Below are 57,671 nucleotides of genomic sequence, written 5' to 3'. Positions count from 1 at the left end.
GCCACCCAGCAGGTCCTGAAAGAAACGCGGCAGTTGCAGCAGGCGATCGGCGCGGCTCAGGTGCGCCTCGGGGTGCTCAAGGCCGAATGGGCCTATCTCAACCGACCGGACCGGCTGATCGGTCTGGCCGAGCTGAACTTTGACACCCTCGGTCTGCTGCCTCTGCGCCCCGATCAGTTCGGCCGCGTCGACGAGGTGGCCTATCCGCGTCCACCTGAACTGCAGATCACACAGGGTGTCGATGTATCGGGGTTGAATGCGGCTTCCGGCGGGGAGGATCAGCCATGATCCGCACGCCCCTGCGTCCACTGGCCCGGATCCTGAATGCCCGCGCCAAGGGGCAGAACCCCGATGTGATCGAAAAGGAAAACATCCGCCTGCGTCACGAAGACATGCAGGCCAGGGCCCGCCAGCGCGCCGAAGGGCGGCTTCTGGTGCTTGGAGTCTTTTTTGTCTGCGCCTATGTGGCCGTGGTCGGGCGGATGGGGGTTCTGGCCACATCCGAGCCCAGCGAGCCGGTCGCCAGTGCGGTGGGCAGCGCCATCGCGGCGCAGCGCGCAGACATAGTGGATCGCAAGGGGCGGATCCTTGCGACCAATTTCGAGACACACTCTCTTTACGCTCAGCCTCAACAGATGATCGATCCCGAAGGCGCCGCGACGCGCCTGGCCGAGATTTTTCCGGATCTGGATCGCGACGAGTTGATCGAGGACTTCACTGGAAAGCGCAAGTTCCTGTGGATAAAGAAGAAAATAAGTCCGGAACAAAAGCAGGCGGTGCATGATATCGGCGATCCCGGTCTGCTGTTCGGCCCGCGCGAGATGCGCCTTTATCCCAATGGCAGCGTTGCGGCGCATGTCCTGGGGGGCGCCGGTTTCGGCAAGGAAGGCGTCTCGGCCGCCGAGGTCATCGGTGTGGCCGGTGTCGAGAAAGAGTTTGACGACTACCTGCGCGACCCGGCCAATGGTGATCGCCCCCTGCAGCTGTCGCTTGATCTCACCGTGCAGGCCGCAGCCGAGCGGGTTCTGGATGGCGGCATGAAGCTGATGAACGCCAAGGGGGCGACCTCGATCCTGATGGATGTGCACACGGGCGAGGTCATCTCGGTTGTTTCATTGCCCGATTTCGATCCCAATGATCGCCCGCGTCCGCCGACCTCGGGCTTTGATCCGTCGGTCAGCCCGCTGTTCAACCGTGCGGTGCAGGGGGTTTACGAGCTTGGCTCCACCTTCAAGATCTTCACCGCCGCCCAGGCGATTGATCTGGGGCTGGTGTCATCCGACACGGTGATCGACACGCGCGGCCCCTTGCGTTGGGGAAAATTCGCGATCCGCGATTTTCACAACTACGGCAATGCCTTGACGGTCAGTGAGATCATCGAGAAATCGTCGAATATCGGCACGGCCCGCCTTGCGCAGCAGATCGGTGCGGATCGTCAGCGGGCGTTTCTGGAAGATCTTGGCATGCTTGAGCCAACCCCGGTCGAGATCGTCGAGGCACGCGGCGGTCAGCCGCTCACGCCAAAGAACTGGTCCGAACTCTCGGCGATGACGATCTCTTATGGTCATGGCATTTCCACGACGCCCATGCATCTGGCGGCGGGTTATGCGGCCATCGCCAATGGCGGCTATCATGTCAACCCGACGGTCCTGAAGCAGAATGGCCCCCGGCACGGTGAGCGGGTGATGTCGACCGAGGCCGCGGATGCTGCGCGCCTGATGCTGCGCCGTGTGGTTACAGAAGGTACTGCCAGCTTTGCCCGGGTTCCGGGGTACCAGGTCGGCGGCAAGACCGGTACCGCCGACAAGCCGAAACCGCGCGGCGGCTACTATGAGGACAGGGTGATCGCGACCTTTGCCTCGATCTTCCCGTCGAGCAATCCGAGGTATGTTCTCGTGGTCACCCTCGATGAGCCTTCGGTGATTGCCTACGGCGAGGAGCGCCGCACCGCCGGCTGGACGGCCGTGCCCGTGGCCGCCGAAATGGTAAAACGCATCGCCCCCCTTCTGGGTCTCAGACCGCAAGTTGAACCTCCTCAACTGACTGATATAACCCTCACCTCAAACTGACGATTGGCGAGGGTGCCCCGATGAGTCGCACTTCTGAACAGGACAGGCCGACGCCGCGGCGGCTGAGCAAGCTTGGCCTCACGGCCCGAGGCGGCGCGGATCCGGTGATTTCGGACCTTGTGGTGGACAGCCGCAGGGTGCGGGAGGGCGCCCTGTTTGCGGCCCTGCCGGGTAGCACGGTGCATGGCGCCAATTTCATTTCTGCCGCGCTGGCCCAGGGGGCAGCTGCGATCCTGACCGATGCCGCAGGGGCCGATCTGGCCACCCGCCCGCTGGCCGAAAGCCATGCAGCGCTGATCGTGGTCGAAGATCCCCGTCAGGTGCTTGCCTATACTGCCGCGCTTTGGTTCGGCTCCCAGCCGCAGACCATGGTCGCGGTCACCGGCACCAATGGAAAGACCTCTGTTTCGACATTTGTGCGCCAGATCTGGATGGCCATGGGCCATGAGGCGGTGAACCTTGGCACCACGGGCGTTGAAGGCGCCTGGAGCTATCCCTTGGCCCACACCACGCCCGAGCCGATCACCCTGCATCGCGCTTTGGCGGCGGCTGCCTCCGCCGGGGTTACTCATGCGGCGATGGAGGCCTCCTCTCACGGTCTCGATCAGCGGCGCCTTGACGGTGTGCACCTGGCGGCAGCGGGGTTCACCAATCTCAGCCAGGATCACCTCGACTATCACCACACGTTCGAAGAGTATTTTGCCGCCAAGGCGGGCCTCTTCCGCCGGGTTCTGCCGGAAGAGGGGGTTGCCGTCATCAACATGGATGATCCGCGTGGTACCGAAATGCGTGCCATTGCGGCGGCCCGCGGGCAGGAGGTGATAACCGTTGGGCGCGGCCTTGGGGATCTTTCCCTTGTCGGGCAGCGCTATGACGGCACCGGGCAGGACATCCGGTTCTCCTGGCATGACCGGCCCTTCATGGCGCGGCTCAATCTAATTGGCGGGTTTCAGGCCGAGAACGTTCTGATGGCCTGCGGTCTGGTGATCGCCAGCGGAGAAGAGCCGGAGCGGGTGTTTGAGACGTTGGGGGAGCTCACCACGGTGCGGGGGCGGATGCAACTGGCCGCAACGCGCGACAACGGTGCCTCGGTCTTTGTCGATTACGCCCATACGCCCGATGCGGTCTCGACCGCGATCAAGGCGCTGCGCCCGCATGTTCTGGGCCGTCTCATTGCCATCGTCGGCGCAGGGGGCGACCGGGACAAGGGCAAGCGTCCGCTGATGGGCAAGGCGGCCCATGACAACGCGGATATGGTGATCGTGACCGATGACAACCCGCGCAGCGAGGATCCCGCCGTGATCCGCGCGGCGGTGAAGGGCGGCGCACCGGACGCACTGGAAGTGGGGGATCGCGCCGAAGCGATTCTGCGCGGCGTGGCCGCTCTGGAGCCGGGTGATGCCCTTCTGGTCTGCGGCAAGGGGCATGAGACCGGCCAGGTGGTGGGCAGCGATACCCTGCCTTTTGATGATGTGGAGCAGGCCAGCATGGCCGTCGCCGCGCTGGATGGAAAAACCGTATGAGCACAGCCCTCTGGACCGCAGCCGAAGCTGCCGCCGCCACCGGTGGGCAAGCCCTTGGAGACTGGAACGTCACCGGTGTTTCCATTGATACCCGCACCTTGCAAACGGGCGACCTTTTTGTGGCGCTGAAGGCTGCGCGCGATGGACATGACTTTGTCGCGCAGGCGCTCACGGCAGGGGCAGGGGCCGCTCTGGTGTCGCGCATTCCCGAAGGGTTGGCCGAGGGCGCGCCGCTTCTATTGGTGGAGGATGTGCAGACCGGGCTTGAGGCGCTGGGCCGCGCCGCCCGCGCCCGCACCAAGGCGCGTGTGGTGGCCGTGACTGGGTCCGTGGGGAAAACCTCGACCAAGGAAATGCTGGCGCGCATTCTGTCCGATCAGGGGCGCACCCATGCCGCCGTGGCCAGCTACAACAACCACTGGGGCGTGCCGCTGACCCTGGCGCGGATGCCGCGGAACACCGAGTTTGCGGTGATCGAGATCGGAATGAACCACCCCGGCGAAATTGCGCCGCTGGCGCGGCAGGCCCGCCCTCATGTGGCCATGGTCACAACGGTGGCGGCCGTGCATCTGGAGGCCTTTGACGATGTGGCAGGAATTGCCCGCGAAAAGGCTTCGATCATCGACGGGCTGGAGCCGGGCGGCACTGCAGTGCTGAATGCAGATGTCACCGAGGCACAGATCTTGGGAGAAGTTGCCAAGACTGCTGGAGCCGCGATCCTTTGGTTCGGCCGTCAAGGCGCGGAGGCCCGCCTGCTGGACGTGCGCCTGAGTGGCGAGGAAACCGTCGCGACGGCCGAAATACTTGGCGGTGAAGCCGAGCTGCACATCCAGTCCCTTGGCGCTCATTTTGCGATGAACGCTCTTGGCGCGCTTCTCTGTGCCGAGGCGCTCGGTGCGGACCTTGGCAGGGCCGTCGCCAGTCTTGCGCTCTGGTCGCCTGTCACCGGGCGCGGTGCGCGCGAAACGGTCGAACTTGCAGCCGGGCACGTGCTTCTGCTCGATGACAGCTACAATGCCAATCCGACCTCGGTGAAGGCAGCGCTGGACGTGCTGGCGGCGACGCCGGTCGGGGCGGGCGGACGCCGCATTGCCTATCTGGGCGACATGAAGGAACTGGGCCCGCAGGAGGCAAACCTGCATCGCGCCATGGCTGCGCACCCGGCGCTGGCAGATGTCGATCAGGTGCATTGCATCGGCCCGCTGATGCACAATCTGTTCGATGCGCTGCCCGAGAACAAACGCGGCAGCTGGCAAGACGTCAGCGCGGACTGCGTGGCGGAACTGGCGGGGCAGATTCGGGCGGGCGACATCGTGCTGGTCAAAGGCTCGCTCAGCATGAAACTGGCATCCATCGTTGACGGCATCCGTGATTTGGGCCATGGCAGCGCGAACCTAGATGCGAACAATACCAAGTGAGGACCGGCTGACATGCTCTATTGGCTGACGGCGCTGTCGGATGGCGGTGATTTCTACAACCTCTTCCGCTACATCACCTTCCGTGCAGGCGGGGCCTTCATGACGGCGCTGGTCTTTGGCTTTCTGTTCGGGCAGCCCCTGATCAATGTGCTGCGCAAGCGGCAGGGCAAGGGACAGCCGATCCGCGATGACGGCCCCGAGGCGCATCTGTCGAAGGCCGGCACGCCGACCATGGGCGGCTTGCTGATCGTGGGGGCACTGATCACCTCGACGCTTTTGTGGGCGCGCTGGGACAACGCCTTTGTATGGCTGGTCCTGTTTGTGACACTGTCTTTTGCACTCATCGGCTTTGCCGATGACTATGCCAAGGTTTCGAAGCAGAACACCGCCGGGGTGCCGGGCAAGGTGCGGCTGGGGCTTGGCATCCTGATCGCCCTGATCGCGGCCATCTGGGCTGCCGCCTATCACCCGGAGACGCTGCAGAACCAGTTGGCCCTGCCGGTGTTCAAGGACACCCTGATCAATCTCGGCCTTTTCTACGTGCCGTTCTCGATCTGCGTGATCGTGGGCGCGGCCAATGCTGTGAACCTGACCGACGGGCTGGATGGCCTTGCCATCATGCCGGTGATGATCGCCGGCGGTACGCTGGGCGTGATTGCCTATGCCGTGGGCCGGGTCGATTTCACGGAATACCTGGACGTGCACTATGTGCCCGGAACGGGAGAGATCCTGATCTTTGCCGCAGCCCTCTTTGGCGCAGGTCTCGGGTTCCTGTGGTACAATGCGCCGCCCGCTGCTGTCTTTATGGGCGATACCGGCTCGCTGGCCCTCGGCGGGGCGCTGGGCGCCATTGCGGTCGCCACCAAGCACGAGCTGGTTCTGGCCATCGTGGGCGGGCTATTTGTGGTAGAGGCCCTGAGCGTCATCATTCAGGTGCTTTACTTCAAACGCACCGGCAAGCGTGTCTTCCTGATGGCGCCGATCCATCACCATTACGAGAAGAAGGGCTGGGCAGAGCCGACCATCGTGATCCGGTTCTGGATCATCTCGCTGATCCTCGCGATGATCGGTCTTGCGACGCTGAAAGTCCGCTAGAACCAGGTCGCACTTGGGACATGAGAAGGGGGCTGCGGCCTCCTTTTTCATGTGAGTGGCCCGGGGGGCTCCCGCCCCCTTTTGGCGGACAAGGTCCGCCCGGCAGGGGTTGGGCATGGCACGCGCCTTGCGGCGCGTGCGGGCGCCGAGTGTGATGTCTTGCAAAGCCCTTTTCGCCGGTGCACTCTGCGCCGAAATTTGATCAAAGGATGAGGGTGCGAATGATCCCTGTACGCGGATTTGAGGGCGCAAAGGTCGCCGTTCTGGGGCTGGGGCGTTCGGGTCTTGCCACGGCGCGGGCGCTGCGCGAAGGCGGAGCGATCCCGGTCTGCTGGGATGACAATCCGGGGGCGAGGGAGCGGGCCGAGGCGGAGGGATTCTCCTGCTCCGATCTGAGCCGCGCGGGCGCTTTTGATGAGGTTGCGACGCTGATCGTCTCGCCCGGCATTCCGCATCTTTATCCCAAACCCAATCCGGTGGTGCGTGCGGCCCTTTGGGCGGGGGTGCCGGTGGACAACGACATCGGGCTGTTCTTCCGATCTGTTGCAACGGGAGAGTGGGACGAGTTCGATCAGCCTCCCAAGGTGGTGGCGATCACCGGATCGAACGGCAAGTCCACCACGGTGGCCCTGCTGCAGCACATTCTTGAGGAGGCGGGTCGCGACAGCCAGATGGCCGGCAATATAGGGCGCGGGGTTCTGGATATCGACGCGCCGGGCGATGGCGGCGTGGTGGTGCTGGAGCTGTCGAGCTACCAGACCGAACTTGCGCGCGCCCTGACGCCGGATGTGGCGGTCTTTACCAACCTCAGTCCCGACCATCTTGACCGGCACGGCGGTATGGGCGGCTATTTCGCGGCCAAGCGGCGCCTGTTCTCCGAAGGCGGGCCGGACCGGGCCATCATCGGCGTTGACGAGGACGAGGGGCTGTTCATGGCGGGGCAGCTTGCGGAGGCGGCAAGCGATGACCGGGTGATCCGCATTTCGGCGGCGCAGAAGCTGACCGGTCCGGGCTGGCAGGTCTTCGCCCGCAAGGGGTTCCTCAGCGAGTATCGCAAAGGGCGGCAGGTTACCTCGATCGATCTGCGGCCCATGCAGGGGCTGCCGGGCGCACACAACCATCAGAACGCCTGCGCGGCCTATGCGGCGGCCCGCGCGCTGGGACTGGCGCCCCGCCTGATCGAAGCGGCGCTGGCCAGCTATCCGGGGCTGCCGCACCGCAGCCAGACCATCGCCGAAGCGAACGGCGTGCGCTACGTCAACGACAGCAAGGCGACCAATGTGGATAGCGCCGCAAAAGCTCTGAATGCCTTCGGGAGCATCCGGTGGATTTGTGGCGGGCTTGAAAAGGACGGCGGTCTTGACGCGCTGAAAGGTCAGACGGCGGCTGTGCGCAAGGCTTATGTGATTGGCCGGGAAGCGGCGGGGTTTGCCATGCAGCTGGATGTGGAGGCCGAGGTCTGTACGACAATGGAGGCAGCGGTCGCGCGGGCGATGGAGGAGGCCGAGAACGGCGACACTGTCCTTCTGGCCCCGGCGGCGGCCAGTTTCGACCAATACGACAACTTCGAGCAGCGCGGTGAGGATTTCATTGCCGAGGTCCGGAAGAAGCTGGGCTAGGGACAGGGGGTCGGGTTCACCCAAGCGGAAATCCGATCCGAAGCCATCCTCGCCTGACTTTGCCTTGCCAAACCCGCCGTCGCGGCGCAAGCAAAATGGCCGTCTCCCCGCCCCGGGCGGGGCCCCTCGGCAATTTGGCTGGCGCAGCTCTGCCAGGTTCGGCGGTCGGGCTGCAGGCGAGGGTGGCTCCGAAGCGGAAATTCCGGGGGGCGGCGCGGCTCAGCCTTTGGTCGCGATGGCAGTGCCTGCCGCATGGCCCGAGGCCCAGGCCCACTGGAAGTTGTATCCACCCAGCCAGCCGGTGACATCGACCGCTTCGCCAATGGCGTAAAGGCAGGGTCGGGATTGGGCCTCCATCGTTTTTGAAGACAGCGCATCGGTGTCGATGCCACCCAAGGTGACCTCGGCGGTGCGATAGCCCTCCGTGCCGCCCGGCGTCAGGTGCCAGTCGGTGAGCTGGTTGCAGAGCGCCTGCAATGCAGCGTCGGACTGATCGGCAAGGCGGGCCGAAAGATCGTGAGCCGGGGCCAGCGCCTCTTTCAGGTGGTCCACCAGCCGCGCGGGCAGGTGGCGGGCCAGTTCGGTTGCGATGGCGCGTTTGCCTGCTGTCTGTCGCTGAGCGCGCAACAGTGAAAAGAGATCAATCTGCGGCGCAAGGTTTGCCGCGATCTCTTCGCCCTCACGCCAGTAGGAGGAAAGCTGCAGCACCGCAGGCCCCGACAGGCCCCGATGGGTGAACAGGAGCGCTTCGTCAAAGCTGGCGCGCGCATTTGAAAGGCGCGCGGGCAGCGACACCCCCGCGAGCGAGGAAAAGCGGCCGTCGGGGAAGGTGAGGGGCACAAGGGCAGGGCGGGTTTCTGTGACCGGCAGGCCGAACTGGCGGGCGAGGTCATAGGCGAGGCCGGTTGCGCCCATCTTTGGGATCGACTTGCCGCCCGTGGCCAGCACAAGGTTGCGGCAGGTGACGGTCTGGAGCCTGCCCTCCTTGCGCAGCGAAAGGGTATAGCTCTCGCCGTCTTGGCTGACGTGTTCGATCTCGGTTTGCAGCCAAAGCTCGGCGCCTGCGGCCTTCAGCTCTTCCACCAGCATGGCGACGATCTGCTTGGCCGAGCCATCGCAGAACAACTGGCCGAGGGTCTTTTCATGCCAGGCGATGCCATGGCGATCCACCAGCGAAATGAAATCCCATTGCGTGTAGCGGGCCATGGCCGATTTGCAGAAGTGAGGGTTGCTTGACAGGTAATTGCTTGGCTCGGCGTAAAGGTTGGTGAAGTTGCAGCGCCCGCCGCCAGAGATGCGGATCTTTTCGCCCGGTGCCTTGGCGTGGTCGACAACAAGCGTGTGGCCGCCCGCGTGGGTTGCGCACATCATGCCGGCGGCGCCGGCCCCGAGAATCACGGTGTTGAACTGCATGAGGGGCATCGACCACGGAACGGCGAAGGGTGCAAGGGCGGGCCGCTGACCGGGCAGGCCCGCAAAAACCTGCCGGATGCGAATCATGGCGCTGGCCTGATGGGCGTTTTCGGGTTACTGTTTCGCTACAGACCCCGAAAAGGGGCGTATCACGAGGCAAACAGTAGCGGTGTTTCCATGACTGAAATGGTCTATGGTGCGGTTCCCGTACAATCGGGCGAACCCATCCTTCCCAAATGGTGGCGGACGTTGGACAAGTGGACCATGTCCTGCGTCCTGATGCTTTTTGTGCTGGGCCTGCTCTTGGGGCTTGCCGCCTCGGTGCCCCTGGCCGAGCGCAACGGCTTTGGCAGTTTTCATTATGTGCAGCGTCAGGTCGTCTTTGGAGGTGTGGCCCTGGTGGCCATGGTGCTGACCTCGATGATGTCGCCCACGCTGGTGCGGCGCCTTGCGATCGTCGGCTTTGCCTTTGCTTTTGTGGCACTTGCGCTGCTGCCGATCTTTGGGACCGATTTCGGCAAGGGTGCGGTGCGGTGGTATTCGCTTGGTTTTGCCTCGCTGCAGCCCTCCGAATTCCTGAAGCCCGGCTTTGTGGTTGTCGCCGCCTGGATGATCGCCTCAAGCCAGCAGATCAACGGCCCACCGGGGACGCTGATCTCCTTTGGCCTTTGCGTGAGCGTGGTCCTCATGCTGGTGATGCAGCCCGACTTTGGACAGGCCTCGCTGACGCTGTTTGGCTGGGGTGTGATGTATTTCGTGGCCGGCGCGCCGATGCTGCTCTTGGTGGGGATGGCAGCCATCGTGGTGATGGGCGGTGTTCTGGCCTATTCCAGCTCGGAGCACTTTGCCCGCCGCATCGATGGCTTCCTCAGTCCTGATGTCGATCCCACCACGCAGCTTGGTTATGCCACCAATGCGATCCGCGAAGGCGGTCTCTTCGGGGTAGGTGTCGGCGAAGGGCAGGTGAAATGGTGGCTGCCGGATGCCCATACGGATTTCATCGTCGCCGTCGCGGCCGAGGAATACGGGTTGGTGATGGTCACCGTGCTGATCGGGCTATACGCCACCGTCGTCGTGCGCTCTCTGTTCCGGCTGATGCGCGAACGCGACACCTTTGTGCGCCTTGCTGGTACGGGGCTCGTGTGCATGTTCGGCGTGCAGGCGATGATCAACATGGGTGTGGCCGTGCGGCTTTTGCCTGCCAAAGGCATGACCCTGCCGTTCGTGAGCTACGGTGGCTCCTCCCTGATTGCCACCGGCATTGCCATGGGTATGCTGCTGGCCTTTACGCGGACGCGCCCACAGGGCGAGATCGCGGACTACCTGCGCGGCCGTGGGCGCGGCTGAGGCAACTGGAACAAAGCGGCGAAGTGACATGACGGACAGACTGCTCTTGATGGCCGCGGGCGGCACCGGTGGACATATGTTCCCGGCACAGGCTCTGGCCGAGGTGATGCTGGCACAGGGCTGGCGGGTGAAACTGTCGACCGATGCGCGCGGCGCCCGCTATACCGGCGCCTTCCCCGAAGGCGTTGAGATCACCGAGGTCCCCTCGGCGACCTTTGCCCGTGGTGGCATCCTGGCCAAGGCCTTGGTCGGCCCAAAGATTGCAGGCGGTATCGCCAGCATGGCCCTGCAGATGCGCCGGGACCGGCCGGACGTGGTGGTCGGCTTTGGCGGCTATCCGTCTATTCCGGCGCTGGGGGCCGCGACCCTTCTGGGTATGCCCCGGATGATCCACGAACAGAACGGTATTCTGGGCCGCGTGAACCAGCTTTTTGCCAAACGGGTGGCCAAAGTTGCCTGCGGCGTCTGGCCAACGGATCTGCCCGAAGGAGCAACGGGTGTACATGTGGGCAACCCGGTGCGCGGCGCCGTTCTGGAGCGGGCAGGCGCAGCCTATATCCCGCCGGGCGATTACCCGATGTCGGTGCTGGTGATGGGCGGCAGCCAGGGCGCGCGTATCCTGTCGGACGTGGTGCCCGGCGCCATTGCCGCCCTGCCGGAGGACATCCGCCGCCACTTGCGCGTCGCGCATCAGGCGCGGGAAGAGGATGGTGAGAGGGTCGCCGCATTCTATGCTGAGCATGGCATCAAGGCCGAAGTGCAGCCTTTCTTTCACGACGTGCCCGCGAGGATGAGCGAGGCGCAGCTGGTGATTTCGCGGTCCGGCGCTTCCTCGGTCGCCGATATCTCTGTCATCGGGCGGCCGTCGATCCTTGTTCCCTTCGCGGCAGCTGCAGGTGATCACCAGACCGCCAATGCGCGTGGGCTGGTCGACGCAGGCGGAGCGATCCTGATTCCGGAAAGTGCCCTTGACGTTTCGGCCCTGTCAGAGCAGATCACGGCCGTTCTGAGCAACCCGCAAGGGGCTACTCAGATGGCAAATGCAGCACTCAGCACCGGCGTTCCCGATGCCACCACACGCCTGGTGGCCCTGGTCGAGCAGCTGGCCGAAGAAGGAAAATAGAGACATGACACCAGCCACCAAACTGCCCGGAGACGTCGGCCCGATCCATTTCGTCGGCATCGGCGGTATCGGTATGTCGGGCATTGCTGAGGTGCTCTTGAACCTTGGCTATGTGGTGCAGGGCTCAGACCTCAAATCCTCCAAGATCACCCAACGGCTCGAAGGACTGGGGGCGCTTGTCTTCGAAGGACAGCGGGCCGAAAACCTTGAGGACGCCGAGGTCGTGGTGATTTCCTCCGCGATCAAGCCGGGCAATCCGGAGCTCGACGAGGCGCGCCGCCGCGGCCTGCCCATCGTGCGCCGAGCGGAAATGCTGGCCGAGCTGATGCGCCTCAAGTCAAACATCGCCATTGCCGGCACCCACGGCAAGACGACGACAACCACGATGATGGCCGAACTGATGGTGGCCGGGAACTTTGACCCGACCGTGGTCAACGGCGGGATCATCCACGCCTATGGTTCGAATGCGCGCATGGGGCAGGGTGAATGGATGGTGGTCGAAGCCGATGAGAGCGACGGCACCTTCAACCGTCTGCCCGCGACCATCGCCGTGGTGACCAATATCGACCCCGAGCATATGGAGCATTGGGGCGACTTCGACACTTTGCGGGACGGGTTCTACAACTTTGTCTCCAACATCCCCTTTTATGGTGTCGCCGTATGCTGCACCGACCATCCCGAAGTGCAGTCCCTGGTGGGGCGCATCACCGACCGCCGCATTGTCACCTATGGTTTCAACGCCCAGGCCGATGTGCGCGCCGTGAATCTGACTTACAAGGCGGGCGTGGCCCATTTCGACATTCTCCTTCAGGCCGAGGGCAGGAAGATCGAAGGCTGTACCCTGCCGATGCCCGGTGATCACAATGTCTCAAACGCCCTGTCGGCGGTGGCTGTTGCGCGCCATCTTGGAATGAAGGGTGAGGAGATCCGCGCCGCCCTCGCGGCTTTTGGTGGCGTGAACCGCCGTTTCACCAAGGTGGGTGAGGTGGATGGCGTGACCATCATCGACGACTATGGCCATCACCCGGTAGAGATCGCCGCGGTGCTGAAGGCAGCGCGTCAGGCGATTGGCACCGACAGTGATGCCCGCGTCATTGCCGTGCACCAGCCGCACCGCTATTCGCGCCTGTCCTCCCTGTTTGACGATTTCTGTGCCTGTTTCAACGATGCCGATGTGGTTGCCATCGCCGAAGTCTTTGCCGCCGGCGAAGACCCGATCGAGGGGGCCAGCCGCGACGATCTGGTTGCAGGCCTCATCCGCCACGGCCACCGCCATGCCCGCGCCATCCTGAGCGAAGACGATCTGGAGCGCCTCGTGCGTGAACAGGCCCGCCCCGGTGACATGGTCGTTTGCCTGGGGGCCGGCACGATCAGCGCCTGGGCGAACGGCCTGCCGGACCGCCTGAAACAGAGCAAGTAGCGATCTGAAAAGGAAACACCATGGCAGAGCCGCTGAAACGCCGTATTGGACTGGGTCTTCTGACCGCTTACGGCGTCGGCGTCATGGTCGGTGCGGGGATCTACGTCCTGGTGGGGGCCGTTGTTGCCGATGCCGGCATCTGGGCGCCGCTTGCCTTCATTCTTGCAGGTCTTATCGCCGCGCCCACCGCGCTTAGTTATGCGGAGTTCTCGACCCGCCTGCCCGAAGCCGCCGGAGAGGCCGCCTTCGTCGGGCAGGGGTTTTCCTCGCAAGCGATGGCGCTTCTGGTCGGGCTGGCCGTTGTCGTGGCCGGGACGGTCTCGGCCGGTGCGGTCCTGCGCGGCGGGGCAGGCTATCTGACGGCGGCCACCGGCGTGGATGGCTCATTGGCCATCATCGCCATGGGGCTCGCGCTGGTTGCCGTGGCGGTGATCGGCGTCCTCGAGAGCCTGTCGCTGGCCGCCCTGTTCACGGCGATCGAGATTGTCGGTCTTGCACTGGTGATCTGGGCGGGTGGCACGGCCGAACCTTCTGCTGACTGGGCGGCGCCCATGGGGCTGCCGGACATTTCGGTCTGGGCAGGGGTGGGCCTTGGCGCGGTGCTGGCCTTCTTTGCCTTCATCGGCTTTGAGGATATCGTCAACATGGCCGAGGAGGTCTCCGAGCCGACGCGCATCATGCCGCGGGCGATCCTGCTGTCGCTGGCGATCACGTCGATCGTCTATGCACTGGTGTGCTGGGCGGCGGTGCGTACGGTGCCGGTGGCGGACCTCTCCCAATCCTCCAGCCCGCTGGCGCTGGTCTGGCAGGTGGCGCGCGGCTCAAACGCCGATTTTCTGTCCTATATCGCGGTTTTTGCAGCGCTCAACGGCGTTCTGGCGCAGATCGTCATGGCGTCCCGCGTACTGTTTGGTCTTGGCAAGCGCACGCCCGCGCTTGGTCTCTTTCGCCATGCGCACCCAAGGTTTGGAACGCCGGTACTGGCCACCCTGGTGCTGGGCGCCGCAGTAATCCTGACTGGCCTGTTCTTTTCGGTCGGGCGTCTGGCTGAAGTTACCTCTTCGGTGCTGCTCTCGGTCTTCGTTCTGGTGAACCTTGCGCTGATCCTGCAAAAGCGCCGAGCGCCCGGCGCAGCCTTCCAGGTGCCGATGGCGGTGCCGGTGGTCGGTTTTATCCTGTCGGCCATCGCGCTGATCACCGCGCTGGGAGGCATGCTGTGACCCTGTCCCTGACCCTGGCCGCTGTTTGGGCGTTGGCTGCCAACCTTCTGGCGATGCTGCCCAGCCGGGACAACCACTGGCGCCGCGCCTATGCGCTGATCGCCGTGGGGATCCCGATCCTTGGCTATGTCACCTATGAGAACGGCCCCTGGTGGGGGCTGGCGGTTCTGGTCGCGGGGATGAGCGTGTTGCGTTGGCCCGTGATCTATTTCGGTCGCTGGCTGCGCGAGCACGTCCCATTCGGATCGAGGCGCTGAACGAGGTGGCCTCATTAGTCGTTGGATTGCTTGCTGCATTGAGTCTGATTGCGGGCTTGTTGGGGAAGGTCAGGCTCTTCTTGATTGTCTTCGCTGCGGTCTGGCTGTTAATCGCAGCAGTGACTTACTATGACTATCAGGTTCACGTTGTACCGGGTTTCGGAGTTGAGGACGGCGGCGATGGATTGGGGATCGGATTTGCCTTTGCACTTGCCTACATGGGGACCAGTTTTGTCGCCATGTTCGGCGCATTCTGCATCGGGTTTGCAGTCAGTTCACTGGCACGCTGGATGAAAACACTATGACACTGACCAACTACAACCTCCCCCAAGTGCGCGGACGCCTGACCGAAGGACGCAGCCTGTCGGAGCTGACCTGGCTGCGTGTGGGCGGGCCTGCGGATGTGCTGTTTCAGCCCGCGGATCTTGCGGATCTGCAGAACTTCCTGCGCGCCTTGCCTGTGGCAGTAGAGGTCTTTCCCATGGGGGTCGGCTCGAACCTGATTGTGCGCGATGGAGGCATCCGCGCGGTGGTGATCCGCCTTGGGCGCGGTTTCAACCAGATCGAGATTGACGGCGATACCGTCACCGCAGGAGCGGCGGCGCTGGACGCCCATGTGGCGCGCAAGGCGGCCGATGCGGGGCTGGACCTGACCTTCTTGCGGACCATTCCGGGGTCCATCGGTGGCGCCGTGCGGATGAACGCGGGCTGCTATGGGTCTTACACGGCGGATGTGTTCCAGTCGGCGACCGTGGTTACCCGCAGGGGCGAGGTCAGGGAGCTGAGCGCCGAGGATCTGCAGTTCGCCTATCGTCAGACACAGTTCCCCGAAGGCGCGGTTCTGGTGTCTGCCACGTTCAAGGCACCCAAAGGGGATCCGGAAGCGCTGCATGCACGCATGGAAGAACAACTGAGGAAACGGGATGAGACCCAGCCGGTCAAGGACCGCTCGGCCGGCTCCACGTTCCGCAATCCTGCGGGATACTCCTCGACCGGGCAGGCGGGGGATGTGCATGATCTGAAGGCCTGGAAGGTTATTGACGATGCGGGCCTGCGCGGCGCGCGCCTTGGCGGGGCGCAGATGAGCGAGAAACACTCGAACTTCCTGATCAATACGGGCGATGCAACCGCCGCAGACCTTGAAGGATTGGGCGAAAAAGTGCGCGAAACGGTGCTCAAGGCCTCAGGCATCACGCTCCAGTGGGAGATCATGCGCGTGGGCGATCCGCTGCCAGATACGGCGCCGGAGTGACCACACCCATGCACCGATGCGCAATTGACACGTCTTGCGCAGATCGGCGTTGATTTGGCTGGATCGCGATGCAAAACTCGGGCTAGAAAGAGACATCCATTAAGGATGGTAAAGAGGACGTTAAGGTCCCGGTAACTCTTTGGGCAGTATGATGACCTGCGGGATGTGATTTGTCACAGCTCGCATGGCTCAATTGCCTTCAGATGTGCAGCAACAGGGTCTCCGTCGCTTGTGCGGGGGCGATCCGAGAAAAAGAAAACGTGGGCCACGCAATGGTCCCGAGAAACAAGGGCGAATGGCCCGATAGGATTGAGGCGCTTGTGGTGAGTTTGTCGAGCAGGGCACTCCCGAAAGTGGCGGTACTGATGGGCGGCCCCTCGGCTGAACGCGAGGTGTCCCTGTCGTCCGGGCGTGAATGTGCCGCCGCGCTGAGGGGTGAAGGCTTTGAGGTTGTCGAAGTGGATGCGGGTCGCGATCTGTGCGCCCGGCTTGAGGCCGTAAAGCCTGACGTTGTCTTCAATGCGCTTCATGGCCGCTGGGGCGAAGACGGTTGCGTTCAGGGCCTCCTCGAGTGGATGCGCCTGCCTTACACACATTCCGGGGTTCTGGCCTCGGCCATCGCGATGGACAAGGAGCGCAGCAAGGCCATGTTCCGCGCTGCCGGGCTTCCTGTCGTGGATAGCGGCCTTTACGAGCGGACCGAGGTTGAAACGCGTCATGTGATGGCGCCGCCTTACGTGGTGAAGCCGAACAACGAAGGCTCAAGCGTCGGTATCTACCTCGTGCATGAGGCCGCAAACGGGCCGCCGAAACTCTCCGATGAGATGCCCGCTCAGGTCATGGTGGAAACCTATGTGCCTGGCCGTGAGTTGACCGTGACGGTGATGGGCGACAGGGCGCTGACCGTCACCGATATCCTGACCGACGGCTGGTATGACTATGATGCAAAGTATCAGCCGGGCGGCTCGCGCCATGTGCTTCCTGCAGACCTGCCGCAGGAGATCTTTGATCTGTGCCTCGCACATGCCAAGCTCGCTCATGATGTGCTGGGCTGCCGCGGCATGAGCCGGACCGATTTCCGCTGGGATGAGGCGCGCGGCGTCGACGGGTTGATCATCCTGGAAACCAATACGCAGCCGGGGATGACCCCGACCTCGCTTGCGCCGGAGCAGGCCGAGCATTCGGGAGTCCCGTTCGGTCAGCTCTGCGCCTGGATGGTGGAGGATGCCTCATGCGATCGCTGATCCGTCGCAAGATCAAAGGGCAGGGCGGGGCGGCTGATCCGGCGCCATCGCGGCTGAAGTATCGTTTCCAGCGCTGGATGCTGACCCCTGGTATTCGCTTTGGTCTGCGCTTTGGTCTGCCGCTGTGCCTGATTGGTGTGGCAGCGGCCGGTTTCATGGCCGACGAGGCGCGCAGAGATGCCGTCTGGGGCACGGTTCACGCCATCCGCGCCTCTATTGAGGACCGCCCGGAATTCCGGGTGAATGTAATGGCGATCGATGGCGCGGGCACCAGCGTTTCGGAAGATATCCGCGAGGTGGTGCCGCTGGACTTCCCGGTCAGCTCCTTCGACCTTGATCTTGCGCAGATCCGGGACCTGATCGAAGGGTTGGACCCGGTCAAGACCGCCAGCGTGCGCATCCGCCCCGGCGGCATTCTGCAGATCGACGTGGAAGAGAGGCAGCCGGCTCTGATCTGGCGCAGCCGTGATGGCCTTGCGCTGCTGGATGAGACGGGCGCCCATGTGGCCGAGCTGGGGCGGCGCAGCCTGCACCCGGATCTGCCTTTGATTGCGGGAAAGGGCGCGGCGGACCATGCGCCAGAAGCCCTGCGCCTGTTTGCTGCGGCCAAACCGCTTGGATCGCGTTTGCGCGGGCTCGTGCGCGTGGGCGAGCGGCGCTGGGATGTAGTGCTGGACCGTGGTCAACGCATCATGCTGCCCGAAGTGAACCCGGCGCGCGCGCTGGAGCGGGTGATCGTGGTCAGTGAGGTCAGGGACCTGTTGGAGCGCGACGTGTCAGCGGTGGATATGCGTATTGCCGAGCGTCCGACGGTTCGGATGACGCAGGCGGCTGTGGAAGACTGGTGGCGGATCAGGGAAATGAATGGCGGGGGGCTGTAGGATGACAGACTTGTATCAATCTCAGCGTGCCATGCGGCAGATGCGGCGCCAGGCTTTGCAGCGAGGCGTTGTGGCGATTCTGGATGTGGGCAGCTCAAAGATTGCCTGCCTTGTCCTGCGTTTTGACGGGGTAGGAGATCTGAGCGAAGACGGCTCGATTGGCTCGCTTGCAGGCCAGTCCGGCTTCCGTGTCATCGGCGCCGCCACCACGCGGTCTCGCGGGGTTCAGTTCGGCGAGATTTCCGCCATGCAGGAAACCGAACGCGCCATTCGCACGGCCGTTCAGGCCGCGCAAAAGATGGCGGGTGTGCGTGTAGATCACGTGATCGCCTGTTTTTCAGGTGCGAACCCGCGCTCTTATGGTCTCGATGCCACGGTGGAGCTGCAGGGCCAGGAAGTCTCGGAGAATGAGATCGCCCGCGTTCTGGCGGCCTGTGAGGTGCCGGATTATGGCGCGGGGCGAGAGGTGATCCATGCGCAGCCGGTGAACTTTGCTCTTGATAACCGCTCGGGCCTGTCTGACCCGCGGGGCCAGATGGGGCAGACCCTGTCGGTGGATATGCATATGCTGACGGTCGATGCCTCCACGGTGCAGAACCTGATGCGCTGCATACAGCGCTGCGATCTGGAACTGGCGGGAATTGCCTCCTCCGCCTATGCCTCGGGATATGCGGCCCTCGTCGAAGACGAGCAGGAGCTTGGAGCGGCCTGCATCGATATGGGAGGGGGCTCTACCTCGATCTCGATCTTCATGAAGAAGCACATGATCTACGCCGACGCAGTGCGCATGGGCGGCGATCACATCACAAGTGACATCTCGATGGGGCTTGGTGTTCCAATGGCCAACGCGGAGCGGATCAAGACCTTCTGTGGCGGGGTCCATGCCACGGGCGCGGATGATCGCGACATGATCGACATCGGCGGCGATACAGGCGATTGGGAACATGACCGGCGCACCGTCAGCCGGGCCGAGCTGATCGGCATCATGCGGCCGCGTGTCGAGGAGATCCTCGAAGAGGTCCGTGTGCGCCTTGATGCGGCGGGCTTTGAATACCTTCCCAGCCAGCAGGTCGTCTTGACGGGCGGGTCGAGCCAGATCATGGGGCTGGACTCTTTGGCGAGCCGCATTCTGGGCCAGCAAGTGCGCCTTGGGCGGCCGTTGCGGGTCCACGGTCTTCCGCAATCGGCCACCGGGCCGGGGTTCGCCTCTGCCGTGGGGCTCAGCCTGTTTGCTGCGCATCCCCAGGATGAGTGGTGGGACTTTGAAATGCCGGTGGACCGCTATCCGGCGCACTCACTCCGGCGCGCGTTCAGGTGGTTCAAGGATAACTGGTGACGTCGGCAAGGCCGTGTCTTGCGGCGGCAGCGATGCGGCAGCGAAAAAAACTTCTTTGTCCCCACCTATGCCCCGTGACAGAGCCGTTGATTGGCGTTAGATTCTTGTTAACGGACGCGAAAAGCGACGAGTCAAATGGCCGGGCAGTGGCCAAACCGCGATACCCGAGGATCTGATCCGGTGGCCAGAAGGGCGCCGGGGTGCGCTGGTTTTTGTGTGGTGTCCCCCTTTGGGCCGCTACATCTGTCTCGTTCGGCGAAATACCGCGAAAAAATGTGGGGCGAGGCCCATATTTTGTGACGTATTTCGCTTTTTGGGATGACGTGAGTCCGTGCCTGCGGTACAGTTTTCGCAGAAAAGTCAGGAAAAGGCCCTTGCGGGAGGGCTGTAAACACAGGCGGAAAAGAGCATGACATTGAACCTCTCGTTGCCCGGACAGGAAGAGTTGAAGCCCAAGATCACCGTGTTTGGTGTTGGTGGTGCCGGTGGTAACGCGGTCAACAATATGATCGCAAAGGCGCTTGAGGGGGTCGATTTCGTCGTCGCCAACACGGACGCACAGGCCCTGCAGCAAAGCGCTGCAAAAAGCCGGATCCAGCTCGGAATCAAGGTCACCGAAGGTCTGGGCGCGGGTGCCCGTCCGCAGGTCGGTTCGGCTGCTGCGGAAGAAAGCATCGAACAGATCGTGGATCATCTGGCGGGCGCGCATATGTGCTTTATCACCGCTGGCATGGGCGGTGGCACCGGCACTGGCGCTGCGCCGATCATCGCGCAGGCCGCGCGGGAGCTGGGCGTTCTGACCGTCGGTGTCGTGACCAAACCCTTCCAGTTTGAAGGCGGCAAGCGCATGCGCCAGGCCGAGGACGGCGTTGAGGCGCTGCAGAAGGTCGTCGATACGCTGATCATCATCCCGAACCAGAACCTGTTCCGCCTGGCCAATGAGAAGACCACCTTCACCGAGGCCTTCTCGATGGCGGACGATGTGCTTTATCAGGGCGTCAAAGGCGTCACCGACCTGATGGTCCGTCCGGGCCTTATCAACCTCGACTTTGCCGATGTGCGCGCCGTGATGGACGAGATGGGCAAAGCGATGATGGGCACCGGCGAGGCCGAGGGCGAAGATCGCGCCATCCAGGCCGCTGAAAAGGCGATTGCAAACCCGCTGCTGGACGAAATCTCCCTGCGCGGTGCGCGCGGCGTTCTGATCAACATCACCGGCGCCCATGATCTGACCCTGTTCGAGCTGGACGAGGCCGCCAACCGCATCCGCGAAGAGGTGGATCCGGATGCCAATATCATCGTCGGCTCCACTCTCGACACCGAGATGGAAGGCAAAATGCGCGTGTCTGTGGTTGCCACCGGGATTGATGCGTCCGAGGTGAACACCGACATGCCGGTTCCGCGCCGCCCGATGGCCGCTCCTCTGAAAAAGACCGTGAGCGTCGAAGAAACCCGCGCTGCGCCGCTTGAGCTGGATACGCAGGTTGAGCAGCCCGCAGAAGCCGTCGCCGCCGAAAGCGTCGAAGCCCCCGAACCGAGCCTGTTTGAGGGTATGGAAACCGCGCCCGCTGCAGCTCAGGCAAGCCAGCCCGCTGAGCAGTCCGAAGTTTACGACGATGACGGGTTGCCGCCGCCGGCCTATCAGCCTCAGGTGCCCGCATTCCAGCCCCAGGCTGACGTCGCCGAACCGGCTGCCGAGGCGTTTGTCGCGCCCAAGCCCCCTGCGCCAGGTACGCCGTCCCAGGATGCCATCGTGCGTTTGCAGGCTGCTGCGCAAAAGGCCCAGGCCCAGCAGGCTCCGCAGCAGCAGCGCCCGGTATCGGCGCCCCAGCAGGCCGCGCCCCAACCGCAGGAGCAGCGCCGTTTTGGTCTGAACTCCCTGATCCACCGGATGACAGGCAGCGCTGCAGAAGGCGCCGAGGCCAAGTCTCATTCAGTGCGTCAGCAGCCGCCGGCACCCCAACAGGCGGCGGCTCCACAGGCCGCCCGGCAGCCCGCTCAGCAGGCTGACCCGGATCAGGAACGTATCGAAATCCCGGCTTTCCTGCGTCGCCAGGCGAACTGAAGCGCTTGAATATTTCAAAAAGGGGGCTGCCGTTTGGCGGCCCTTTTTCTTTTATAACAATGCATTAAGCCCTACTGAGCAGGGTTTTGCCTATCCGTTACACCCATGTTTCAATCCGTTACAAAGATTGAGTTGAGGCCTTTGCCGAGACTCCTTACCTATCGTCCACAAGCCAGTCCCAGTAGGCTGGACGCAGATGGATGAGGCACAAGGTGCAGAATACCCTGAAAGCAGCGGTGACATTTGAAGGTACGGGCCTGCATTCCGGACAGCCCGCGCGCATGGTGCTGCGGCCCGCTCCGGCAGGTCATGGCATTCGCTTCAAGCGGACCGACATCGCTTTGGGGGATCGCATCATTCCAGCGCGCTGGGACTACGTGGAACGTACGGCTTTGTGTACGCGCCTCGTGAATGCCGCTGGCGTGTCCGTCTCTACCGTCGAACATGTGATGGCTGCGCTCGCAGGCTGCGGTGTCCACAACGCCCTGGTCGAGATCGACGGCCCGGAAGTCCCGATCCTTGATGGCTCTTCGGCCCCCTTTGTGCGCGGTATCATGCAAGAGGGTGTGCGTCGGCTGGATGCGCCGGTTCAGGCGCTGCAGGTCCTCAAGGAGGTCAGCGTCGAAAAGGACGGGGCCAAGGCAACCCTGTTGCCCAGCGACCGGCTGGTGATCGAATTCCATATCGACTTCTCGGAGAAGGGGATCGGTCGCCAAAGCAAGGAGTTGGATCTGCGCAACGGTGCCTTTGCCCGTGAGCTTTGCGACAGTCGCACCTTTTGCCGCCGCGCTGATGTCGAGGCGATGCAGGCCAATGGTCTGGCCTTGGGCGGTGTGCCTGGCGAGAATGCGATTGTTTTTGATGGCGACAGCATCGAAAGCGGCGAAGGTCTGCGCCACGGTGATGAACCGGTGCGCCACAAGATGCTCGATGCACTGGGCGATCTGGCACTGGCGGGTGCACCGATCATGGGCCGCTACATCGGTGAGCGTGCAGGCCACGCTCTCACCAACACGCTGCTGCGGGCGCTGTTTGCGACTCCGGGCGCCGTGCGGTTGGTTGAATGCGACGCCGCCATGGTGGCGCGTCTTCCGGGGCAGGGGCTTGTCTGGGGCGAAATCCCCCGAGAAACCCGCCGGGTTGCCTGAGCCGACCATCAGGTCCACCAGCATATTGGACGGTGCGGGACGCCCCTGCGCCTCTTGGAGTATGTGTCGTCGGAACGTCTGTTCCGGCTTTGGGCGCTGACCGGGTGCTCTCTGGGCGGCGGCAGCGCTTGACCAATGCGGGCAATCTCTGCCAAGTGAGGGTCAAGGTGGGTTATTGGCGTTTTGCACGCTTAATGAATGTGCTAGACCGGGCTGAACCGGGGGCGGACACCCGCGAGTCATATGCGGTAAGGTGAGGCAAACATGATCGGCATCAGGGCAGGAGCCAAATTCATCGGCGCGGTTCTTGTGATGGCTGTGCTGTCGGGCTGCGGCGGCGACGGTGGAGCCGCGGAGAGTTCAACCCCGCTGGACGACTATACGCCCAAGCAGATTTTCGAGCGCGGTGAATTCGAACTGCAGCGCAATCGCTCAAAGGACGCAGCCTTCTACTTCTCCGAGATCGAGCGGCTGTATCCCTATTCAGAGTGGGCAAAGCAGGCGCTGATCATGCAGGCCTATTCCCTGCACAGATCCAAGGACTACGAAAACAGCCGCGCCGCTGCGCAGCGGTTCATCGACTTCTACCCGACCGAGGAAGACGCCGCCTATGCGCAGTATCTTCTTGCGCTCAGCTATTATGACCAGATTGACGAGGTTGGCCGGGATCAGGGTCTGACCTTTCAGGCCCTGCAGGCGCTGCGCACCGTGATCGAGGTTTATCCGGATAGCGAATACGCCAGTTCGGCGATCCTTAAGTTCGATCTGGCGTTTGACCATCTGGCGGCCAAGGAAATGGAAATCGGCCGTTACTACCTGCGCAAGAAGCACTATACATCGGCCATCAACCGTTTCCGGGTGGTGGTTGAGGATTTCCAGACCACAAGCCACACGCCCGAGGCGTTGCACCGCCTGGTTGAGGCTTACCTGTCGCTTGGCCTGACAGAAGAGGCCCAGACCGCAGGCGCCATTCTTGGACATAACTACCAGTCGACCGAATGGTACGAGGACAGTTACACACTGTTGACCTCGCAAGGGCTGAAAATGCGTGACCGAGGCAACAACTGGCTGAGCCAGATCTACCGCCAGTCGATCAAAGGCCAGTGGCTGTAAGGGCGCTGGCAACGGGGCAATGTAATGCTGCGTGCGCTTGATATTCGCGACATCCTGATCATCGATCACCTTGAGCTGAACTTTCAGCCGGGTCTCAATGTGCTGACCGGCGAGACCGGCGCCGGGAAGTCGATTCTTCTGGATTCGCTTGGCTTCGTGCTGGGCTGGCGCGGGCGGGCCGAGCTTGTCCGCCAGGGGGCCAAACAGGGCGAGGTGGTGGCGGAGTTCGACCTTTCCGAAGGGCATCCGGCGCATCGCGTTCTGGAAGAGGCGGGCCTGCCCGCGGGCCGCGAGTTGATCCTGCGACGGGTCAATACCTCCGAGGGGCGCAAGACGGCCTGGGTCAATGACCGGCGCTGCTCGGGAGAGGTGCTGCGCGCCCTGTCCGAAACGCTGGTGGAACTGCACGGTCAGCATGATGATCGCGGGCTTCTGGACCCCAAGGGCCATCGAAGCCTTCTGGACGCCTTTGCCGGGGCTGAAAAGGCCCTGGCGGTCACCCGCAGCGCCTGGGTCGACATGGCCCGCGCGCGCAAAACGGTCGAGGCAACCCGTGCGGCGCTTGATGCGGTGAAAGCCGAAGAGGATTTCCTGCGCCACGCCGTTGCGGAACTCGACAAGCTGGCGCCGGAACCCGGTGAGGATGAGGCGCTGGATGCCCGTCGCCGCCAGATGCAGGGCGCCGAGCGGATCCGCGGCGACATCGCGCGCGCTCATGCGTTGCTGAGCGAAGGCGCCGATCCCGCCATGGGTGAGGCGCAGCGCTGGCTGGAAGGGGTCACAGGCGCCGAGGAAGCAGGCCTTGATGAACCGCTGGCAGCCCTCAGCCGCGCCATGATCGAACTGGCAGATGCCCAGGACGGGGTCGAGCGGGTTCTGGAAAGCCTCGACTTCAACCCGGCGGACCTTGAAGCCTGCGAAGAGCGGCTGTTTGCCATCCGTGCCATGGCCCGCAAGCATGACGTCTTGCCGGACGATTTGTCCATTCATGCAGATGCTTTGCGCGCAAAACTCGCGGCACTGGATGCCGGCGATCAAGATCTTGCCGATCAGGAGGCCGCCTTGCGCCAGGCGGAGGAATGCTATGCAAAAGCGGCCGAGGCGTTGAGCGACCTGCGCCGCAAGCAGGCCTCGGCCCTCGACAAAGCGGTGATGGCGGAGCTGGCGCCCCTCAAGATGGAGCGCGCGGTTTTTGAAACGCGGATTGCAAAAGGCCAGTCCGGCCCCGAGGGCTATGACGAAGTCGCCTTTACGGTGGCCACCAACCCCGGTGCCCCGGCGGGACCATTGAACAAGATCGCCTCGGGCGGCGAACTCAGCCGGTTTCTGCTGGCGCTTAAGGTCTGTCTGCGTGGGGATGAGCAGGACAAGACGCTGATCTTCGACGAGATTGATCGCGGGGTCGGAGGGGCCACAGCTGATGCCGTGGGGCGGCGACTGAAGTCTCTGGCCGAAGGCGGGCAGGTGCTCGTTGTCACCCATTCACCGCAGGTGGCCGCCCAGGGCGCGCATCACTGGCGGGTGCAAAAACAGGTTTCGAATGGCATGACACTGTCCGAGGTCGTGCCACTGAGTGCGGCTGAGCGGGTCGATGAAATCGCCCGAATGGTGTCTGGCGACACGATCACCCAGGAAGCGCGCGCGGCCGCCGGTGCCCTGCTGACCGGATAAGGTTGTTGTCGCCTGTGCGGCAAAGGGTTTGCAGTTTGGCAATCTGTTCTGCCTAAATGGGTTATGCAGTTTTTGTGAAGGCGCGGCATGGCGGAACACCCCAGAACCGGAATTAGGGCCCTATCCCTGCAGGGGGTGGCATGGCTGAGCGATATCTGGCGCATTCTCTTGCACCGCGGCCCGAGCCAGTTTCAGTTCTGGCTGATAGCCCTCCTGATCGGCGTCGCCGCAGGATTTGCAGCGCTGGCCTTTCGAAAAGGGATCACGGCCTTGCAGGCTTGGGTCTATGGGGCGGATGACATCAACTACCTGCACAGTTTTGCGGAAGGCCTGCCCTGGTATGTGCTGCTGATCATTCCAACGGTGGGCGGGCTGATCGTTGGATTGATCCTGCACTATTTCACGCCCGATGGGCGGGTGCGCTCGGTCGCGGATGTGATCGAGGGGGCCGCGATGCGCAATGGTCGCGTGGAAATCCGCGAGGGTCTTGGCTCTGCCCTGGCATCTTTTCTGACCCTGTCCACGGGGGGCTCATCGGGGCGCGAAGGCCCTGTTGTGCATTTGGCGGGGGTGATCTCAAGCTGGGTGAGTGACCGGATCAAGGCAGATGGCATCACCGGGCGTGATCTGTTGGGGTGCGCGGTTGCTGCGGCGGTTTCCGCCAGCTTCAATGCCCCCATCGCCGGGGCTTTGTTCGCGCTGGAGGTGGTCCTGCGTCACTTCGCGGTGCATGCCTTTGCGCCGATCGTGATCGCCTCGGTCGCCGGAACCGTGATCAACCGGCTCGAATACGGGGATGTGACCGAGTTTACGCTGAACACGCCGGGTGCGTTGCAGTTCTACGTGGAACTGCCGGCCTTCCTGATGCTCGGGCTGGTGTGCGGGCTGGTTGCCGTGATCCTGATGCGGTCGATCTTTTGGGCCGACAGCCTGGGAACCGAAGTGCAGAACGCCCTGTCGCTGCCACGCTGGCTGCGCCCGGCTGTCTCGGGCGCGCTGCTTGGGCTGATCGCGATCTGGTTTCCCCATATCATCGGTGTCGGCTATGAAACCACCGTCCTGGCCCTGACCGGTGGCCTGGTGCTCTCGCAGGCGATCCTTTTCAGTCTGGTCAAAGCCGCTGCGGTTGCCGTCACCATGGGAGGCCGCATGGGGGGAGGGGTGTTTTCCCCGTCCTTGATGATCGGCGCGATGACCGGGCTGGCCTTTGGGCTGATCGCGACGTCTGTCCTGCCTGATGTCTCTGGCACCCATACCTTGTACGCCTTTGCCGGCATGGGCGCTGTTGCGGCGGCGGTTCTTGGTGCGCCGATTTCGACCACGCTAATCGTGTTCGAACTGACGGGCGACTGGCAGATCGGCCTTGCGGTCATGGTGGCGGTCTCCCTTTCGACGGCGCTGGCCTCGCGGTTGGTGGATCGCTCTTTCTTCCTGACGCAACTTGAGCGGCGCAACATCCATTGCGCAGCCGGACCGCAGGCCTATCTGCTGGCCGTTCTCGGAGTCGGCAGCCTCATGCGTCCCATTGGGGACCCGCGCTGCCCCTCGGAAGAGGACTGCGCCAGCCTGATCGAACAGGGGCTGGTATTGCGTTCGGAGCAGACACTCGAGGCGGCGCTACCGGTGTTCGACCGGGCGGATGTGGCCTATCTCCCGGTTGTGGATAGCAAGTCCGACGGTCAAACCGTGACATCTGCCGGAACAGAAAACACGGGGTGTCTGCTTGGGGCGCTGTATCATGTCGATGCGCTGAAGGCCTACAACAGGGCGCTGGTTGCCACGGCCGCGGAAGAACACAGCTAGGCCGCGCCGTCCGTAAGACATGGCGGAACACTGGGTTCAGCTCTTGAAAACGCCTGTCAGGGTCTCACGGAGCCAACGCAGGCGCGCGCTGTCATCATAGCGCTGATGCCAGATCAAATCGAAACGGGCCGCCGGAATGCTGAGCGGTAACTGGCAATGCTCAAGATGGCGAAAGGCCGAATGTTCCAGCATCCTGGGCAGGGTTGCGATCATATCCGTTCCACGGATCACTTCGGCCAGAAGCCAGACATTTGGCACTTTGACAGCGACCGACCGGGAAAGGTTGAGATCGTCCAGAGTGGTTTGCACGATGCTCTTGGCGGAACTGCCGAAGTCAAGGATCGCATGACGCGCTGCGCTGTAGTCGTAAACATCCGTGATGGGCCCGCGTTGTGCGGGGTCATAGAAGACCCTGAATTCTTCGGTGAACAGATGTGTATGGCACAAGGTAACAGGGTAGTTGGCCGGCCGTGGTGTGATGACAAAATCCGCTTCTGCACGGCCAAGAACGGCTTCGGCATTCCCACGTGTGCCAAGTTCGCGGAAAATCATCTGTTTGGAGGGGATTTCCTTCCAGATTGTCTGGCATATCCGGTTTACATGCGGGACGAGCACGCCACCGTTGGTCGCGACCACAAAAGGATCCGGATCCGTGTGCGGCACGTAGTCCCCGGTATCCAGAAGCGCATCCATCTGCGCCAGAAGACGCCTGACCTTCGGCGCAAGACGTTCGGCACGCGCGCTTGGAACAATTCCGCGCCCCGAGGGAAGAAACAGCTTGTCACCAACAATGCTGCGCAGCTTTTCAAGGTTGTGGCTGACGGTCGATTGGCTGGTGTCCAATCGTTCAGCCGCCTTGCTGACCGACATTTCGTCGTAGACCGTGATGAAAACGCGCAACAAACGGCCACTTAATTGCGATGCATCTACGTCACGCATGTATAAATTATGTCTTTCGCTTGATTGGACCAAAGCTGTTGTGAACTATGGTTAACAGTAACGGGCGTTACTTGGGTGCGGAAGGGAAATTATGCGTACTTATGAATTCGACCCGCAAGAGGTCGAAACAAAAAACAAATTGAGCGAGCAGGACAAAGAACAGGCGGCCCTACAAGCCTTGGTCAACTACGCAATCGAATGCGCCAAAGAGGCTAACGTCTTTGGCTCCGGCGAAGCGTTGGAGCAGGCCAAGCGACACTTGACCCGCTGCGTTCTGCTGTAAGGCTGGTTTACGTCAGCTCTGTCTGTTTTTCCGGGCCGCGCTCGGAAAGACGAGCTTAATCTGTCATCTGCCCTGCCGATCTGCAGGAAGCAGTCAGGATTGCTTTTTCGTGGTGGCAGGGCCCGGAGGTCAGAGCTGCTCCACCTTCACGGTATCGCTGGAATGAAACGCCAGATACCCCTTGATTTCAGCAGCTGCCTCGTTCGGGTCTTCGTAGCTCCAGGCGGCGTCCTCGGTTACCGAGGACTTGTTCACGATTGAATAGTATGAGGCATCGCCCTTGTGCGGACAGTGGCTGGCCTTGCTGCTGGGATCGAGAAAGGCCATCGCCACATCTTCGCGCGGAAAGTAGATTACCGGGGCGTATCCGTCCTCGCTCAGCTCCAGTGCACGGCTTGTCTCGCCAAGAACGGCGCCGCCCGAGCGGACCACCCAGGTCCCTTCTGCTTTGCGAATTCGAATAGTGCTCATGTGTTCTTTCCCATCTCGTCAGTGTCCAATGTCGTCTTGCCCGCCCTTTGTAACATGGGGGTATCAGATCGCGGCCGTCGCGTCATCCAGCCAGGCCTGCGCGGCCGGGCTGACGTAAGGTCGGATTTTCTGGGCGACCTCGGCATGATAGGCGTTCAGCCAGTCGCGTTCCTCCCTTGATAGCAGATCTGCGTCAATCAGCCGCCGGTCGATCGGGGCGAAGGTCAGTGTCCGCCAGTTGAGCATCTCGCGCTCTTCATCGCCGCCGGGCAGGCCTGGGGCGGTTTGAGCAACGATCAGGTTTTCGATGCGGATGCCAAAGGCCCCTTCGCGGTAGTAGCCCGGCTCATTGGACAGGATCATGCCGGTCTGCAAGGGCACCGCAGAGGCCCGGCTGAGCCGCTGGGGCCCTTCATGAACGCTCAGATAGGCGCCAACACCGTGGCCGAGGCCGTGATTGAAGTCCTGCCCGGCAAGCCACAGCGGCATGCGGCCAATTGCTTCGATGTCGCGTCCCGAAAGCCCCTTGGGCCAGCGCAGGCGCGACATGGCGATCATGCACTGCAGCACGCGGGTGAAGGCGGCGCGCTCTTCATCTCCGGGTGTTCCGATTGCGATGGTGCGGGTGATGTCGGTGGTGCCGTCTAGATACTGCCCGCCGCTATCGAGAACCAGAAGATCGCCGTTACTGAGAACAGTGTCTGTTTCGGTTGTGACCCGGTAGTGGATCACCGCTCCATTCGCGCCGGTGCCCGCGATTGTATCGAAACTGATATCGCGCAGCCGTTCGTCCCTTCGGCGCAGCTCTTCCAGCTTTTTGACCACGTCGATTTCGGTGATCGTTCCCGGGGCCTGGGCATCCAGCCAGGCCAGAAGCTCGACCACGGCCGCCCCATCGCGCAGATGTGCGGCGGCGCTGCCCTCGATTTCGGCTGCGTTCTTGCAGGCCTTCGGCAGGGCGCAGGGATCCCCGGCGGGAACAAGGCGCTCGCCAAGGGTCTCGGCAACGATGTGTGGGATCGTATCGATGTCGACGGTTACGCTGCCGTTGAGCGATGCCACAGTGTCGAGAAAGGCTTCGGGGGAATGTGGCGTGACCGAAGCGCCAAGGTGGTCTGACAGCCCCTCCAGTTTCTCTTGCGTCATGAACAGATCCACGCGTGCATCGCAGTGCAGGATGGCAAAGCCATGGGCGACAGGATTGCGCGGGATGTCCGAGCCGCGAATATTGAGCAGCCACATGATGCTGTCGGGCAGGGTGATCAGGGCGGCAGTCTGTCCGGCGTTTTCCAGATCTTTGGCAAGCCGCGCGCATTTGTCAGCGGCGCTTTCTCCGGCGTAAGCGTCCGGGTGCGCGACCACGGGCTTCATGGGGGCAGGGGGCTGATCCTCCCAGATGCGGTCAACCAGGTTGTCGCAGGCCTCCAGGCGGATGCCAGCGCCCTCGAGTTTCTGGCGCAGGGCAGAGATCTGACCCGCTGCGTGCAGCCATGGATCAAACCCGATGCGCCCACCTTCTGGCAGTTGCTCTTTCAGCCAGTCGTGCAATTGTACCTCGGGCCAGGGCACGGGGGTATAGGCATGTGTGTCGACCTGCTGTTTGACCTGCGTGCGATAGCGCCCGTCGATGAAGACTCCGGCGCGCTCCCGCAAGACAGCGCAGAACCCTGCAGAGCCGGTAAACCCGGTCAGCCAGGAGAGGCGTTCATCCCGGGCAGCAACGTATTCACCCTGGTGCGCATCGGCGCGGGGGACCAGAAAACCATCCAGTCCTTTGTGTTTCATCTCCAGCCGGAGTGCGGCCAATCGCGGTGGTCCCTGGTCGGGGCGGGCCGTCACATCGAAAGACTGATACATGCTGAAAACTCCTTCTGTCGGCAGGCCCGGCTGTTGGCATGCAAAAGCCGTGACGCGGCAAATCGGCTGCGTTGATGTTGTTTCAAATCCGCCTGGCGCAGGCAAGCCCACTTCCATTGCAAGGCGGAGGGCGGGCCGGGCGCCGCGCCAACAGGCGCGGCCACGCCCAACGCTTTAGGCGGCTTCTGGGAGGCTGCCTGAAAGGGGGCGGGAGCCTTGCGCCGTTCGGCAAAAGCGGATCAGCTGGCCCGCTTGATGCCCATAACACGTGCCCGTGCGCGCGGATCACTGTCAAAGAGCGCTGCGAGCTGCTCGGTCATGGCCCCGGCCAACTGCTCGACATCCGTGATCGTGACCGCGCGGTCGTAGTAGCGGGTCACGTCATGGCCGATGCCGATTGCAAGAAGCTCCACCTGTTTGCGTCGTTCCACCATGGCGATCACATCGCGCAGGTGTTTTTCCAGGTAATTCGCAGGGTTCACCGACAGCGTCGAGTCATCCACCGGCGCGCCGTCCGAAATCACCATCAGAATCTTGCGCGCCTCGGGGCGGCCCACCATGCGGCGGTGCGCCCATTCCAGCGCCTCGCCGTCGATATTTTCTTTCAAAAGGCCCTCTTTCATCATCAGGCCGAGGTTGGGATGGGCTCGGCGCCAGGGCACATCGGCCCCTTTGTAGATGATGTGGCGCAGATCGTTCAGACGGCCGGGCTGCTGCGGGCGGCCCTCGTTCAGCCAGGCCTCGCGCGCGAGGCCCCCTTTCCAGGCACGGGTGGTGAAGCCGAGGATCTCGACCTTCACGTTGCAGCGCTCCAGGGTACGCGCCAGAACATCGGCGCAGATCGCCGCGATCGAGATCGGGCGGCCACGCATAGAACCGGAGTTGTCCAGAAGCAGCGTCACCACGGTGTCGCGGAACTCGGTGTCCTTCTCGCGCTTGAACGACAGAGGGGTGGTCGGGTTGGCGACAACCCGTGCCAGACGGCCTGCGTCCAGAATGCCTTCCTCAAGGTCGAATTCCCAGGACCGGTTCTGCTGCGCCTGCAGGCGGCGCTGCAACTTGTTTGCCAGACGCGATACCGCGCCTTTCAGCGGTTCCAGCTGCTGGTCCAGATAGGCGCGCAGGCGCTCCAACTCGGCGGGTTCGGCCAGGTCTTCGGCGGCGATTTCCTCGTCATGGGTGTCGAGGAAGACCCTGTAATCCGGGTCAGCCTCGGAAACCGGCGGCGGCGGGGGCGGATCCAGTGGCGCCTCGCCGTCGGGCATCTCGGTCTCTTCGGTCAGCTCGTCCTCGGCCATCTCGTCCATCGAGACCTGAGCCTGGCTTTCGTCCTGCTGCTGTTCCTGCGCCTGTTCAGCATCCGCATCGGCCTGCTCGTCGTCCGAGTCGTCCTCGCCGGTGCTGTCGGGGTCGGGCTGCTCTTCGGCGTCCTCTTCGGCCTGATCGTCCTGATCGTCATCCAGCTGATCGGGGTCGTCGCCCAGCTGATCGCCATAGCCAAGATCGGTGATGATCTGGCGCGCAAAGCGGGCGAATTCCGCCTGATCGGCGATCTTTTCGTCGAGGTTTTCCAGTGTCTCCCCAGCTTCAGCCTCGATGAAGCCGCGCCACAGCTCGGCCACATTGGCAGCGCCTTCGGGCAGGGGGCGACCGGTTGCCATCTGGCGCACCAGATATCCGGCGGCAGCAGCCAGCGGCGCCTCGGAAGAGGATTTCATCTGGTCATAGCCGCGCCGGATCGCCTCGTTGCGGATCTTGACGTCGATGTTCGACGCGGTGCCGGGCATGTGGCGCGCGCCCATTGCTTCGCAGCGAGCGGTTTCCATCGCCTCGTAGATGTCGCGGGCCATTTCACCCTGCGGCGCGTATTTTGCATGGACCCCGTCGTCGTGGAACTTGTGCCGCAGCGCCAGCGCGTCCGCCGTGCCGCGCGCCAGCAAGACCTCTTCCCGCGTCATCCGGCGGGAGACCTGCGGCAGACGCATGGAGTCGCCCGACAGCCCGGCGGGATCGACCGAATAGCTGACCGACAGTTCCGCATCGTCAGCCATCACCTTGGTCGCTTCGGCCAGGGCTTTCTTGAACGGATCGGCTGGGTTGTCGTTCTGTTTTTTCATGGCGCAAGCGGTCCTTGGTCCGATCATTTCGCCAGGCGCCGTCTATGTCCAGTCTTCTGGTCTGGTGCAAAGGGCGGTGCCTGACCGCGGGCGGGAAACGACGTGCCCGCCCATAGGGGTGGCCGGGCGTCTCTTTTTGCAGTTAGCCGAGGCTCACGTTGGCCGCGCTTTCGGGCAGTTCCTCGTCAAAGCAGCGCTGGTAGAACTCGGCCACGGTCTGGCGTTCCAGCTCGTCGCATTTGTTCAGGAAGGACAGGCGGAAGGCATAGCCCACATCGCGGAAGATCTCGGCGTTTTGCGCCCAGTTGATCACGGTCCGGGGCGACATGACGGTGGACAGATCCCCGTTCATGAAGGCGGTCCGGGTCAGGTCCGCGACGGTGACCATCTGGCTGACGATCTTGCGGCCCTTCTCGGTATTATAGTGCGGCGCCTTCGACAGAACGATGGCGGTTTCCGCATCGTGGCTGAGGTAGTTCAGCGTGGCGACGAGCGACCAGCGGTCCATCTGGGCCTGGTTGATCTGCTGGGTGCCGTGATAGAGGCCAGTGGTGTCGCCCAGACCAACGGTGTTCGCAGTGGCGAACAGACGGAAGAAGGGGTTCGGGGTGATGATCTCGTTCTGGTCCAGAAGCGTCAGCTTGCCGTCATGCTCCAGCACCCGCTGGATCACGAACATCACGTCGGCGCGGCCTGCGTCGTATTCGTCGAATACGATCGCAACCGGGTTGCGCAGCGCCCAGGGCAGGATGCCTTCGTGGAACTCGGTCACCTGCTTGCCGTCGCGCAGCTTGATCGCGTCCTTGCCGATCAGGTCGATCCGCGAAATGTGGCTGTCGAGGTTGACGCGCACGGAGGGCCAGTTCAGGCGGGCTGCGACCTGCTCGATGTGAGTGGATTTACCGGTGCCGTGGTAGCCCTGGATCATCACGCGGCGATTGTGGCTGAAGCCTGCCAGGATGGCCAGTGTCGTATCGGGGTCGAACTTGTAGGTGGGGTCGAGCGCAGGCACGCGGTCAGAGCCTTCGGCAAAGCCCTTTACGGTCATGTCGGTGTCAATTCCGAACACATCGCGGACCGAAACGGCCTCTGTCGGTTTCGCATTCATATCCAGCATGCCGTCGCTCATCGCAGTCCATCCTTGTCTCTGTGCCCCAATCGTAGAGCTCATGACCCACTCGGCCAGAGGGGGGGCGTAATTCGGGGGATTGGTGCCCGATCTGGCAGGCAAGGGCAAGCGAAAGGTGGATGTGAAACCTTATGACGCGGTGTTTGGCCTGCAAGTGAGCCGAAACTGGCCTGATCGACAGGGTGCTGAGGGTGTCTGAGACGGGATAGGCCAACAAAAAAGGCGCCCCACCATCGGGAGCGCCCGGTTCAACTGTTGCGACACGCACCTATGCGGGTCACTTGAAGCTGCGACTGTCCTTGATCTGATCCCAGGCCCAGACCACCTCTTGCAGCTGTTCCTCCTGGCTGCGGTCGCCGCCGTTCATGTCGGGGTGCAGTACCTTGATCAACTTCTTGTAGGCCTTGCGGATCTCGGCCTTGGACCAATCGTCCTTGGCCTCAAGGATTTCGATCGCGCGCCGCTCGGTGGCAGGCAGGCGGCGACCGGCCTTGGCGCTTTTGCCGGGGTTGCGGGTCGCATTGGCGCCCAGAACCTGGTGCGGATCTTCGATGCCAAGCCGCGCCCAGGCGCGCGCCTCGGGATCGCCCAGGGGCCGGGTCTGACGTTCCCAGACCTTGTCCTTCGAGGCCTGCGCGTTCAGCTCGGCCTCCGTGGTGCCCTGGAAGAAGTTCCACTTCTGATTATATTCGCGCACGTGTTCCTGACAGAACCAGATGTAATCATCCAGAACGTCCGGTGCTTTGGGAGCGCGGAACTTGCCAGGCTCCTCACAGCCTTCCTTGGCGCAGGTGCGCACCGATGTTTCCTGGGCTCCGGATACGGCCCTACGTCCGCGCGGGTTCTTCTTTTTCGCGGAGCGGACGGACATATCGAAACCAAAGGGATCTGATTTGCTCATGGGCGCACCTTCTAATTCGGTTCTGCTCGACTCGGAGCAAGCAGTTTAGTCTAAGGGGCGGGAGATAGAAGGGGGGAGGGGAAATTTTTATGAGAGTGAGCGGAAAATGAGCATCAAAGAAGAAATGGAAACCCGCCTGCAAGAGGCGTTCAATCCCACCCGCCTGGAGGTGGTTGACGACAGCGATAGCCACATCGGTCACGCGGGCCATGACGGGCGCGGCGAGAGTCACTTTAACGTGATGATCCGGGCTGAGGCCTTTGCGGGGATGAACCGAGTGGCCCAGCACCGCGCGGTGCACAAGGCGCTTGGGGATATCGTGCCGCGTATCCATGCGCTGGCGCTGGATATCGGCAGTTAAAGGCGGGCAGTCGCGCACCGCATGGGGGTGTGCGCGGCGTATCTGTCTACTGGTCGTCGCGTGGGTCAGAAACGCGAATGTATCCACGCCGATTGCGGGCGTCGGCTGCATTCGGGTCTTCAGCGCCGGAGGCTGTGTCCGGCGCCTTCTCGCTCAGAGTTTTTTCGGCGCGGACGGGCTCCGAGGAGCTTGGTGTCTCCGCATGGTCTGCAGCCGGAGCGGTCAGCGGCGGGTCAGCTGGCCCGGGGGTATGGACCTGTGGTGTTTGCTCTGCCGATGCAGTGGATCCTGCTGCATCGGCAACGGAGCGTCGAAAGATCAGCACGTTGCGCCAGTTGGTGGTCGAGCCGGTCAGCCCTGAACGTTCCTCGGATGGGAGCAGTTCGGCGCGCTGATATTCCCAACCCTCGGCGGCCATCTGGTTCAGCACGGTTTCGATCGAGTAGGCAAAGCGGTCCTCCGGCGTCTTGACGCCCTTGGCTTTGGTGCCCTTGTGGGGGGCGGGGACAACCTTGTACTCGTACTCTTGCATCGTGATCTCCTGAGCGATCGCCGGACTGGCCCCCGAGGTTTAGCGGAAGCAGGTTCCGGGTCAAGGTGTGCCGACGGACCGGATGCGGCCCGTGGCATTCTCTCTACAGAGTGGGCCTATTTCCTGGCCGCCGCCAGCTGCGCCAGCGTCAGGCAGACATTGGTGGCCGCCGCCATGTCCTGCACCGAGACCCACTCAAGCGGTCCATGCACGCATTGCATGCCACAAAAGATGTTGGGCGTCGGCACGCCCAGTTCGGTCAGGCGCGAGCCATCGGTGCCGCCGCGGATGGGAACCGAGATAGGCTCGATCCCGTTGGCGCGGCAGGCCTCCAGCGCCAGATCCACCGGGGTCATGTCCTCTTCCAGCCAATAGCGCATGTTGCGATACTGCGGGGTGATCTCGCAAGTAATCTCTGCGCGCGGCTCGCTCGCCTGCACCGCCTCGCAGACCTTGCGCAAAAGGTCGCCCTTGGCCGCCAGCCCGTCGCGCTCAAAATCGCGCAGGATCAGCTTGATCTCCATCTCGGATGAGCCACCGTTCATATCGGTGACATGCAGGAAGCCGTCTCGCTCGTCCGTGGTTTCCGGCGTCATCGTGGCCTGGGGCAGGGTCTGCACGATCTTCGCGGCCAGATGCGCCGCATTGACCATCTTCTCCTTGGCCCAGCCCGGATGGATCGACACGCCCTTGATCGTCACCACCGCGCGGTCGGCAGAGAAGCTTTCATAGATGATTTCGCCGACATCGCTGCCATCCAGCGTATAGGCAAAATCGACGCCAAGATCCTTTGGCAGCTGCGGATCGACACCACGGCCGATTTCCTCGTCCGGGGTAAAGGCGATGCGGATCGGGCCATGGGGGATGTCGGGGTTTTCGATCAGATGCTGCGCCAGGGTCATCACGACGGCGATACCGGCCTTGTCATCGGCGCCAAGCAGCGTGGTGCCCGAGGCGGTGATCAGGTCGTGGCCTTCCTTGGTCGCGAGGTACGGGTGATCCTTGGGCGAGAGCACCAGGTCGGGATTGTCCGGGAAGGTGATGTCGCCGCCATTGTAGCCCGTGATCAGGCGCGGCTTCACGCCCGCTGCATTGAACTGCGGCGCGGTGTCCACATGGGCGAGGAAGCCCACCGTCGGCCCCTCAATCGTGCCCGGAACGGTGGCCAGCACGGTGCCATAATCTGTCAGCTCCACATCCCTTGCGCCGATCTCCTTCAGCTCTTCCATCAGCAGGTTCAGCATATCAAACTGGATTGCGGTACTGGGGGAGGAGGGCGAATTCTCATCGCTTTGACTGTCGATGGCGGCATAGCGGATGAGCCGGTCCTGAAGGGCCTGATCGAATTGGGTTTTCATGGCGTGCTCCGTAGAGGGTATTCGTTCGCCGCCACGCTGGGCCAGAGCGCGAGGGGCGTCAAGGGCAGGCTTGCAACCTTAGGGGGCTACGGGCAGGGTGGAGGCATTGCAGGGTGAGCATTGGCAAGGGACCGCGCATTTGGACGTCAGCGAGATTGTAGATCGGGGGAGTTTTGAGGCCTGGACTAGGGGGGGAGAGACAATGTCGTCGCCCGGCGGTGGCTTTGGTAACGAGAGCGGCTCTCAGAAGGCTTCCAAAATGGGTCGGAACTACGCGCTATGACTAACTTGATAAAACAGACTGTAATTCTCTTGAGTTTGATAGCGTCTGGAGCATCGGCTCAAACAAATCCACCTCGAAATATCTTCTTTGGCTTTGACTTCCTCTTGCAGCCGATCGCGATCAAGTGGGCCTGCGGAGGGCAGCCAGATCACGACCTGGCTGCTATCGAAGCGCTCATTGCGGCCTTTCCCAAGGACGCGGAGCTTGCTGGTTTGCAGGCTCACCTCGATGCAATGACTGAGGTGTCAGAGGGGAAGGCGGGCTTGTCTGTAATTCTAGGAGGCGAACTCGCCAGTGATCAAGCTGAACGGCTGTGTGGCGCGGCGAAAACCCTCAGCATCGCCTGGGCAACTCCAGAGCAAATTGCCAATGACGACAATGAAGGCATTCCTCCTGAACAGCGAGCCGCATGGGAAGAATTTTGGAGAGTCGTTGAAGGTCTTCAATGATCAAAGGGTGTGGCGGAGTTCGACCGGGGCAGGTGCAGGGCGCCCGTTCGCTGAGAAACGGTCGCATATGATCATAGTGGCGAAGGTGTACCCGGCTGAAAGCCTGTCGGCTCCACGCCGGTCGGGCGTTGCCTTTGGATAACTCGTGAACAGAAAAAGGCGCCCCGGTTGGGGCGCCTTTGGATCGGTTGCGCCGCGCTAGCCCAGTTTCTTGGCGACCAGCTCGTTCACCGCCTTGGGGTTGGCCTTGCCGCCGGTGGCTTTCATCACCTGACCAACGAACCAGCCTGCCAGTTTCGGGTTCACCTTGGCCTTTTCCACCTGCGCGGGGTTGGCGGCGATGATCTCGTCCAGGGCGGCCTCGATAGCGCCCGTGTCCGTCACCTGCTTCATGCCGCGTTCTTCGACGATCTGTGCGGGATCGCCGCCTTCGGTGTAGACGATCTCGAACAGGTCCTTGGCGATCTTGCCCGAGATGGCATCCGAGGAAATCAGATCGATGATCCCGCCCAGCTGCGCCGGGGAAACCGGGCTGTCGGTGATCTCGTGATCTTCCTTCTTGAGGCGGCCGAACAGTTCGTTGATCACCCAGTTGGCGGCCAGCTTGCCGTTGCGGCCCTTGGCGACCTCATCAAAGTAAGCCGCCGATTCCACATCCGCCGTCAGGACCGAGGCATCATAATCGGTGAGGCCGAATTCCTCGATGAAGCGGGCCTTCTTCTCGTCCGGAAGTTCGGGAAGGTTGGCCTTGATATTGTCCACCCAGTCCTGTTCGATTTCCAGCGGCAGCAGATCTGGATCGGGGAAATACCGGTAGTCGTGCGCTTCTTCCTTGGAGCGCATCGAGCGGGTTTCGCCCTTGTCCGGATCGTACAGGCGGGTTTCCTGCTCGACCTTGCCGCCGCCTTCGACGATGGCGATCTGCCGACGGGCCTCGACCTCAATCGCCTGCTGGATAAAGCGCATGGAGTTCATGTTCTTGATCTCGCAGCGGGTGCCGAGGTGCGAGAAATCCTGCGTTTCCTGATACTTCTCATAGGCGCCGGGCAGGCAGATCGAGACGTTCACGTCGGCGCGCAGGTTGCCGTTCTGCATGTTGCCGTCGCAGGTGCCCAAATACCGCATGATCTGGCGCAGCTTGGCGATATAGGCGGCGGCCTCTTCCGGGCCACGGATATCGGGGCGGGAGACGATCTCCATCAGGCAGACGCCGGTGCGGTTGAGGTCCACGAAGGACATGTTCGGGTCCATGTCGTGAATGGATTTGCCTGCGTCCTGCTCCATGTGGATGCGCTCGATCCGCACCATGCGTGCGGTTCCGTCACCCAGTTCCACCAGCACTTCGCCTTCGCCCACGATGGGGTGGTAAAGCTGGCTGATCTGATAGCCCTGCGGCAGGTCGGGGTAGAAGTAGTTCTTGCGGTCGAAGGCGGACCAGAGGTTGATATCGGCCTTGAGGCCAAGACCGGTGCGCACCGCCTGCTCGACGCAGTATTCGTTGATCACGGGCAACATGCCGGGCATCGCCGCATCCACGAAGGACACGTTGGAATTCGGCTCGGCCCCGAACTGGGTCGAGGCGCCTGAGAACAGCTTGGCGTTCGAGCTGACCTGGGCATGCACCTCCATGCCGATGACCAGTTCCCAGTCATGCTTGGCGCCCGAGATCACCTTGGGCTTGGGGAGTTCATATGTCAGGTCGAGCATGTTTTTCCGCCGTATGAAATGTCCATGTTTGGCAGGTGTTCTAGGCGCCTGTGCCGCAAGGAGCAAGAGGGCAATGCAGAGAGGGGGCGGCGGTGTCCCGCGCCGATGGTGAAACATGCTCTTGGCGATGCTTTCGCGGGCGGCTAAGACGGACCTCCGACAAGACAAAGGAGCAGCCCCCGTGGACACTTCCCCTGAGATCAGCGCCCGTATCGCACAGACCATCGCGACTGAGATCGGCGCAGGCGCGAAACAGGTCAGCGCCGCCGTCGCGCTGTTGGATGAAGGGGCGACCGTGCCCTTCGTGGCACGCTACCGGAAAGAGGCGACCGGGGGGCTGGATGACACTCAACTGCGCACCCTTGACGAGCGTCTGTCCTACCTGCGAGAGTTGGAGGCGCGCCGGGGCAGTATCCTGGAAACGATCAGGAACCAGGACAAGCTGACCGACGAACTGGCGGCCAAGATCGCCAAGGCCGAGACCAAGGCGCAGCTGGAAGACATCTATCTGCCCTACAAGCCCAAGCGCCGCACCAAGGCGATGATCGCGCGGGAAAACGGGCTTGAACCACTGGCGGAGGCCATCCTTGCCGACCGCAGCCTTGAGCCCGAGACGCTGGCCCAGAGTTATATCACCGAGGCGGTTCCGACGGTGAAGGACGCGCTCAACGGGGCGCGCGACATCCTGACGGAACGTCTGACCGAGGATGCCGATCTTCTGGGCCGGTTGCGGGAGTTCCTGCAGCGCGAGGCCTTCCTGACGGCCAAGGTCGTGGAGGGCAAGGAACAGGAGGGCGCCAAGTTTTCGGATTATTTCGATCATCGCGAACGTTGGTCTGATGTGCCATCGCACCGGGCGCTGGCGATGCTGCGCGGCTCTAACGAGGGCGTGCTGACGCTGGATATCGGCCCCGACCCCGAAGAGGGCGTGGCGCGGGCCGAGGCCATGGTGGCAGCTGTTCTTGGGGCCAGCGGCGAAGGCGCCGGGGACAAATGGCTGCGCAAGGTGGCGGGCTGGACGTGGCGGGTGAAACTGTCTCTTTCCATGATGCTTGAGCTGATGGGCGATCTGCGCGCGCGGGCGCAGGAGGATGCGATCCAGGTCTTTGCCCGCAATCTGAAAGACCTGCTCTTTGCGGCGCCAGCCGGTGCGCGGCCGACCCTCGGGCTGGACCCGGGCATTCGCACCGGCGTCAAGGCGGCAGTGGTGGATGCAACCGGGAAATTGGTGGCCACAGAGACGCTGTACCCGTTTCAGCCGAAGAACGATCTGCGCGGCGCGCAGGTGTCCATCGTCAAGCTGATCGCTGAACATGGCGTTGAACTGATCGCCATTGGCAATGGCACCGCCAGCCGCGAGACGGAGCGGATGGTGGCGGAGGTGCTGAAACACCTGCCTGCCAAGATCAAGGCGCCGACCAAGGTGGTGGTCTCCGAAGCCGGGGCTTCGGTTTATTCTGCCTCCGAGCTGGCGGCGCGGGAGTTCCCGGATCTCGATGTGAGCTTGCGCGGTGCGGTCTCCATCGCGCGGCGCCTGCAGGATCCGCTGGCCGAGCTGGTCAAAATCGAGCCGAAGAGCATCGGGGTCGGCCAATATCAACACGATGTGGATCAGCATAAACTCTCCAAATCGCTGGAGGCGGTGATCGAGGATGTGGTGAACGCTGTTGGCGTAGACCTCAACATGGCCTCAGCGCCGCTGCTGTCCCACGTCTCGGGGCTTGGCCCCGGTCTGGCCGAAGCCATCGTTGCGCACCGGGATGCGAATGGGGCCTTTGCCACCCGCAAGGAGCTGCTCAAAGTTGCGCGACTGGGGCCAAAGGCCTTTGAGCAATGTGCGGGGTTCCTTCGGATCCGAGATGGCAAGGAGCCGCTTGATGCCTCAGCCGTGCACCCTGAAAGCTATGATGTGGCGCGCAAGATCGTTGCGGCCTGCGGGCGGGACATTCGCCAGATCATGGGCGATGGGCAGGCGCTCAAGCGGCTCAGGGCTGAGGACTTTGTCGGCGGCGATGTGGGCCTGCCCACCGTGCGCGACATCTTTGCCGAACTGGAAAAGCCGGGCCGCGACCCGCGCCCTAGCTTTGTCACAGCCTCCTTCACCGATGGGGTGGAGGAGATCACGGACCTGAAACCCGGCATGGTGCTGGAGGGGACGGTGACCAACGTGGCGGCCTTTGGCGCCTTTGTGGATATCGGGGTGCATCAGGACGGTCTGGTGCATGTCAGCCAGCTGGCCGACCGCTTCGTCAAGGACCCGCATGAGGTGGTGAAAACAGGGCAGGTGGTCAAGGTCACGGTGACCGAGGTCGATGTGCCGCGCAAGCGCATTGGCCTGACCATGAAAAAGGATGGCGGCGCCTCCGCCCGCGACAGCCGCAACGAGCGCGGCCAGGACCGTGGCGCATCGCGCGGGCCGCGTCATGGCGGCAAGCCTGCAGGCAAGGGTAAGATGTCTGCCTCTCCCAAAGGGAAGGTGGGGAGCAGGTCTGATTCCGCCTCAACCGGGGCGCTGGGCGCAGCGCTGATGGATGCGTTCAAAAAGTCCTGATGCGGGGTGAAGCAATGGGACTGGGTGCGAGCCAGTCCCTAGGCCCCGTGTGGAGAAGGCCAGGCGTCTACTGCGCGGACGAAGCTGCCATGAGCCATGATTGCGAAACTGGCCGCTATTGGTCTATCCGACACCACCATCTGCCATTCCGCTGCCCTTGCTGCGTACAATTTCCTTGGGGTCGTAATCCAAACCTGGATGATGCGGACTGTGGGCTTTCGGCGGCTGATTTTTCTTTCGTTTTCTTGAGATAGCAACCAAGCCGACAACCAGAACGCCGACCACCACTGGAAAAAGTGTCAAGGTTATCTGGTTCGCTATCAACTCAAGCTCCAAAGTAAAATCGGTTACAAGCCCAATCATGTCTTACATTGGAACGAAATGCAGTATCCACTGCAAAGGTCTCAAAGCAAACCTTTCATCCCGGGCGTCGGATGCATTCACCCCTAGCGCAAGAGGCAAAACACTTGGTTGGTTTCTCTTGCATCAAGAAGGCCTGTCTTACCCGGCCGACATGTGCAGCCCGTCGGGAGAGATTGCGATCTTTTGACCGCGTGAGAGTTCCTCGCGAAAAATCTGCGCAATGAACTCGGTGGCCTGGGCCTGCCCCCGCGCCGAGAACCGGCGCAGGGATTTGACGCGGGCATTGTTGTCAAACCCCTGAGCCGCATGGGCCCAGATCAGAGGGTGCACCTCGCGCAGATGGTCCCGGATGAGCCACTCTGCGGCGGTTGCGATTTCTTCACGCGGGGTGCTGGCTGGTCTGCCATTCATCTGTGCCCCGCCAAGGGCTACGGCGCAATAGGCGCTCAGGAGATTGGCCATGGCCTGGGTCGGGACATGCAGCAGGATGTCGCGCAAACCGTCGATGAAGAAACGCGTATCCACATGGGCGCTGACCTCGGGATCCGTCGCCAGCGCGTCGAAGTATACCCATGAGTACGCTCCTGCGCCCCAGGTCTTTTGGGTGCGCGCTGCGGTGCGGCGGGCTTCGAGCTCCAGCGCGTTATAAGAGCCAGAGCAGCGCGGTAGCATCTGCACCCCAAGGGCGCGCATGGGACGGTGGTTGCGCGGGGCAAGGTCAATAAGCCGGGAATAGGCATCGGCCACCTGCAACGTGTCGCCCTGCCGGGCGGAAAACAGCGAACAGTCTGCGGCGGCAAGAAAGGCGCTGTCCTGCCCGAGGCCCGATACCTTTGACAGCAGCGCCGCAGCGCGTTCGAAATGGGCTGCACAGCGGCGCAGATGCGCGCGCGAGGCAGTCTCCTCCAGCCCCGGTCCACGCCAGAGCCATCCTATGTCGATATGGGCACATGCGATCAGTGCGGTGAGATAGGGATCACTGCGGTGGTCTCTGCGGATGGCCTCGAGCGCCATGATACCATCGACCAGCTGCCGCTGGTTCCAGGGCGCCCCCTCGCCAAGCGCATGTTCGACCGCATTGACCACATCGGCGCGGGCACCATAGGCCAGCAGCTCGGTCTCGGGCATCCCGCCGGGCGTGCTGCGGCCCGATGCATCGGCGGCGGCAAGCCGGTCTGACAGCTCCTGCCAGCGTTCCTGGCGGGCGAGAAACTGCCCTTCCTCCTGCAGCGCGTGGCAGGCTGCGTCTTCCTCGCTTTCGGTGCGCACCGAGATCGACAGGCACTCCTGTGGCCGCGGCCAGTCCGCACCGACATGGAGGGAAGCACCCGGGGCATTTCCGTGCGCCTCCTGTCGCGGTATGCGCCGGATGGCAAGGGCAGCCGGAAGGCGGGACAGGATGTCCGAAAGAGGGAAGGGGGATCTTGGCATTCTCGGTTCCCGCAGGTTGGGCAGTGCGTCGTCGCGGTCCAGACTGATGCGGATTTGCGGCGCAAACATGGCGGCTCTGGGGAACGGAAGGTGCCAATTTGGGGAATTAGGTGTACGGTCAACGAAAAAGGTTACTTCCTTGGCCGATCCTGTAAAATGCTATTAAAAAAGTGAAAAAAGCGGCTGCAATCTGCAGGATGCGGTGTTCTTCTCAGGCGGTCGATTTGCGCCAGTGATACCGTTTCGCGGCACCGGTCCGCGCATGGATCCGGTGAGCCGACTGATTTCATCTGACGTCAGGTCCAGCCCGGACCGGGGCGTCCTGCCCGGCTCCAAAAGACCGGGCAGCGTGGGATGGGCAAGACGGGCTAGGATCCAGAGGGCGGGCTGTGCGAACAGGACAGGGATGGTCCGCACCGGGATCAGCACCGGGAGCCGGGCCGCCACGGCAAGCCCCAGCCCGATGGAGCGCGCCTGCCTGCGAACGTGAATGGTCTTTCGCAGGCAGGCCCGCGGCTAGCGCCGGGGCCGTCCCTGTCAGGCATCCAGGATCCGGCTGACCATCTCGGTGGTGTCGCGGCTCAGCCCCGCAGTACCGGCGATCCGCTGCAGCTCGGTACGGATCAGGTCCTGTCTGTCCGTGTCATAGCGCTTCCAGGTCTGGAAGGCGGCACACATGCGGGCGGTGGTCTGGGGGTTGAGACTGTCCAGCGCAATAAGGTTCTCGGCCAAAAGGCGATAACCCGCGCCGGATGCGTGATGGAAACCCGCATGGTTGCCCGCCAGCGCGCCCATGACGGCGCGGAACCGGTTGGGGTTCTTCAGCGTGAACAGCGCGTGCTCGGTCAGATCCTTTGCGACCTTGGCGGCGGCTTCGGGGGTGGCTGTGGCTATCTGCAGGGCGAACCATTTGTCCATCACCAGCCGGTCGTCTTTCCATTGCGCGTAGAAGGCCTGCGTCTGCGCCGCGCCCTTTTCTGCCTTCAACAGGCAGGCGAGGGCGCTGTATTGCTGGGTCATGTTGTCGGCGGCCTCATACTGGCGCGCGGCCTGCTGCCCGCCGTCGAGACGCGTGAGCAGGGACAGGATACGGCCATTGAGATCCCGCTTGCCGGTGCTGGTGGCATCGGGGCTGTAGGCGCCGTCGACCGTGGTCGCAGCATAAAGGCGGGGCAGCGTATCTGCCAGCAGTTCGGCGAGGGTCTGCGCAAAGGTTTCTGCCGCGTCGTAGATCTTTTGCGGATCGGGCACATGGCCGCGCTCGAACAGGGTCTGGGCAATGTCCGACTGGCTGGGCGGCGACAGAACCAGCGCCCGGAAGGCCGGGTCCAGATCGTCGTCACGCAAGAGTTTCTGCAGCGCATCGAGGTAATCCGCATCCGGCGCGGCCCCGTCCAGGATCATGGCAACCCGCGCCTCGCGGGCGAGGGCATTGCCCGCTTCCCATCGGTTGAAGGGATCGGTGTCATGGGCCAGCATAAAGGCGCGTTCGGCATTCGTGGTCTCGCGCTCAAGGATCACCGGAGCGGAGAATTCCCGCAGGATCGAGGGCACGGGTTTGGCCGATAGCCCTTCGAAGGAAAAGCTCTGCTTGCCTTCGGTCATCTCCAGAACCTGCGTGGGCAGCACCTCATCTCCATTGGGCCCCAGAAGGCCAACCGCGATCGGGATCACGCGGGGCGCCTTGTCGGGCTGACCGGGAGTGGGCGCGATCTTCTGTTCAAAGGTCAGCGTGTAGGTGCCGTCTGCGTAGCTTTCTTCGACGCTCAGGCGCGGGGTGCCCGCCTGGCTGTACCAGAGCTTGAACTGAGAAAGATCCCGGCCCGTCGCGTCCTCGAACACCTTGAGCCAATCCTCAATCGTGCAGGCCTGCCCATCGTGACGGTCAAAGTAGAGATCCAGCGCCTTTGAATAGCCTTCATCCCCCACCAGCCGTTTCAGCATGCCGATCACCTCGGCACCCTTTTCGTAGACGGTGGCGGTGTAAAAGTTGTTGATCTCCTGGAACTCCTCGGGGCGCGGCGGATGGGCAAGCGGGCCGCCATCCTCGGGGAACTGGCGCGCGCGCAGGTCGATCACATCCGAAATCCGTTTCACCGGGGCCGAGCGCATGTCCGAAGTGAACTGCGCATCGCGGAAAACGGTCAGGCCTTCTTTCAGGCACAGCTGGAACCAGTCGCGGCAGGTAATCCGATTTCCGGTCCAGTTGTGGAAATACTCATGGGCGATGATCGCCTCGATCCGCTCGTAATTGGCGTCGGTAGAGGTGTCGGGCGAGGCCAGTACGCAGGAGGAGTTGAAAATGTTGAGGCCCTTGTTCTCCATCGCGCCCATGTTGAAATCATCCACGGCCACGATGTTGAAGATGTCGAGGTCATATTCGCGCCCGTAGACATCTTCGTCCCACTTCATCGACTTCTTCAGTGCCTCCATGCCGAAGGCGCATTTTCCCTCGTCGCCGGGGCGCACCCAGATGTTCAGTTCGACCTCCTTGCCGGATTTGGTGGTGAAGCTGTCGGGATGGTTCACCAGATCGCCGGCCACCAGAGCAAACAGATAGGCAGGTTTGGGCCATGGATCATGCCATTCGGCCCAGCCCGCGCCGCTGGCCGTGGGATTCCCGTTCGAAAGCTTCACCGGCTCGTCGCCTTCGATGCGTACCTTGAAGGTGGACATCACGTCTGGGCGGTCGGGGTAATAGGTGATCTTGCGGAAGCCTTCGGCCTCGCATTGGGTGCAATACATGCCGTTCGACATGTATAGCCCCTCGAGCGCGGTGTTGCCTTGCGGGTCGATCTCGACCTCGGCTTCCCAGGTAAAGGGGCTGTCTGGCACATCGCAGGTGAGGCCTTCCGCCGTCAGGGTGGGCGTCACCTCGCTGCCATCGATTGCGGCGCGGATCAGTTTCAGCTCTTCCCCGTGCAGGAACAGCTTGCCTGTTGCGGCGCCCGGACGCGGAGCAAAGCGGATCTTGCTCAGCACGCGCGTCGCGCCGGGCGCCAGCTTGAAGGTCAGTTCGACACTTTCAACCGTGAAAGGGAAGGGAGCATAATCCTTGAGGTAAAACATCTTTGGGGCGCTGTCGTGCATTGCATGTCTCCTTTGCCCTATCAGTTAGCGAGGAAGGTGCCGGGTGACCAGAGGTACACGCGTAGGTGGAATTGAAGGGGGTGTTTGCGGAAACATCGCAAGTATGACGGGAGTTCTTGCGAATCTCTTTGGAGCCAAGGGTGTCAATACTGTTTAATAGAATTGTCTGCTTATTGATTCACGAAAGGTGATTACAATGTCAAAGACTGCCATCTTTGCCGCCGCTGCGCTGTGTTTGTCCGGTGCAGCCGTCAGCGCGGCCTCCGTCAGCCCGGTCAGCTATTCCATGCAGAATGGGCAGACCGGAAGCTATACATATTGGGACGACAGCTATAATGCGCCGGGTGCGCCGACGACGACCAGTCTTGCGCCACTCAGCGGCGGCGTCGGGGACCTGACCGACGGCATTATCGCAACCCAGAACTGGTTCAATACGCCCGCGCCCTATGTGGGATGGTCCAACATTTCGCCCCGGATCGAGTTCTTCTTCAATCAGATGTGGGATTTCACCAGCGTCACCTTCCATTTTGATGACTCCAATGGGGCCGGCGGGGTCCGGACACCTCAGAAACTGGAAGTGAACGACAGCTTCTTGTCCTACGTGACCGACCCGGGCGGCAGCGCCCCGATTGCGCATACGATCAATCTTGCTTCGGTGGCGCCCACAAACAGCCTGGTCTTTGATATCTTCGCTCAGAACAGCAGCTGGATCATGCTGAGCGAGGTGACCTTTGATGCCGCGCCCGTGCCGATCCCGGCCTCTGGCCTGCTGCTTCTGGGGGCGCTTGGCGGGTTTGCCGCATGGCGGCGCAAACGCGCCTGACAGGCAGCTTTTGACTATCCTCGTGCGGCGCTTATCTGATGTCGCATGACATCGATCCTGTGGTTCAAGCGCGACCTGCGAGTTGACGATCACCCGGCACTGGACCGGGTGATCTCGTTTGGGGATCCCGTGCTTTGCCTCTACATCGTCGAGCCGGATCTCTGGCAACAGCCGGATGCCTCCTTTCGCCAGTATCGTTTTCTCGAGGAAAGCCTGCGGGATCTGCGTCTGTCACTGCTGCAACGCGGTGCCGATCTGGCAATACGGACTGGCGATGCGGTTGCGGTGCTGGATGAGTTGGCAGAGCGGTACCGATGTCTGCGTCTGGTCAGCCACGAGGAAACCGGCAACGGCTGGACCTACGAACGCGACAAACGTGTGGCGGCCTGGGCGCGCGGTCGGGGGGTGCCCTGGATCGAAATTCCCCAGTGCGGGGTCGTGCGCCGTCTTGCAGGGCGCAGCGGCTGGCAGTCGGCACGGGACGATGTCATGACACAGCCGCGCTTGCCCGCGCCAGACCGCATCAGGGCTGTGGCAGTGACGCGTGCCCCCATGCCAAAGGCCACGGACCTGGGCCTGAACGCGGATGGGATCCGCTCGGTCCAGGCGGGTGGACGCCGCGCGGGCCGTGAGCGCCTGATGAGTTTTCTGGAACATCGCGGCCAGCACTACCGGCGCGCCATGTCCTCGCCGCTGGAGGGCGCTCAGGCCTGCTCGCGCCTTTCCCCGCATCTGGCGTTCGGCACGCTTTCTGTCCGCGAGGCGGTGCAGGCGACGCGAAATCAGCAATCCAAAGAGCGCAACGGTGGTTGGTCCGGCTCGCTCAAGTCGTTTCAGGCGCGTCTGGCCTGGCGCGATCACTTCATTCAAAAGCTGGAAGATCAGCCGGATATTGAGCGTCATTGCCTGCATCCTGCCTACGAGGGACTGCGGCCAGTGGAGCCGGATGCGATACGACTGAAGGCCTGGCAAGCGGGCGAGACAGGAATGCCCTTTGTCGATGCCTGCATGCGCTCGCTCAGGGCGAACGGCTGGCTGAACTTTCGCATGCGGGCTATGGTTATGTCCGTGGCCTCCTATCATCTGTGGCTCGATTGGCGCAGGACCGGGCAACATCTGGCGCGCATGTTCACCGACTATGAGCCGGGCATTCACTGGAGCCAGGTGCAGATGCAGTCTGGTACCACGGGGATGAACACGATCCGCATCTATAACCCGGTAAAGCAGGGGCTGGATCAGGACCCGACCGGAGCCTTCACGCGCACCTGGCTGCCAGAACTGGCCGGGGTGCCGGATCGCTTCCTTCAGGAGCCGTGGAAGTGGGAGGGCGCGGGGCAGCTGCTGGGCCGCAGTTACCCTGAACCCATCGTTGATGTGCAAGCCGCGGCGCGCACGGCCCGTGATGCGGTCTGGGACGTACGCAGAGCCGAGGGGTTCCGCCCCGTTGCACAGCGCATCGTCCAGAAACACGCCAGCCGAAAACCACCTTCCAGTCGCCACAAGCGAGGCAAAGGCGCAGCCAAAGCTTCTGCCCAGATGAGTTTTGATTTCTGATGGCCCGCATGCGCAAGAAATCCGATCTGCCCAGCAAGATCTGCCCGATCTGCTCCCGGCCATTCAGCTGGCGACGCAAGTGGGCGCGCGATTGGGAGCAGGTGATCTATTGCTCGACGCGCTGCCGCGCCACGGCCAAGGCAGGATCTGCAAAGAAGATTTGAAACAGTCTCTGATGAATTGGTCAGAAAAATTTACCACCCTTGTTGCCGATAGGAAACTTTTCCTGTATCGGAGAAACAACCACGGATGACCTTGGAGGAGAAAGAGCGCATGGCCGACAGGAAAGACATTCACGGGATGCAGGTCGCATCCGAGCTGGCTGACTTCATCGAAACCAAGGCTTTGCCGGGAACGGGCGTAAGCGCGGATGCCTTTTGGGGGGGGCTGTCCGGTCTGGTCAACGGCATGGGGGACGAGAACCGCGCCCTTCTGGCCAAACGCGAAGAGATCCAGGGGCGGATCGATGCCTGGCATATCGAGCGTCGCGGCCAGCCGCATGATGCCGAAGCCTATACCGCCTTCCTGAAAGAGATCGGCTACCTTGTGCCCGAGGGCGATGACTTTGAGGTTGAGACCGAAAATGTCGACCCTGAGATCGCCCATACGCCGGGTCCGCAGCTGGTGGTGCCGATCACCAACGCACGCTTTGCCCTCAATGCCGCAAATGCCCGCTGGGGGTCCTTGTACGATGCGCTTTACGGCACCGATGCCATGGGCGACCTGCCTGCCGGTGGCGGTTATGACGCGGCGCGCGGCGCACGGGTGATTGCCTGGGGGCGGGCTTTCCTTGATGAGACCTTCCCGCTGGCCTCAGGCTCCTGGGCAGACATCGATGGGGTGTCGGTTTCCGACGGGGCACTTGTCCCGGCTCTGAAAGATGCTGGCCAGTTCGCGGGCTACGCGGGCGAGGCTTCTGCTCCGTCTCGCGTCTTCCTCAAGAACAACGGTCTTCACGCCATCGTCGAAATCGACGCCACCGGCAACATCGGCAAGGACGACCAGGCGGGCATCAACGACATCACGCTGGAATCAGCCCTGTCCACCATCATGGACTGCGAGGACTCTGTCGCCTGCGTGGACGCGGCGGACAAGGTGCAGGCCTATTCCAACTGGCTGGGTCTGATGAAACGCGATCTGGCCGAAGAGGTCAGCAAGGGTGGGCAGACCTTCACCCGCGTTCTGAACGATGACATCTCTTACACCACTGCCGCAGGCGAGGCCGCGACCCTGAAAGGGCGGTCGCTCCTGCTGATCCGCAACGTTGGCCATCTCATGACCAACCCGGCTGTGCTCGACAGCGAAGGCCGCGAGGCGGGCGAAGGCTTCCTTGATGCGATGATCACTGTGCTGATCGCCATGCATGACCTCAAATCGACCGGCGGCAATTCCCTGCACGGATCCGTCTATGTGGTGAAGCCCAAGATGCACGGCCCCGAAGAGGTCGCCTTTGCGGTGCGCATCTTCGATCACGTCGAAGACGCGCTGGGCCTGCCGCGCAACACCGTCAAGATCGGTATCATGGATGAAGAGCGCCGCACCTCCGCGAACCTCAAGGAATGCATCCGCGCCGCCAAATCGCGGGTGGCCTTTATCAACACGGGCTTCCTGGATCGCACAGGCGACGAGATCCACACCTCGATGGAAGCTGGGCCGATGCTGCGTAAGGGCGAGATGAAATCGACCCCCTGGATTGCCTCCTACGAGGATCGCAACGTCGATATCGGTCTCGCCTGCGGTCTCAAAGGGCGCGCGCAGATCGGCAAGGGCATGTGGGCCATGCCCGACCGTATGGGCGAGATGCTGGAGGCCAAGATCGGCCATCCGAAATCGGGTGCGACCTGCGCCTGGGTGCCATCGCCCACCGCCGCAACCCTGCACGCAACGCACTACCACAAGGTCGATGTGCTCGCACGTCAGGATGAACTGAAGGCAGGCGGCGCCCGTGGCAGCCTTGCGGACCTGCTGACCATCCCGGTGATGGAAGGGCAGAACCTGTCGGATGTTGAAATCGCCAACGAGATCGAGAACAACGCACAAGGTATCCTTGGCTATGTGGTGCGCTGGGTCGATCAGGGTGTCGGCTGCTCCAAGGTGCCGGACATCAACGATGTGGGCCTGATGGAAGACCGTGCCACCTGCCGGATTTCCAGCCAAGCGCTGGCCAACTGGTTGCACCATGGCGTCGTCTCCGAAGAGCAGGTCATGGCCGCGATGCAGAAGATGGCCGCCGTGGTGGACGGGCAGAACGCGGGCGATCCCGCCTATCGCCCGATGGCCCCCGGATTTGACGGCATCGCCTTCCAGGCCGCCTGCGATCTGGTCTTCAAGGGCCGCATCCAGCCCTCCGGCTATACTGAGCCGGTGCTCCATGCCCGCCGCCTGGAACTGAAGGCAGCCGGATAATCAGATATGGAAGGACCGCACCCCGCTTGCGGTCCTTTTCTTTGGTGGAACCAGACAGACATAATTATACGGAAGGAACCCAGTGATGACGATCTCACTTCGACGCGCGCGCACCATCATTCGCAAGGCTCTGGAAAAGGGCCGCGAGATGGACCTCAAACCCCTGTCGGTGGTGGTGCTGGATGCGGGCGGCCACGTTCAGGCCTTCGAACGCGAAGACGGCGCCGCACCGGGGCGTTTTGCCATTGCCCACGGCAAGGCCTATGGCGCGGTGATGCTGGGCATGTCCGGCAGCGCCCAGATGGCCCGCGCCGAGCAGCAGGCCTATTTCATGGCCGCCGTGAATGGCGTCTATGGTGGTCAGGTCATTCCAGTGCCCGGCGGCGTTCTGCTCCGCGACAAAAAGGGCACCGTGCTGGGCGCCGTTGGCGTGACGGGCGACACCTCGGACAACGACGCCGCCGCCGCCCTTGCCGGGATCGAGGCTGTGGGCCTGGTGGGCGAGGCCTGATCAATCCCTGCCCAACAAGTGAAAGAACGGCCCGTGCGCAGCCTGCGTGCGGGCCATGTCTTTGCGGAGTGGCTAGCATGAATGCCTTAAGATTCACCGCTATGCGCGCTGTGCGAGGCTGAACAGGCGCCTGCGCCATGCTGTCGAGTTGAATGCGCTGCGCACCGCCGCTACGCTCACGTCAATTCAACAAGACGCGAGTAGATCATGGCGCGGCCCAAAGTAGGCATTATCGGCAATTCCTATCTGATCAACGATCAGTATCCGGCCCATGCGGGCGGGACGATGAACTCCGAGGCGGTGGCCGAAGTTTCGGGCTGCATGCCACTGCTGATCCCATCGGATCCACGGTTCGTGTCGGTGGAGGAGCTGCTTGAGACATTTGACGGCTTCCTCCTGACCGGCGGGCGCCCCAATGTGCACCCCCATGAATACGGCGAGGAAGAGACCGAGGCCCACGGCGCCTTTGACCGTGCCCGCGACGCTATCGCCCTGCCGTTGGTGCGCGCCTGCGTCGAACGTGGCCAGCCCTTCCTCGGCATCTGCCGCGGCTTTCAGGAGGTGAACGTGGCCATGGGCGGCACGCTTTATCCCGAAATCCGCGATCTGCCTGGCCGGATGAACCACCGCATGCCTCCCGATGGCACACTGGAGGAGAAATTCGCCCTGCGCCATTCGGTGAAACTGACCACCGGCGGGGTGTTCCACCGCCTGTTCGGTGCCGATGAGGTGATGACCAACACGTTGCACGGGCAGGGGATCAAACACCCCGGCGCGCGGATCGTGATCGACGGCCACGCCCCCGACGGCACACCCGAGGCGATCTACGTCAAGGACGCGCCCGGCTTTACCATGGCCGTGCAATGGCACCCGGAATGGGACGCCGCTAACGATCCGGTCTCACGCCCGCTGTTCCTGGCCTTCGGCGAAGCCGTGCGCGACTGGGCCGATTGCCGCCGCGCAAGCCCGTTGCAGAAGTCAGCCTGATCGGGGGCTCGTCTCAGTCGAACGTGGGGGAGAGGGAAAGCGAAATATCCCCTCCCAATCGCGCTGGTCCGCTTTGAGCCCATATTGACCGATGCTGCGCAGAGAGCGAACGTCAGCTATTCTTCGGGTTCGCAGCGTGCCAGAGGTTGAATTACAACTAGGGCCGTCTTGATGGCGCTTTCAGCTTCATGTTCTGATATGAACCCTCCTTTCAACATTTCTGATAGCACGAAATTTCTGCGCTCAACAGCTCGGTCGTAGGACCTCACAGGATGAAAATGCACAGGGGCTTTGGGCAGTGCTGCTAGGTAAGCGATTTCCTCAAGTCTCAAACCTTCAACAGGTTTTCCAAAGTAAGCCATCGCTGCGCTAGGAAGACCAAAGCAGGTTTGCCCTAGGAAAATCTGGTTCACATACCAATTTAGAACCTCATCATGTGTGAGCGCTTCACCAATCACAAATGAAAGCGCTATCCTTTGGAGTCTCCCTGTCCCTGGTAGCAGATACCAACTTCCAATCTGTTGCGTGATGGTCGAGTTCTGTGGTGGCTTTTCGAAGAAACGGCGATCCTCCGCCGCGACAAAAGCCACTAGCGCTGTGCGCGGTATCATCGGCCAATTGGTCGCCGCTTCGTGATAGAGCTCGCGTATGCGATCGGGGCTTGGAAGCTCTGACGCCGTGTTCTCGCCTCTGGCAGCCGACGCCGCTACGATGATCATAAAAATACCAGGAAATAAGTGTAAAAATGCGCGCACAGGGAAGTCCGTCAGATAAAGTTGGCCACAGGCTATGGTAAAAAGAATCGACTTGCGAGCCAAACCATAGACTTCATTAATCTGTCACTTGGCCAAACCCAGAAAGCCGCCATTGAAGCAGCCCAACGAAAGCCCGCTTTGTCCGCATAGCAGACCAATCAGGCTGGCAAACAAAAAAAGCCCGCCGCGTCAGCGGCGGGCTCGTTTTTCAACTCTTGCCACGCTGGATCAAACCAACAGGTCGAACTCGTGCATCAAGGGCAGGCTGCGGGCGCGTTTGCCGGTGATGTCGAACAGCGCATTGGCCAGTGCCGGGGCTGCCGGGGGCGTGCCGGGCTCACCCGCGCCGCCCATGTGGGTCTGATTTTGCAGAACCGCGACCTCGACCGCTGGCATGGTATGCATGCGCATCGCCTCGTAATCGGGGAAGTTCTGCTGCTCCACCGCGCCGCCTGCGAAGGTGATCTCTCCGAAACAGGCCGCTGACAGACCATAGGCGAGGCCGCTGAACAGCTGCGCTTCCACGTTGCGGGGATCAACGGCCAGGCCGATGTCGGCGGCGATCCAGGCCTTGTTGATGCGGATCTGACCGTCCTCGTCCACCACCTCGATCACCTCGGCCACGGGGGTGCCGAAACTATAGGCCAGCGCCACACCGCGCCCCACGCCATCCGGCGTCTGGCCAGTCCAGCCGGACATATCGCGGACCTTTTCCAGCACCTGTGCCGCTGGCTCCCACTCGGCGCGGGCCAGCTCCAGCCGGAACTCCAGCGGATCGCGGCCCGCAGCGTGGGCCATCTCATCCAGGATGGTATCCGAGAAGAAACCGTTGAAAGACGCCGCGACCGAGCGCCAGAAGCCAACGGGGATCATCGGCTTCACCAGATAGCCCTCGACGCGGAAATTCGGGATCGCCAGCGGCTGGTTGAAGGCCGCATCCACATGGCCCTTGTCCGGGCCCGACATGGGCAGGCCCAGCATGCGGCCCGCGCCCTCCACCGTGGTGGACTGGGCAGCGATCTTACCGTGGACCATCACGGCCTTGCCGTCCTTCACCGCCGCGCGGTAGCGGGCAATTGCGCCGGGGCGGTAGAAGTCATGGGTCATGTCTTCTTCGCGGCTCCAGGTCAGCTGCACGGGCGTGCCGCGCATCTGCATGGCCACCTGAACCGCGCGATTGGCATAGTCCACCTCGATCCTGCGACCAAAGCCGCCGCCGAGGTATGTGGTGTGGACCTCGACCGCCTCTTTCGGCAGGCCCGCGATCTCCGCTGCCGATTTCTGTACCACCGTCGGCCCCTGGTTGGGGGCCCAAACTTGCAATGCATCGCCGGTGTAAAGCGCGGTGGCGTTCATCGGCTCCATCGTGGCATGGGCCAGATAGGGCAGGCGGTATTCGGCCTCAATCACCTCGGCGCCCTCGGGGAGGCTGTCGACATCGCCATCGTCGCGCAGGGTCGAGTTTGGGCTTTTGTCAAAGGCCTTTTCGATCTCGGCAAAGACGGCATCGGTGGTTTCGGGATAGGGGGCGGCCTCCCAGGCGATGTCGATCGCATCCACGGCCTTCTGGGCCAGCCAGGTGTTGGTCGCGACCACCGCCACGGCATCCCCGAGATCCAGCACCTTTTCCACGCCCGGCATGGTTTCTGCTGCACTGGCATCAAAGGAAGTCTTGCCGACACCGAAATGCGGGCTTTGCCGGATGGCGGCGAATTTCATGCCCTCAAGGCGCACATCGACGCCAAAGCCCGCAGTGCCCGTGGCCTTGGCCACCATATCAAGGCGCGGCATGTCCTTGCCGACGTATTTCCATTGGGAGGCGGGGCGCAGCTCGGCCTCTTGCGGCTCAAGCCCGGCGGCCTCGACCGCCAGATCGGTATAGGCGATCCGGCTGCCGTCCAGGGCGATCACATGGCCGTCCTCGGTGCTCAGCAGCGCCCGAGAGGTGCCAAGGCGCTGCGCGGCGGCCTCTTTCAGGGTTTCGCGCGCGGTGGCGCCGGCCATCCGCATCCGTTCGAACCCGTCTTTCATCGAGGAGGAGCCGCCGGTCACTTGCAGGTCCAGAAACTTGGACATATGGCCGACGATCTGCCCCAACGAGTGCTGGAAGTTGCTGGCGTCATAGCCACGCCCCGGCAGGGCCTCGGCCATCATGGCGCTGTTGTAATACGCCTTGGCGGCGGGGCCGTGGATGACCTTGACCGCCTCGGGGCGCACGTCCAGCTCTTCGGCGATGAGGGCCACCCAGGAGGTTTCCACGCCTTGACCCATCTCGGCGCGCGGCGCAACCAGCGTGACGCCGGACTGATCCACCATGACAAAGGGGTTGAGCGCTGCCTGTCCCTCGTCCGGAGACAGGGGATTCGGCGCGGGCTGGTGGTATTTGTAGGTGCCAAAGGCCACCCCGCCCAGGATGGCGGCAGAGCCGATCAGGAAGCTGCGGCGGGCGATTTTTCCGATGCTGGCCATGGGTTATGCCTCCTGCATCATCTTGGCGGCCGCGTGGATCGCGGCGCGCATGCGCGGGTAGGTGCCACAGCGGCAGAGGTTGCCCTGCATGGCAAAGTCGATGTCATCGTCGCTGGGGGCGGGGTTCTCGGTCAGAAGGCTGGCGGCCTGCATGATCTGTCCCGACTGGCAATAGCCACATTGGGCGACCTGGTGATCGACCCAGGCCTGCTGGATCGCGGCCATGGCATCGGGGGTGCCGACGCCTTCGATGGTGGTCACCTCCCCCCAGACATCGCCAAGCGCCACCTGGCAGGAGCGGGTCGCGACCCCGTCAATGTGTACGGTGCAGGCCCCGCAGGCCGCAACGCCGCAGCCGAACTTGGTGCCGGTGAGGCCGATCTCGTCACGCAAGACCCAGAGCAGGGGGACGTCCTGCGGCAGGTCGACCTCGTGGTCTGTTCCATTGATCCTGAGCGTGGTTGGCATGGGGCTCACCTTCGGTTGTGGATGCTCTGACAAAATGGGCCTTTTGTGTCAGCGTGTCAATTGACAAATTTGATCGATAGTGTCAGTTGATTCGATATGCTTCGATTTGCTTCCGACCCCAAAGCCCAGACCATTTTGCAATCCGCCTGGCAGGCCTTTTCGGCCTACGGGTTTCGCAAGACGTCAATGGACGACATAGCGCGGGGCGCGGGAATGTCCCGCCCGGCGGTTTATCTGCATTTTCGCAACAAGGAGGCGATCTTTACCGCATTGGTTGAGGCCTATTATGCGCAAGCGGTCGAAGACGTTCATGCTGCGCTGGAGCGAGAAGGGGCCTTGGTCGATCGTTTCGGGCGGGCCTTTGCGGAACACGGGGGGGCGACGATGGAGACCATGATGTCGTCGGCGCATGGCATGGAGCTGTTCGAGGCCAGCCTGAGCGTCGCGCCGGAGGCGATCCAGGAAGGCGAGGCGGCTCTGGCCGGTGTCTATGCACAGTGGTTGGAGATGCGGGTTTTGCCGGAAGGAATCGGTGAGGCCGAAGAAATTGCCGGGGTCATCTGCGCGGCGCTCAAGGGCATCAAGCATACCTCGGAGGATTATGAAACCTATCGGACAAAGGTGGCGCAATTGGCTGTTCTATTGGCGCGCGCCCTGCAAGCTTAGGGTCTTTGGCGTCAGTGGCTTGTGGAAGGGGAAGGGGCGGGTGCTCCCGCGCCTGAAGCATGCCCCGCCTGTGGCAGAGCCCGCTTGCAGTCTTGGGCCCGGCGCCGCGCCAAAGGCGCGGCGCCGGGGCCCCAGCGCCGAGGGGGGCGGCACACCCCACCGCCGCGGGGGCGGGCTGGGGCAGCGGACAGAT

48 protein-coding genes (1 of these 48 running past the window's edge) are annotated in these 57,671 nt (G+C 62.6%); 32 read left to right on the top strand and 16 right to left on the bottom strand.

All coding sequences use genetic code 11. The annotated features are described in order from the left end of the window. The 6 genes from ftsL to murD all read left to right on the top strand — a co-directional run. A protein-coding gene (gene ftsL / locus AADA15_RS10025; RefSeq protein ID WP_341641428.1) for a cell division protein FtsL crosses the window boundary here: on the top strand, nt 1-288 show its 3' portion. Its footprint begins 75 nt before the window's first position; 288 of the gene's 363 nt are visible here — the last part of the coding sequence; the start codon falls outside the window, past its left edge; the stop codon is at nt 286-288. Next, nucleotides 285-2,069 (top strand): peptidoglycan D,D-transpeptidase FtsI family protein, encoded by a 1,785-nt coding sequence (locus AADA15_RS10020; RefSeq protein WP_341641427.1) that lies wholly within the window; start codon nt 285-287, stop codon nt 2,067-2,069. The genes ftsL and AADA15_RS10020 overlap by 4 nt, the downstream gene beginning before the upstream one ends. A 20-nt stretch (nt 2,070-2,089) precedes the next feature. Then, nucleotides 2,090-3,592, top strand: coding sequence for a UDP-N-acetylmuramoyl-L-alanyl-D-glutamate--2,6-diaminopimelate ligase (locus AADA15_RS10015; protein WP_341641426.1), 1,503 nt, complete (start codon nt 2,090-2,092; stop codon nt 3,590-3,592). After that, on the top strand, nt 3,589-5,010 hold the full coding sequence (locus tag AADA15_RS10010) for a UDP-N-acetylmuramoyl-tripeptide--D-alanyl-D-alanine ligase (RefSeq protein WP_341641425.1): 1,422 nt from the start codon (nt 3,589-3,591) through the stop codon (nt 5,008-5,010). Before AADA15_RS10015 ends, AADA15_RS10010 begins: the two co-directional genes overlap by 4 nt. A 12-nt stretch (nt 5,011-5,022) precedes the next feature. Then, the gene (gene mraY / locus AADA15_RS10005; protein ID WP_341641424.1) at nt 5,023-6,105 is read left to right on the top strand and encodes a phospho-N-acetylmuramoyl-pentapeptide-transferase; all 1,083 of its coding nucleotides are present in this window, start codon (nt 5,023-5,025) and stop codon (nt 6,103-6,105) included. Nucleotides 6,106-6,326: 221 nt separating this feature from the next. Continuing rightward, nucleotides 6,327-7,724 carry a UDP-N-acetylmuramoyl-L-alanine--D-glutamate ligase gene (gene murD / locus AADA15_RS10000; RefSeq protein WP_341641423.1) on the top strand — a complete coding sequence of 466 codons (1,398 nt, stop codon included), beginning with the start codon at nt 6,327-6,329 and terminating at the stop codon, nt 7,722-7,724. Between the two features lie 219 nt (nt 7,725-7,943). Here murD and AADA15_RS09995 read toward each other — a convergent pair whose 3' ends face one another. Beyond that, nucleotides 7,944-9,137, bottom strand: a complete 1,194-nt coding sequence (locus tag AADA15_RS09995; protein WP_341641673.1) for a BaiN/RdsA family NAD(P)/FAD-dependent oxidoreductase — start codon at nt 9,135-9,137, stop codon at nt 7,944-7,946. Nucleotides 9,138-9,314: 177 nt separating this feature from the next. Between AADA15_RS09995 and ftsW the strand changes: the two genes are divergently transcribed. From ftsW to AADA15_RS09920, 15 genes are all read left to right on the top strand, one after another. Then, nucleotides 9,315-10,484 (top strand): putative lipid II flippase FtsW, encoded by a 1,170-nt coding sequence (gene ftsW / locus AADA15_RS09990; RefSeq protein ID WP_341641422.1) that lies wholly within the window; start codon nt 9,315-9,317, stop codon nt 10,482-10,484. 28 nt (nt 10,485-10,512) lie between these two features. Next, nucleotides 10,513-11,607: a UDP-N-acetylglucosamine--N-acetylmuramyl-(pentapeptide) pyrophosphoryl-undecaprenol N-acetylglucosamine transferase gene (locus AADA15_RS09985; protein ID WP_341641421.1), complete on the top strand. Its 1,095-nt coding sequence runs from the start codon at nt 10,513-10,515 to the stop codon at nt 11,605-11,607. Nucleotides 11,608-11,611: 4 nt separating this feature from the next. Further along, nucleotides 11,612-13,027: a UDP-N-acetylmuramate--L-alanine ligase gene (murC, locus tag AADA15_RS09980; RefSeq protein ID WP_341641420.1), complete on the top strand. Its 1,416-nt coding sequence runs from the start codon at nt 11,612-11,614 to the stop codon at nt 13,025-13,027. Between the two features lie 20 nt (nt 13,028-13,047). Next, nucleotides 13,048-14,247 (top strand): APC family permease, encoded by a 1,200-nt coding sequence (locus AADA15_RS09975; protein ID WP_341641419.1) that lies wholly within the window; start codon nt 13,048-13,050, stop codon nt 14,245-14,247. Next, a complete protein-coding gene (locus tag AADA15_RS09970) occupies nt 14,244-14,504 on the top strand; it encodes a DUF2484 family protein (protein WP_341641418.1) in 261 nt (86 codons plus the stop codon). The genes AADA15_RS09975 and AADA15_RS09970 overlap by 4 nt, the downstream gene beginning before the upstream one ends. An 80-nt stretch (nt 14,505-14,584) precedes the next feature. Then, nucleotides 14,585-14,809 (top strand): hypothetical protein, encoded by a 225-nt coding sequence (locus tag AADA15_RS09965; protein WP_341641417.1) that lies wholly within the window; start codon nt 14,585-14,587, stop codon nt 14,807-14,809. Continuing rightward, nucleotides 14,806-15,756 (top strand): UDP-N-acetylmuramate dehydrogenase, encoded by a 951-nt coding sequence (gene murB, locus AADA15_RS09960; protein WP_341641416.1) that lies wholly within the window; start codon nt 14,806-14,808, stop codon nt 15,754-15,756. Before AADA15_RS09965 ends, murB begins: the two co-directional genes overlap by 4 nt. A 323-nt stretch (nt 15,757-16,079) precedes the next feature. Beyond that, complete coding sequence (locus tag AADA15_RS09955; protein ID WP_341641415.1) at nt 16,080-17,000, top strand: D-alanine--D-alanine ligase; 921 nt, start codon at nt 16,080-16,082, stop codon at nt 16,998-17,000. Then, on the top strand, nt 16,988-17,881 hold the full coding sequence (locus tag AADA15_RS09950; protein WP_341641414.1) for a cell division protein FtsQ/DivIB: 894 nt from the start codon (nt 16,988-16,990) through the stop codon (nt 17,879-17,881). Before AADA15_RS09955 ends, AADA15_RS09950 begins: the two co-directional genes overlap by 13 nt. Nucleotide 17,882: 1 nt before the next feature. Further along, nucleotides 17,883-19,217 carry a cell division protein FtsA gene (gene ftsA, locus AADA15_RS09945; RefSeq protein ID WP_341641413.1) on the top strand — a complete coding sequence of 445 codons (1,335 nt, stop codon included), beginning with the start codon at nt 17,883-17,885 and terminating at the stop codon, nt 19,215-19,217. Nucleotides 19,218-19,626: 409 nt separating this feature from the next. After that, nucleotides 19,627-21,282, top strand: a complete 1,656-nt coding sequence (gene ftsZ, locus AADA15_RS09940) for a cell division protein FtsZ (protein ID WP_341641412.1) — start codon at nt 19,627-19,629, stop codon at nt 21,280-21,282. Between the two features lie 200 nt (nt 21,283-21,482). Continuing rightward, complete coding sequence (gene lpxC / locus AADA15_RS09935; RefSeq protein ID WP_341641411.1) at nt 21,483-22,430, top strand: UDP-3-O-acyl-N-acetylglucosamine deacetylase; 948 nt, start codon at nt 21,483-21,485, stop codon at nt 22,428-22,430. A 264-nt stretch (nt 22,431-22,694) separates the two neighbouring features. Beyond that, nucleotides 22,695-23,543: an outer membrane protein assembly factor BamD gene (locus tag AADA15_RS09930; protein WP_341641410.1), complete on the top strand. Its 849-nt coding sequence runs from the start codon at nt 22,695-22,697 to the stop codon at nt 23,541-23,543. A gap of 24 nt (nt 23,544-23,567) precedes the next feature. Then, a complete protein-coding gene (recN, locus tag AADA15_RS09925) occupies nt 23,568-25,214 on the top strand; it encodes a DNA repair protein RecN (RefSeq protein ID WP_341641409.1) in 1,647 nt (548 codons plus the stop codon). An 87-nt stretch (nt 25,215-25,301) separates the two neighbouring features. Further along, nucleotides 25,302-27,017, top strand: coding sequence for a chloride channel protein (locus AADA15_RS09920; protein ID WP_341641408.1), 1,716 nt, complete (start codon nt 25,302-25,304; stop codon nt 27,015-27,017). 36 nt (nt 27,018-27,053) lie between these two features. On the opposite strand, the gene AADA15_RS09915 is transcribed toward AADA15_RS09920, so the two are convergent. Then, nucleotides 27,054-27,956: a LysR family transcriptional regulator gene (locus AADA15_RS09915; RefSeq protein WP_341641407.1), complete on the bottom strand. Its 903-nt coding sequence runs from the start codon at nt 27,954-27,956 to the stop codon at nt 27,054-27,056. A gap of 91 nt (nt 27,957-28,047) precedes the next feature. Between AADA15_RS09915 and AADA15_RS09910 the strand changes: the two genes are divergently transcribed. Further along, the gene (locus AADA15_RS09910; protein ID WP_341641406.1) at nt 28,048-28,239 is read left to right on the top strand and encodes a hypothetical protein; all 192 of its coding nucleotides are present in this window, start codon (nt 28,048-28,050) and stop codon (nt 28,237-28,239) included. Nucleotides 28,240-28,368: 129 nt separating this feature from the next. Here AADA15_RS09910 and AADA15_RS09905 read toward each other — a convergent pair whose 3' ends face one another. From AADA15_RS09905 to AADA15_RS09885, 5 genes are all read right to left on the bottom strand, one after another. Next, complete coding sequence (locus tag AADA15_RS09905) at nt 28,369-28,710, bottom strand: DUF427 domain-containing protein (protein WP_341641405.1); 342 nt, start codon at nt 28,708-28,710, stop codon at nt 28,369-28,371. A gap of 63 nt (nt 28,711-28,773) precedes the next feature. Next, nucleotides 28,774-30,567: an aminopeptidase P family protein gene (locus AADA15_RS09900; protein WP_341641404.1), complete on the bottom strand. Its 1,794-nt coding sequence runs from the start codon at nt 30,565-30,567 to the stop codon at nt 28,774-28,776. A gap of 239 nt (nt 30,568-30,806) precedes the next feature. Further along, the gene (gene cobT / locus AADA15_RS09895; protein WP_341641403.1) at nt 30,807-32,684 is read right to left on the bottom strand and encodes a cobaltochelatase subunit CobT; all 1,878 of its coding nucleotides are present in this window, start codon (nt 32,682-32,684) and stop codon (nt 30,807-30,809) included. 142 nt (nt 32,685-32,826) lie between these two features. Then, nucleotides 32,827-33,813, bottom strand: a complete 987-nt coding sequence (gene cobS, locus AADA15_RS09890) for a cobaltochelatase subunit CobS (RefSeq protein ID WP_341641402.1) — start codon at nt 33,811-33,813, stop codon at nt 32,827-32,829. A 277-nt stretch (nt 33,814-34,090) separates the two neighbouring features. Continuing rightward, the gene (locus AADA15_RS09885; protein WP_341641401.1) at nt 34,091-34,714 is read right to left on the bottom strand and encodes a DnaJ domain-containing protein; all 624 of its coding nucleotides are present in this window, start codon (nt 34,712-34,714) and stop codon (nt 34,091-34,093) included. Between the two features lie 106 nt (nt 34,715-34,820). Here AADA15_RS09885 and AADA15_RS09880 point away from each other — a divergent pair, with 106 nt between their 5' ends. Then, on the top strand, nt 34,821-35,075 hold the full coding sequence (locus AADA15_RS09880; protein WP_341641400.1) for a BolA family protein: 255 nt from the start codon (nt 34,821-34,823) through the stop codon (nt 35,073-35,075). A 46-nt stretch (nt 35,076-35,121) separates the two neighbouring features. Here the strand turns inward: AADA15_RS09880 and AADA15_RS09875 are convergent, their stop codons facing one another. Both AADA15_RS09875 and pepT read right to left on the bottom strand, forming a co-directional pair. Next, the gene (locus tag AADA15_RS09875) at nt 35,122-35,607 is read right to left on the bottom strand and encodes a DUF4177 domain-containing protein (RefSeq protein ID WP_341641399.1); all 486 of its coding nucleotides are present in this window, start codon (nt 35,605-35,607) and stop codon (nt 35,122-35,124) included. Nucleotides 35,608-35,723: 116 nt separating this feature from the next. Further along, nucleotides 35,724-36,965 carry a peptidase T gene (gene pepT / locus AADA15_RS09870; protein WP_341641398.1) on the bottom strand — a complete coding sequence of 414 codons (1,242 nt, stop codon included), beginning with the start codon at nt 36,963-36,965 and terminating at the stop codon, nt 35,724-35,726. 279 nt (nt 36,966-37,244) lie between these two features. Here pepT and AADA15_RS09865 point away from each other — a divergent pair, with 279 nt between their 5' ends. Beyond that, nucleotides 37,245-37,697: a hypothetical protein gene (locus AADA15_RS09865; RefSeq protein ID WP_341641397.1), complete on the top strand. Its 453-nt coding sequence runs from the start codon at nt 37,245-37,247 to the stop codon at nt 37,695-37,697. 198 nt (nt 37,698-37,895) lie between these two features. On the opposite strand, the gene gatB is transcribed toward AADA15_RS09865, so the two are convergent. Next, nucleotides 37,896-39,404 carry an Asp-tRNA(Asn)/Glu-tRNA(Gln) amidotransferase subunit GatB gene (gatB, locus tag AADA15_RS09860; protein ID WP_341641396.1) on the bottom strand — a complete coding sequence of 503 codons (1,509 nt, stop codon included), beginning with the start codon at nt 39,402-39,404 and terminating at the stop codon, nt 37,896-37,898. A gap of 181 nt (nt 39,405-39,585) precedes the next feature. On the opposite strand from gatB, the gene AADA15_RS09855 reads away from it, so the two are divergent. Then, nucleotides 39,586-41,955 (top strand): Tex family protein, encoded by a 2,370-nt coding sequence (locus AADA15_RS09855; protein WP_341641395.1) that lies wholly within the window; start codon nt 39,586-39,588, stop codon nt 41,953-41,955. Between the two features lie 123 nt (nt 41,956-42,078). On the opposite strand, the gene AADA15_RS09850 is transcribed toward AADA15_RS09855, so the two are convergent. From AADA15_RS09850 to pepN, 3 genes are all read right to left on the bottom strand, one after another. Then, nucleotides 42,079-42,318, bottom strand: coding sequence for a hypothetical protein (locus AADA15_RS09850; protein ID WP_341641394.1), 240 nt, complete (start codon nt 42,316-42,318; stop codon nt 42,079-42,081). Between the two features lie 138 nt (nt 42,319-42,456). After that, entirely contained in the window at nt 42,457-43,749 is a 1,293-nt protein-coding gene (locus AADA15_RS09845; protein WP_341641393.1) for a hypothetical protein, read from the bottom strand. Between the two features lie 537 nt (nt 43,750-44,286). Next, nucleotides 44,287-46,839, bottom strand: coding sequence for an aminopeptidase N (gene pepN / locus AADA15_RS09840; protein ID WP_341641392.1), 2,553 nt, complete (start codon nt 46,837-46,839; stop codon nt 44,287-44,289). Between the two features lie 196 nt (nt 46,840-47,035). Here pepN and AADA15_RS09835 point away from each other — a divergent pair, with 196 nt between their 5' ends. The 6 genes from AADA15_RS09835 (at nt 47,036) to AADA15_RS09810 (ending at nt 53,120) form a co-directional block, all read left to right on the top strand. Further along, complete coding sequence (locus AADA15_RS09835) at nt 47,036-47,662, top strand: VPLPA-CTERM sorting domain-containing protein (RefSeq protein WP_341641391.1); 627 nt, start codon at nt 47,036-47,038, stop codon at nt 47,660-47,662. A 45-nt stretch (nt 47,663-47,707) separates the two neighbouring features. Further along, complete coding sequence (locus AADA15_RS09830; protein ID WP_341641390.1) at nt 47,708-49,216, top strand: FAD-binding domain-containing protein; 1,509 nt, start codon at nt 47,708-47,710, stop codon at nt 49,214-49,216. Continuing rightward, on the top strand, nt 49,216-49,380 hold the full coding sequence (locus tag AADA15_RS09825; RefSeq protein WP_341641389.1) for a DUF2256 domain-containing protein: 165 nt from the start codon (nt 49,216-49,218) through the stop codon (nt 49,378-49,380). The genes AADA15_RS09830 and AADA15_RS09825 overlap by 1 nt, the downstream gene beginning before the upstream one ends. Nucleotides 49,381-49,489: 109 nt before the next feature. Continuing rightward, complete coding sequence (locus tag AADA15_RS09820) at nt 49,490-51,622, top strand: malate synthase G (protein WP_341641388.1); 2,133 nt, start codon at nt 49,490-49,492, stop codon at nt 51,620-51,622. An 85-nt stretch (nt 51,623-51,707) separates the two neighbouring features. Next, the gene (locus tag AADA15_RS09815) at nt 51,708-52,133 is read left to right on the top strand and encodes a GlcG/HbpS family heme-binding protein (protein ID WP_341641387.1); all 426 of its coding nucleotides are present in this window, start codon (nt 51,708-51,710) and stop codon (nt 52,131-52,133) included. A gap of 207 nt (nt 52,134-52,340) precedes the next feature. Beyond that, nucleotides 52,341-53,120 carry a gamma-glutamyl-gamma-aminobutyrate hydrolase family protein gene (locus tag AADA15_RS09810; protein ID WP_341641386.1) on the top strand — a complete coding sequence of 260 codons (780 nt, stop codon included), beginning with the start codon at nt 52,341-52,343 and terminating at the stop codon, nt 53,118-53,120. A 116-nt stretch (nt 53,121-53,236) separates the two neighbouring features. Here AADA15_RS09810 and AADA15_RS09805 read toward each other — a convergent pair whose 3' ends face one another. The 3 genes from AADA15_RS09805 to AADA15_RS09795 all read right to left on the bottom strand — a co-directional run bounded on the left by AADA15_RS09805 (nt 53,237) and on the right by AADA15_RS09795 (nt 56,812). Further along, nucleotides 53,237-53,938: a transglycosylase domain-containing protein gene (locus tag AADA15_RS09805; RefSeq protein WP_341641385.1), complete on the bottom strand. Its 702-nt coding sequence runs from the start codon at nt 53,936-53,938 to the stop codon at nt 53,237-53,239. A gap of 165 nt (nt 53,939-54,103) precedes the next feature. Beyond that, nucleotides 54,104-56,344: a xanthine dehydrogenase family protein molybdopterin-binding subunit gene (locus AADA15_RS09800; RefSeq protein ID WP_341641384.1), complete on the bottom strand. Its 2,241-nt coding sequence runs from the start codon at nt 56,342-56,344 to the stop codon at nt 54,104-54,106. Between the two features lie 3 nt (nt 56,345-56,347). Beyond that, nucleotides 56,348-56,812 carry a (2Fe-2S)-binding protein gene (locus tag AADA15_RS09795; RefSeq protein ID WP_341641383.1) on the bottom strand — a complete coding sequence of 155 codons (465 nt, stop codon included), beginning with the start codon at nt 56,810-56,812 and terminating at the stop codon, nt 56,348-56,350. A gap of 96 nt (nt 56,813-56,908) precedes the next feature. Between AADA15_RS09795 and AADA15_RS09790 the strand changes: the two genes are divergently transcribed. Next, nucleotides 56,909-57,478, top strand: a complete 570-nt coding sequence (locus AADA15_RS09790) for a TetR/AcrR family transcriptional regulator (protein ID WP_341641382.1) — start codon at nt 56,909-56,911, stop codon at nt 57,476-57,478. Nucleotides 57,479-57,671 lie beyond the last annotated feature (193 nt).

The sequence above is a fragment of the Phycobacter sedimenti genome (assembly GCF_038148855.1).
In the GTDB taxonomy this organism is placed as follows: domain Bacteria; phylum Pseudomonadota; class Alphaproteobacteria; order Rhodobacterales; family Rhodobacteraceae; genus Phycobacter; species Phycobacter sedimenti.
Note: the sequence above shows the minus strand (reverse complement) of the source record. Positions and strands in the feature narration are given on the sequence as shown.

Bases quoted from the DNA above. Each gene is read 5' to 3' on its own strand.
- AADA15_RS10010 (WP_341641425.1), top strand. From the start codon at position 3,589: ATGAGCACAGCCCTCTGGACCGCAGCCGAAGCTGCCGCCGCCACCGGT.
- AADA15_RS09835 (WP_341641391.1), top strand. From the start codon at position 47,036: ATGTCAAAGACTGCCATCTTTGCCGCCGCTGCGCTGTGTTTGTCCGGT.
- AADA15_RS09800 (WP_341641384.1), bottom strand. From the start codon at position 56,344: ATGGCCAGCATCGGAAAAATCGCCCGCCGCAGCTTCCTGATCGGCTCT.
- AADA15_RS09790 (WP_341641382.1), top strand. From the start codon at position 56,909: ATGCTTCGATTTGCTTCCGACCCCAAAGCCCAGACCATTTTGCAATCC.
- AADA15_RS09900 (WP_341641404.1), bottom strand. From the start codon at position 30,567: ATGTATCAGTCTTTCGATGTGACGGCCCGCCCCGACCAGGGACCACCG.
- cobT (WP_341641403.1), bottom strand. From the start codon at position 32,684: ATGAAAAAACAGAACGACAACCCAGCCGATCCGTTCAAGAAAGCCCTG.
- AADA15_RS09795 (WP_341641383.1), bottom strand. From the start codon at position 56,812: ATGCCAACCACGCTCAGGATCAATGGAACAGACCACGAGGTCGACCTG.
- AADA15_RS09850 (WP_341641394.1), bottom strand. From the start codon at position 42,318: ATGATTGGGCTTGTAACCGATTTTACTTTGGAGCTTGAGTTGATAGCG.
- AADA15_RS09985 (WP_341641421.1), top strand. From the start codon at position 10,513: ATGACGGACAGACTGCTCTTGATGGCCGCGGGCGGCACCGGTGGACAT.
- AADA15_RS09875 (WP_341641399.1), bottom strand. From the start codon at position 35,607: ATGCAAGAGTACGAGTACAAGGTTGTCCCCGCCCCCCACAAGGGCACC.
- AADA15_RS09995 (WP_341641673.1), bottom strand. From the start codon at position 9,137: ATGCAGTTCAACACCGTGATTCTCGGGGCCGGCGCCGCCGGCATGATG.
- ftsZ (WP_341641412.1), top strand. From the start codon at position 19,627: ATGACATTGAACCTCTCGTTGCCCGGACAGGAAGAGTTGAAGCCCAAG.
- AADA15_RS09830 (WP_341641390.1), top strand. From the start codon at position 47,708: ATGACATCGATCCTGTGGTTCAAGCGCGACCTGCGAGTTGACGATCAC.
- murB (WP_341641416.1), top strand. From the start codon at position 14,806: ATGACACTGACCAACTACAACCTCCCCCAAGTGCGCGGACGCCTGACC.
- ftsW (WP_341641422.1), top strand. From the start codon at position 9,315: ATGACTGAAATGGTCTATGGTGCGGTTCCCGTACAATCGGGCGAACCC.
- mraY (WP_341641424.1), top strand. From the start codon at position 5,023: ATGCTCTATTGGCTGACGGCGCTGTCGGATGGCGGTGATTTCTACAAC.
- ftsA (WP_341641413.1), top strand. From the start codon at position 17,883: ATGACAGACTTGTATCAATCTCAGCGTGCCATGCGGCAGATGCGGCGC.
- pepN (WP_341641392.1), bottom strand. From the start codon at position 46,839: ATGCACGACAGCGCCCCAAAGATGTTTTACCTCAAGGATTATGCTCCC.
- AADA15_RS09915 (WP_341641407.1), bottom strand. From the start codon at position 27,956: ATGCGTGACGTAGATGCATCGCAATTAAGTGGCCGTTTGTTGCGCGTT.
- AADA15_RS09820 (WP_341641388.1), top strand. From the start codon at position 49,490: ATGGCCGACAGGAAAGACATTCACGGGATGCAGGTCGCATCCGAGCTG.
- AADA15_RS09825 (WP_341641389.1), top strand. From the start codon at position 49,216: ATGGCCCGCATGCGCAAGAAATCCGATCTGCCCAGCAAGATCTGCCCG.
- AADA15_RS09905 (WP_341641405.1), bottom strand. From the start codon at position 28,710: ATGAGCACTATTCGAATTCGCAAAGCAGAAGGGACCTGGGTGGTCCGC.
- AADA15_RS09815 (WP_341641387.1), top strand. From the start codon at position 51,708: ATGACGATCTCACTTCGACGCGCGCGCACCATCATTCGCAAGGCTCTG.
- murC (WP_341641420.1), top strand. From the start codon at position 11,612: ATGACACCAGCCACCAAACTGCCCGGAGACGTCGGCCCGATCCATTTC.
- AADA15_RS09950 (WP_341641414.1), top strand. From the start codon at position 16,988: ATGCGATCGCTGATCCGTCGCAAGATCAAAGGGCAGGGCGGGGCGGCT.
- cobS (WP_341641402.1), bottom strand. From the start codon at position 33,813: ATGAGCGACGGCATGCTGGATATGAATGCGAAACCGACAGAGGCCGTT.
- recN (WP_341641409.1), top strand. From the start codon at position 23,568: ATGCTGCGTGCGCTTGATATTCGCGACATCCTGATCATCGATCACCTT.
- AADA15_RS09885 (WP_341641401.1), bottom strand. From the start codon at position 34,714: ATGAGCAAATCAGATCCCTTTGGTTTCGATATGTCCGTCCGCTCCGCG.
- AADA15_RS09920 (WP_341641408.1), top strand. From the start codon at position 25,302: ATGGCGGAACACCCCAGAACCGGAATTAGGGCCCTATCCCTGCAGGGG.
- pepT (WP_341641398.1), bottom strand. From the start codon at position 36,965: ATGAAAACCCAATTCGATCAGGCCCTTCAGGACCGGCTCATCCGCTAT.
- AADA15_RS09865 (WP_341641397.1), top strand. From the start codon at position 37,245: ATGACTAACTTGATAAAACAGACTGTAATTCTCTTGAGTTTGATAGCG.
- AADA15_RS09810 (WP_341641386.1), top strand. From the start codon at position 52,341: ATGGCGCGGCCCAAAGTAGGCATTATCGGCAATTCCTATCTGATCAAC.
- AADA15_RS10015 (WP_341641426.1), top strand. From the start codon at position 2,090: ATGAGTCGCACTTCTGAACAGGACAGGCCGACGCCGCGGCGGCTGAGC.
- gatB (WP_341641396.1), bottom strand. From the start codon at position 39,404: ATGCTCGACCTGACATATGAACTCCCCAAGCCCAAGGTGATCTCGGGC.
- AADA15_RS10020 (WP_341641427.1), top strand. From the start codon at position 285: ATGATCCGCACGCCCCTGCGTCCACTGGCCCGGATCCTGAATGCCCGC.
- AADA15_RS09975 (WP_341641419.1), top strand. From the start codon at position 13,048: ATGGCAGAGCCGCTGAAACGCCGTATTGGACTGGGTCTTCTGACCGCT.
- AADA15_RS09880 (WP_341641400.1), top strand. From the start codon at position 34,821: ATGAGCATCAAAGAAGAAATGGAAACCCGCCTGCAAGAGGCGTTCAAT.
- AADA15_RS09910 (WP_341641406.1), top strand. From the start codon at position 28,048: ATGCGTACTTATGAATTCGACCCGCAAGAGGTCGAAACAAAAAACAAA.
- AADA15_RS09930 (WP_341641410.1), top strand. From the start codon at position 22,695: ATGATCGGCATCAGGGCAGGAGCCAAATTCATCGGCGCGGTTCTTGTG.
- AADA15_RS09845 (WP_341641393.1), bottom strand. From the start codon at position 43,749: ATGCCAAGATCCCCCTTCCCTCTTTCGGACATCCTGTCCCGCCTTCCG.
- lpxC (WP_341641411.1), top strand. From the start codon at position 21,483: ATGAGGCACAAGGTGCAGAATACCCTGAAAGCAGCGGTGACATTTGAA.
- murD (WP_341641423.1), top strand. From the start codon at position 6,327: ATGATCCCTGTACGCGGATTTGAGGGCGCAAAGGTCGCCGTTCTGGGG.